This is a genomic window from Streptomyces sp. NBC_00647 (assembly GCF_045207245.1).
Classification (GTDB): Bacteria; Actinomycetota; Actinomycetes; order Streptomycetales; family Streptomycetaceae; genus Streptomyces.
This window is the reverse complement of record NZ_CP109040.1, coordinates 4,931,040-4,986,289: the sequence shown is the minus strand read 5'-3', so window position 1 is coordinate 4,986,289 and position 55,250 is coordinate 4,931,040. Positions and strand designations below refer to the sequence as shown.

Sequence of the window (55,250 nt, the reverse complement as noted above, 5' to 3'; positions counted from 1 at the left end):
CGCGCCGGCGGACGAGAACGCTCACGGCATCGAAGTGCCCGGGACCGAAGAAGGTCGCGGCGCCGACGTATCCGTGGCTCAGGACATACCGGGCGCCCAGCCTTCGCAGGACACCGCCGTCCGCGGCCCCCGCACGGCCGACGGCAGCGATGCCGGTCCGCAGCAGACCGCGAGTTGACCGCATGCGGATCACAAAACCCTCAGCTGAAAGCGATCACGGGAGGACCATCGCCATGGCCATCACCGACGACATCCGCAAGGCCGCCACGGACCCGACCCCGCTCTACTTCCTGGCCGGCACCGCCGACCTGGCCGTTCAGCAGGCGAAGAAGGTCCCCGGCATCGTGGAGCAGATCCGTGCCGAGGCTCCGGCGCGCATCGACACCGTGAAGAACATCGACCCGAACGCCGTCCAGGAGAAGGCCACCGCCCGCGCCAAGGAGGCGCAGGAGAGCCTGCAGACCAAGGTGACGGAACTCCTCAGCACCCTCGACACCGACCTGAAGAAGCTCGGCGAGTCCGCCCAGGACTTCGCCCTGCGCGGTGTCGGCGTCGCCGCCGAGTACGCCGTCAAGGCCCGGGAGACGTACGAGAAGGTCGCCGAGCACGGCGAGCAGACCGTACGGACCTGGCGCGGCGAGGCCGCCGAGGAGATCGAGGAGCTCGCCATCGTCGTCGAGCCGAAGACCGAGACGGTCGAGGTCAAGGAAGAGGAGAAGCCGGCGGCCGCCGCCGAGTCCGCTTCCTCCAAGAAGGCCCCGGCGAAGAAGGCTCCGGCCCGCAAGCCGGTCGCCAAGAAGACGACTCCGCCCGCGAAGTAGGCGAGCGGCGGCAAGGCAACTACGCCTTACGCGGACGGGCCGGGCACTCTCGGAGTTCCCGGCCCGTTCTCCGGGTACGGTGGCCGTAGAGACGACTCGATCCGGGCGGTGGGCATTGTGCTGATGACGGCATTCGGCGGCCTGATGTGGCTGATCTACACAGCCATGCTGGTGCTTGCCGTGGTGGCGCTGGTGATGGCCGCGGTGGCCCGCGAGGACGCCTACCGCGCCGCCGACAAGCAGAACAAGATGTTCTGGCTGATCATCCTCGGCATCACGGTGGCGGTGAACCTCCTCGTGCCGATGCTCTTCCTGCAGATCGCGGGCCTGATCGCCACGATCGTCTTCTTCGTCGACGTCCGCCCCGCGCTGCGCCAGGTCTCCGGCGGCGGCCGTGGCCGCCGCGGCGGAAGCAGCAGCGACGGCCCGTACGGCCCGTACAACGGCGGCAGGTAAGGCCACCCCCGGCCGGGCGACGAAGGCCCCCGGAAACAGCGAACCCGCACTGGGACCGGGAGCCAGAACGCTACGGCGTCCGGTCCAGCGGCCAGAACGCTACGGCGTCCGGTCCAGCAGCAGCACCGCCACGTCGTCCGCCAGCTCCCCGCCGTTGAGTTCGCGCACCTCGTTCACCGCCGCACGCAGCAACTCCTCGCCCTGGAGCCCCTGGGCGAGCTGACGGCGGACCATCTCCACCATGCCGTCCTGGCCCAGGCGTTCCTTGCCCACGCCCGTGTGGCCCTCGATCAGGCCGTCGGTGTAGAGCATCAGGCTCCACGCGGCACCCAGTTCCACCTGCATGCGCGGCCAGCGGGCGTTCGGGAGCAGACCGAGCGCGGGGCCGTTGTTCTCGTACGGCAGCAGTTCCGCGAGCCGGCCCGGGCGGGCGATCAGCGGCGACGGGTGACCGGCGAGGCAGAGCCCGGCGCGACGGCCGTCCGGCGCGATGTCCACCGTGCACAGCGTCGCGAAGATCTCGTCGTTCTCGCGCTCGTGCTCCAGGACCTGCTGCAGCGTGGAGAGGAGTTCGTCGCCGCACAGGCCCGCGAACGTCAGCGCGCGCCAGGCGATGCGCAGTTCCACACCGAGCGCCGCCTCGTCGGGCCCGTGCCCGCAGACGTCACCGATCATCGCGTGCACCGTGCCGTCGGCCGTGCGCACGGTGTCGTAGAAGTCGCCGCCGAGCAGGGCACGGGAGCGGCCCGGACGGTAGCGCGCGGCGAACCGCAGCGGGGAGCCCTCCAGGAGCGGGGTCGGCAGCAGACCGCGCTCCAGACGGGCGTTCTCCTGGGCGCGCAGCTTGGACTCGGTGAGTCGTCGCTCGGCCTTGTCGGAACGTTTCCGCTCCACCGCGTACCGGATCGCGCGGCTCAGCAGCCGGCTGTCCAGTTCGTCGTGGAAGAGGTAGTCCTGGGCGCCGACGCGCACCGCCTCCGCACCGCGTTCGGCGTCGCCCGACGCGGTGAGCGCGAGGACGGCGTGTCCGGGCGCGAGCCGCAGCACGTGCTTGAGCGTCGCCAGCTCGTCGGCGCTGTCCGCCGCCCGGCCCGGCGCGGGCAGCGCGAGATCGAGCAGGATGCAGTGGACGTCGTCGGTGAGCAGCCGCTCGGCCTCGGTGAGGTTGCGGGCGGTACGGATCCGGATCGGCTTGCCGGCCGCGTCGAGCATTTCGGGCACACCGAGGGAACCCGCCGGGTCGTCTTCGATGACCAGGAGAGTCAGATTGGTGGTGCTCGGGACCGGGGCCGTGGCACGAGGTTCCGGTGCTGCCCCGGCGTGGCCGCCGGTGGTGTCTCCGGATGGGCCGCCGGGTGAGAACACGGCTCGAGCCTGACCACTTTCCACGGCCGGGATCGCTCTCTGCCGCGGTACGGGTACGGGCATCGTCTGGGTTCCTTCCCTCCCCCCGAGGGCGTGGTGGGCGAAGGACCTCGACCCACCGACGGGGACCATAGCGCCCGCCGGTGCCGCAACGGAATGGCGTACGGCGCGGCGTCGGGCAAAGGGCCACCGTCATATGCCGCATCCCGTAACGCATTTGGACAGGACGCGGTTCTGTCAGGGATGACGAAGGTCACGTCCCCGAGGTTGCGAGGGCGGGGCAACCGTGCGGTGTGTCACGTGCGGTGCGTCACGCGCACCGCACCGCGCGCCCCACCCGCGTGCGGGCGTCAGGAGCCGGCGCAGCACGCCCCGGCCCGTGCGCAGGCCGGGGGAGCCGAGGGCGCCGTGCCCCGGCTGCACCTGGGCATTACCTGGGCATCACCCGGCCCATGCGCGGATCAGGGGGAGGTGCGGCGCCCTCCACCTGACCCGTGGACAGGCCGGAGGGAGGTGCGGCGCCCTGTCCTGCACCTGTGCCGACGCATCGCCTCGGCCCGCGCACAGGCCGGGAGGACGGCCCCCGTCCGTCCTCCTGGGCCCGCCCTCGATGGCCGGCCGGGCCCGGTGTGTCCGCTCCGGGTGCCTTACGCGTCCGGCCGCACGACACCCAGGATCTGCATCGAACCCGCCCCCGTGATCGTCACCGTCCGTCCGGGGCGAGGAGCGTGCACGACCGCGCCGTCTCCTATGTACATCCCGACATGGCTGGCGTCGTCGAAGTAGATGATCAGGTCGCCGGGGCGCATGTCCTTGACGTCGACGTGCTTGAGCTGCTTCCACTGCTCCTGCGAGGTGCGGGGGATGGGGTGGCCGGCGGACGCCCAGGCCTGCGAGGTGAGCCCCGAGCAGTCGAACGTCTTCGGACCCTCCGCGCCCCATTCGTACGGCTTGCCGATCTGGGCGGTCGCGTACTTCACGGCCTTCCTGCCCTGTTCGGACGCCTCGCTCTTGATGTCCGCGAGGACACCGGAGCTCAGCCAGACCGACTGGGCCTGGTGCGCGGCCTCTTCCTCCAGCTTCGCCAGCCGTTCCTTCTCCTTCTGCTCCAGCTGGGACTCCAGCTTCTCGGCGTCGGAGATCCGCTGCTTGATCTTCTTCTTGGCCTCGGCCCTGGCCTTGCGGTTGGCCTCCAGCTTCCGCCACTGGGCGGAGGCGTCCTTCTCGTACTGCTCCAAGTCCTGCTGGGTGCGCGTCATCTCGCCCAGCAGCCCCTTGGTGGCGTGCTCGCCCTGCCGCACGCGCCCCGCGCCGTCGAGGAACTCCTGCGGGTCGTCGCTCAGCCACAGCCGCGCCCCGGGCGGCAGCCCGCCGCCCCGGTACTGCGCGCGGGCCGCGGCACCCGCGCGGTCCTTCAGCTTGTCCAGCTTCGCCTGGCCCTTGACGATCTCCCGGGCCAGGTCGACGATCTCGGCGGACTGCTTCTGGGCCTTCTCCTCGGCGGCGTTGTACGCGTCGGTGGCGACCGCGGCGTCGTGGTAGAGCTTTTCGAGCTTCTTGCGGACCGCTTCGAGGTCCTTGTTGCTCACAGGCTTCGGGGTCGCCGTGGGAGTTCTGGTCGGCGCCGGTGTCGGTGTCGGGCTCGCGTAGGCCATCCCTGGTGTCGCCAGTACCACGCAGGCACATGCGCAGGCCAGGGCCATGGCCGCCGTGGTCAGGCTCCGCTTGCCGGATCCCATTACTCCGCCCCCCAACTGATTTACCGTCAGTAACTTACGGATGCCTCGGGGATCGTGCCATGTCGACGCGCAATGCGACAGAGTCGGGCAAGAACTCACTCCCCCGGGCCTGTGGGCCGGGCATGAACTCCCTTCCCCCGGGCCCGCTTCGGCATGACGATCTCGCCTCCCGGACTGTGTGACGTGCGACTCACCGAGATCGTTCCCTGCGGCGCACGCGCTGTCAGGTCCCGCCCCCGAGCGGTCGGGTCCGTCACTCCCCGGGCCGACCGCTGTCGTGGTCGGTCACGTGCGCGGGGCCAACGCCTCCCAGCGCACCGTCACTTCGCCCTGGCGCCAGCGGGTGATCCCGTCCGTGACCGGCCAGTCGGCCGTCAGGTCGCGGACCGTGCGTATCCAGCGCTGCCGGGCGCCGTACGCGGCGTACGGCGCGGCTGCCGCCCACGCGCGGTCGAAGTCGCGCAGGAAGGCGTGGACGGGCTCGCCCGGGACATTGCGGTGGATGAGGGCCTTCGGCAGCCGTTCGGCCAGGTCGGACGGGCGGTCGAGCGAGCCGAGCCGGGTGGCGAAGGTGACCGTGCGCGGGCCTTCCGGGCCGAGGGCCACCCAGACGTGCCGGCGGCCGATCTCGTCGCAGGTCCCTTCGACGAGCAGGCCGCCCCGGGAGCCGTGGCCCGCCGGTGCGAGCCGCGCGCGCAGCCGCTGCCACACCTCGGCGACCTGCTCCTCGTCGTACTGGCGCAGCACGTTCGCCGCGCGGATCAGGTGCGGCCGGCCCGGCACCGGGATCTCGAAGCCGCCGTGCCGGAAGGCGAGGCCCTCGCGTTCGTAAGGGCGGGCGGCGGCGACCCGGGCCGGTTCGATCTCGATGCCGAGGACGCGGGTGCGGGGTGCGGTGGTGCGCAGGCGGGTCAGCAGCTCGACCGCGGTCCAGGGTGCCGCGCCGTAACCGAGGTCGATCGCCACCGGCTCCGGAGTCCTGCGGAGTTCGGCGCCGTGCACCGCCGCGATCCAGCGGTCCATGCGGCGCAGACGGTTGGGATTCGTCGTCCCGCGCGTCACCGTACCCACGATGGGGGTGCCCCCGCTCGAGCGAAGCCGAGAGTGAGGGAGGGACGCTGCGCGGGTTGCCATGCGTACGAGAGTAGGCGGCCCCGGCGGGCACCGGGTGAGCCTGTGGACAACCGGCGGCGGGCCCCGATACCGCTGTGGAAAACCCGGCGGGCAGGGAGGCAGACGCACCTGACGGTCGAACGGTTGAGCGATCAGCGGTAATGATTCGGCAAAGAGGAAATGGAGCGGAGGCCTCCGGCGTTCCATCTCCTGGAGGGCGCGACACGTCCTCCGAAAGGCATGCCCGCAGCGAGGAGGAACGCCACGTGAGCCAGTACGTCAGCAGGCTCGGGCGTCGCTCACCGGCGGCACCCTCACGGCTCAGGCTGCACCGCAGGCCCCGTCGCGTCGCGATGCTCTCCGTGCACACCTCGCCCCTGCACCAGCCCGGTACGGGCGACGCGGGCGGGATGAACGTATACATCGTGGAACTCGCCCAGCGGCTCGCCGCGATCAACATCGAGGTCGAGATCTTCACGCGGGCCACCACGGCCGCACTCCCGCCGGCCGTCGAGCTGGCCCCGGGGGTCCTCGTCCGGCACGTCGACGCGGGCCCCTACGAAGGCCTCGCCAAGGAAGACCTGCCGGCCCAGCTCTGCGCGTTCACGCACGGCGTCATGCAGGCCTGGGCGGGTCACCGCCCCGGCTACTACGACCTCGTGCACTCGCACTACTGGCTCTCCGGCCACGTCGGCTGGCTGGCCGCCGAGCGCTGGGGCGCGCCCCTGGTGCACGCGATGCACACCATGGCCAAGGTCAAGAACGCGGCGCTGGCCGAGGGCGACACCCCCGAGCCCGCCGCCCGGGTCATCGGTGAGACCCAGATCGTGCGCGCCGCCGACCGCCTGATCGCGAACACCGCGGAGGAGGCCGACGAACTCGTCCGCCATTACGGGGCCGAGGCCGGCAAGGTCGCCGTCGTCCACCCGGGCGTCAACCTCGACCGTTTCCGCCCCGCGGACGGCCGCGCCGCCGCCCGCGCCCGGCTCGGTCTCCCGCAGGACGCCCTGATCCCCCTCTTCGCGGGCCGCATACAGCCCCTGAAGGCCCCTGACGTGCTGCTGCGCGCGGTCGCCGTGCTGCTCGACGAGCGGCCGGAGCTGCGCCGCAGGATCGTCGTCCCCGTGGTGGGCGGTCCGAGCGGCAGCGGGCTCGCCAAGCCGGAGGGGCTCCAGAAGCTGGCCGCACGGCTGGGCATCGCCGACGTCGTGCGCTTCCGGCCGCCCGTCGGGCAGGAACAGCTGGCCGACTGGTTCCGGGCGGCTTCCGTGCTCGTCATGCCCTCGTACAGCGAGTCGTTCGGGCTGGTCGCCATCGAGGCGCAGGCGGCCGGTACGCCCGTCCTCGCGGCCGAGGTCGGCGGCCTGCCGGTGGCCGTCCGCCACCAGGAGACCGGCTTCCTCGTCCCCGGCCACCATCCCGCCGACTACGCGCGCGTGCTGCGCGATTTCGCCGACGACGAGACCCTCGCGGCCCGGATGGGTGCCGCCGCGGCGCGCCACGCGGAGCAGTTCGGCTGGGACACCGCGGCCGCCGCGACGGCGGACGTGTACACGGCGGCGACGCAGGACCACCGGCGCCGGGTGCGGGCACGTCACGCCTGACGCGGGTCACGTACGCTCCCCTCATGGCTGACGCAGCGTCGATCATCGAGCAGGTCCTCACCGAGGCCGAGCTGGAGTGGGAGAGCCCCGGGGCGGGTTCGTACGTCGTGAAACTGCCCGGCACCCGCAAGCTCTCGACGACGGTCTCGCTGATCGTCGGCCGCCACTCGCTGTCGCTGAACGCGTTCGTGGTCCGCCACCCCGACGAGAACCACGAAGCGGTCCACCGCTGGCTCCTGGAGCGGAATCTCAAGCTCTACGGCGTCGCCTACGCGGTCGACCCCCTGGGCGACGTGTACCTGGTCGGCAAGCTTCCGCTGACCGCCGTCACCCCCGAGGAGGTGGACCGTCTCCTCGGCTCCGTCCTCGAAGCCGCCGACGGTTCCTTCAACACCCTCCTGGAACTCGGTTTCGCCTCGGCGATCCGCAAGGAGTACGCCTGGCGGGTGTCCCGTGGTGAGTCGACGCGCAACCTGGACGCGTTCACGCATCTGACCCAGCGTCCCGCCAACTGATTCTCGGCCTCCACTGTTCGGGCATTGCGCGACCCCTTCCGTGCCGGGGGTCCTCGTGGCATGCTCGCCGCCGACGCAGATCTGAACGTCGTTCACATCCATGAAGAATCATGGGAGTCGCATGGAAGGGCGGACGGGCATGACCAACAGGCACGGATACGCGGGGATCACCAGACGGGCCCTGCTCGGCAGCGCCACGGCCGTGGCGGCCGTCGCCGTGACCGGCACCGCGACGGCGTCGGCCGCCGCATCGCCGGGGGCCACCGCGGCAGCGCCACCACCCGGATGACGCGACGGCCGTCGCGTCATCCGGGGGTGCGCCCGGCGCCCTCGCCCGGTCCGGCGAAGTCCCGGCACTCTGGCGCGAGTTCATCCGCTCCCCGTTCACCCACCCGCAGGTCCCGTACGTCGGAAGGGCCGGCTCGCACCGCGGGGCCGCGCGCCTGCCCCGCCGCCCCGTCGTGACCGACATCCGTGACCACGGTGCCGTCGCCGACGACGGCACCACGGACTGCGCTCCCGCGATCAACCGTGCCATCGCCGCTGCCGGAAGGGCCGGCGGTGGCACGGTCACCATCCCGCCCGGGACGTTCCGCATCGACGACCTGATCCGTGTCGGCCACTCGAACGTGGTCCTCCGGGGCGCCGGCAGCGGCCGTACGACCCTGTACGCGACCAAGAACCTCACCGAGCTGATCGGTGTCTACGGCTCCCGCTACGGCGGCGACAAGTCGTCCTGGTCCTGGGCCGGAGGCCTCATCTGGCTCGCCCCCACGGCCCGTTGGGACTCCCTCGTCGCGGCCGTCAGGGCCAAGGCATGGCCCTTCGAGGGCTGGACCGGCAACACGCGCGACGCCTGGCAGACCCTCACGACCGTCGAGCCCGCACGCCAGGGCTCCTGGACGGTGACCGTCGCGGACGCCTCACGGCTGCGCCCCGGCACGCTCGTCCTGCTCCGCCTCGCCGACGACGCCGACCACACGCTCCTCGAGCACATGTCGGGCGGCGGACCCGGCCCCGAGGCGTACTACTGGGACGACAAGACCAAGCTGACGTCGTACGTCCCCTACGAGTGGCCCGTCCGCGTCGCGCGCGTGCGGGGCCGCAGGGTCACCCTCGAACGCCCCCTCCCGCTCGACGTACGCCCCGAGTGGGACCCGCGCCTGACCACGCACGTCGAGGAGCTGACCGGCTCCGGCGTGGAGGGGCTCACCCTGGAGGCCGTGGAGACACCGCAGTCCCCGCACCTCCTCGACAAGGGCTACAACGGCGTCGTCCTCCAGTGCGCCTACGACTGTTGGGTGGACGATGTCACGGTCCGCCACGTCGACAACGGATTCGGGCTCGTCGCCGCCTCCGCCTGCACCCTGCGCCGTACGAGGGTCGCGGGACGCGGCTCGCACCACCCCTACTTCTGCCGCGAGGGCTCGCACGACAACCTGATCGAGGACTTCACCGTCGAGGAGCGCACGGTCCCCGCGCCCGCCGGGACCCAGCTGCACGGCATCAACGTCGAGGGCCTGTCCTCGTACAACGTCTGGTCGCGCGGTGACCTCCGGATGGGCACCTTCGACTCGCACCGCGGGCTGCCGTTCGCCAACGTCCGCACCGACATCACCGTGAACAACGACGGCCGGCACGGTGGCGACGCCTCCGCCGGACCGCTCTTCGGCGCCCGCTTCACCCACTGGAACATCCGGGTCACCAACGGCCGGGCCGGTCTGATGAAGATCGACGGCCTCGCCCCCTGCAGCGCCACCGTCGGCCTCAACGAGGTCACCGAGTTCGACCAGATCGACGTACCCGACTTCACCGGGGACCTGCGCTCCCGCCTGGAGCTGTACGGGACGACGGACGCCGTACGGCCGCGCAATCTGTACGAGGCCCAGCGCGACCTCTAGGCCGGACAGTTCACGACCGTTCGTGCGCCACCGGACAGTTCACGACCGTCCGTGCGCCGCCGGCTCGCTCACGACCGGGCGTACCGCCCCGGAGTGACCCCCACCAACCGCCTGAATTGGCGGGTGAGATGGGACTGGTCGTAGAAGCCGGTCGTGATCGCCACCTCGCCCGGTGGCCGCCCGTCGAGCAGCAGCCGGCGGGCGCGGTCCACCCGGCGGGACATCAGGTACTGGTGCGGGGCGATGCCGAACGCCCCGCTGAACGCGCGGACCAGGTGGGCGGGGTGGGCGTGGACGAGCCGTGCGGCCTCGTCGAGGGCGATCCCCTCGACGAGGCGTTCGTCGAGGAGTTCGCGCAGCTGGTGGGCGAGCGGCCGGTCGGGGCGCGGGGGCCGCGGGACCGGGCCGGGGCGCAGCCTGCCGCGCAGCCGCTCCGCGATCAGCGTCAGCCTGCTGTCGGCCTCCAGTTCGTCCCCGGGGTGCGCGAGCGCCGTGTGCAACTGCCCGACCCGGTGCCGCAGCACGGGATCCACCAGATCGGGCCCGTCCACCGCCGGCCCGATGAGGTCGTCGGCCAGGCGCGAGCTGTCGAGATAGAGGACGCGTTTGCGGAAGCCGTGCTCGGTGGCCGGGGCACCGTTGTGCGGGATGTGCGGCGGCAGCAGCGACACCGTGTCGTGCGGGGTGCCGTGCTCATGCCGGTCGAGGTCGTAGCGGACGGCGCCGTCGTCGACGATCAGCAGCGTCCAGGCCTCGTGCACGTGCATCGGGTACGCGTACTCGGTGTAGTGCGCGTGGAAGACCTCGACGACGCCCGGGATGCTCGGGCGCCACGCGGACATCTCGCGCTGGGGGGCCATGCAAAGAACGTACAAGACGATGGCGTACGCCGGTCGGCAGTCTCTTCGTATGAGCAGCGTGAGCAGCAACAGCCCGTCCGGCGCGAGCGGCGTGAACCCTTCGGACGACGCACCCGTCCGCTTCGACACCAAGATCGCCGTCGTCCTGCGCGACGACCTGGAGCCCTGGCAGCGGCTCAATGCGACCGCCTTCCTCGTCAGCGGCCTGGGCACGGCGGTCTCCGAGGTGGTCGGAGAACCGTACGAGGATGCCGACGGGGTCGCCTACCTCCCGATGTTCCGGCAGCCCGTGCTGGTCTTCGAGGGGTCGAAGGAGATGTTGACCGCTGCCCACGGCCGGGCGCTGTCCCGGGCGCTGCCGCGAGCGGTCTTCACGTCGGACCTGTTCACGACGGGCAACGACCGGGACAACCGCGCGGCCGTACGGGCCGTGTCGAGCGGCGACCTGGATCTGGTGGGAATCGCGGTGTACGGGCCGCGGAACGCGGTCGACAAGGTGGTGAAGGGGGCACGGATGCATCCCTGAGGGCTGGTGGCGGCACCGAGGGGGCCGGGGCGGCCGGGTGTCCGGGGCGGGTGAATGGCCCGCGCCACCCCGGATGCCCCGGGCCGCCGGGTGCCGTCAGGCCGGAGTGGCACCCGCCTGGGGCGCCGTACCGGCCTCCACCACAGGGCTGATCCTGGCCGCGGCCGGGGTGACCTCGACCGCGGAGTCCCGCGCCACCACGACCCCGGAGGGCTCCCGTCCCGACTCCCGCACGGAGTCCTCCGTCGGAAGCCGCCGCATGAGCAGCCCGTACCCGAGCCCCGCCGCCGTACCGACCACCGCGCACAGCCCCCAGAGCCAGGCCGCGCCGAAGCGGTCGATGACGACGCCGGACATCACGGGCGCGATGAGCGCGGCCAGAGCCCAGGAGAGCGTGTACATCCCCTGGTAGCGGCCCCGGCCGTGGACGGGGGAGAGGCGGACGACGAGACCGGTCTGCGTCGGCGCGTTGACGATCTCCGCGAGGGTCCACACGCAGACGGTGAGCGTGAAGACCGCCACCGACCCGGCGAAGGCGGTGAGCCCGAACCCGTACCCGGCGAGCACCGAAGAGATGACGAGGAGGCGCTTGGGGTCCCGGTGCTCGATGAAACGGGTGACCGGGATCTGGAGCGCGACGATCAGTACGCCGTTGACGGCGATCGCCGTGCCGTAGTCCGCCGGGGTGAAGCCGGCCGCACCCATGGCGACCGGCAGTCCGACGGAGCCCTGCTGGAAGACGAGGGCGACGAGGAACGACAGCCCGACGACGCTCATGAACCGTCCGTCGCGCAGCACGGTCCCGAGCCCGACCACGGGTTCCGTCTCCTTGGCGACCTGCACGGGCTTGGACTCCGGGAGCTTCGCGAAGACGACGAGCGCGCAGACGAGCGTCATGCCGGCCTCGATGAGGAAGCCCGCGAGGTAGCTGAACTCGGCGATGAAACCGGCGCCCATGGAGGAGACGGCGAAGCCGAGGTTGACGGCCCAGTAGTTGAGGGAGAAGGCGCGGACGCGGTCCTCGGGCCGGACGATGTCGGCCATCATCGCCTGCACGGCGGGCCGGGAGGCATTGCTGGCCATGCCGACCAGGAAGGCGACCGAGGCGATGGCCACCGGGTGGTGCATGAAGCCGAGCAGCGCGACCGAGCCGGCCGTCGACACCTGCGCGACGAGCAGCGTGGGCCGCCGGCCGAACCGGTCGGTCATCACTCCGGCGGCGAGCGAGGAGACCACGCCGCCGAGGCCGTGCAGGGACGCGACCAGACCGGCGTACGACGCGGAGTAGCCCCGGTCGAGGGTCAGGTACAGGGCCATGAAGGTGGCCACGAAGGCGCCGAGCCGGTTGACGAGTGTGCTGGTCCACAGCCACCAGAACTCGCGGGGGAGTCCTGAGACGGTCTCCCGGACGGCACGTCTCAGGACGGCGTGTGGCATGGATCCCCTACGGGTGTAAGCAGCTCGGGCGGCGATCACAACTTACGAGCGAGCTGCCTCGGAGGGCCACTCAATTAACAGATGCCGTCAACTGAAGGGCGGCGGAGGGGGTGCGGCGCGGGGTGCGGGGCGGCCGGTCGGGGGTCGCCGTGTCCGACTGATGGCCTAGGGCGCGAGGCGTCGCGGGGTTCGATTACGCTCGGAGCCATGGCCGACGCACCGTACAAGCTGATCCTCCTCCGCCACGGCGAGAGCGAATGGAACGCGAAGAACCTGTTCACCGGTTGGGTGGACGTCAACCTCAACGAGAAGGGCGAGAAGGAGGCAGTCCGCGGCGGTGAGCTGCTCAAGGACGCCGGCCTGCTGCCCGACGTGGTCCACACCTCGCTCCAGAAGCGCGCGATCCGCACCGCGCAGCTGGCGCTGGAGTCCGCGGACCGCCAGTGGATCCCGGTCCACCGCAGTTGGCGCCTGAACGAGCGTCACTACGGCGCCCTTCAGGGCAAGGACAAGGCCCAGACGCTCGCCGAGTTCGGCGAGGAGCAGTTCATGCTGTGGCGCCGCTCGTACGACACCCCGCCGCCGGCGCTCGACCGCGACGCCGAGTACTCCCAGTTCGACGACCCGCGCTACGCGGCGCTGCCGCCGGAGCTGCGCCCGCAGACGGAGTGCCTCAAGGACGTCGTCGTCCGCATGCTTCCGTACTGGTTCGACGGCATCGTCCCGGACCTCCTCACCGGTCGTACGGTCCTGGTCGCGGCCCACGGCAACTCGCTGCGCGCCCTGGTCAAGCACCTCGACGGCATCTCCGACGCCGACATCGCGGGCCTGAATATCCCCACCGGCATCCCCCTCTCCTACGAGCTGGACGCCGACTTCAAGCCCCTCAACCCGGGCGGCACCTACCTCGACCCGGACGCGGCCGCGGCCGCGATCGAGGCGGTCAAGAACCAGGGCAAGAAGAAGTAACGCGACACCAGTAAGCCCCCCACCTGCTGTTTCTTGGCAGGGCGGGGGCTTTTTGGTGGGGCTGGGCCGTCTCTGGGCCGTCAGGCTAGATGAGACGGATGGCCACGCGGACGGACACTACGAACGCCATGAGCAGTGCTACGGCGGGATGGATCCCAGACGACAGGCTCAGCCACGCTCCACCGCTGCCGATGATGCCGAACGGCAGTTCTCGGGGGGTGAGGTCGATACGAAGGTTGCGTCGTGGCACCATTGACTTCTCCATGTGGTTCATGAGTTCTCCAGCAGCGAGTAATGAGTGTGCCGATGGAAAGGAGAGGCCACCCCTGGCCGGGTGGCCTCTCCGCCTTATCGGTGGCAAGACTTTACTTGCCGATCTCCGGAACGACAAATTCCCCAGGAGAAATCGAAAACGCGCCTCGCTGTATGGGCGGTCGGGGTAAGGGTGAGGTGCGTTGAGTGTTGTAGTGCCGCCTTCACTAGTCCCTGTAGGTGCGTCGCGACCGGGTGACTCCAGTCGGAGTGAGGTCCTGCTGCGGCAGAGTCATAGATCTGCGTTGTAGCAGCTCAACCAGCGCTAACGCTGCAACTGGTTCCGCATCTAGCTCTGCATCGAGCTCTGCATCTAGTTCAGCGTCTAATGCCGCATCTAATGCTGCATCGAGCTCTGCATCTAGTTCCGCATCTAATGCTGCATCGAGCTCTGCATCTAGTTCCGCATCTAATGCCGCATCTAGTTCAGCGTCTAATGCCGCATCTAGTTCAGCGTCTAATGCTGCGTCTAATGCTGCATCTAGCTCTGCATCCAGTTCCGCATCTAGTGCTGTGGTGCGCACGTTGGTTGGTGGGGCGTTCGTGCACGTTCATCAAGCCTGGTAGATGGCAGATACGGCCTTGCGCGTGCGTTCCTGGCTGGACGGCATCAGGTGAGCGTAGACGCGCAGCGTCAGGCCCGGGTCCGAGTGGCCCAGGTACTCGGCCAGGGCCTTGATGTTCTCCCCGGCGTCCAGGAGCACCGAGGCGTAGAAGTGGCGGAGCGCGTGCATGCCGTTCTCGCGGGACTCGGCGTGCGGCTGTCCACGCTCGGCCGGGATCACTCCGGCGCTGGCCAGCGCCCGCTTCCACGCCTCCTCGTTGAGCGACGTGCGCCAGACATGGCCCCCGCGCGGTCCGGTGAAGATCAGCCGCTTGGTCACCGGAGGACCATCCGCGACCTTCCACGGCAAGGTGACCTCGACCGGCGGGAACTCCTTCATGTGCGCCCGGAGAGCGTCAGCGACCGGCCCAGGGAGCGGGACGTCCCGAAGCTTGCCGCCCTTCGGCGGGGCGAACACGGCCTTGCTGCGGCTCAGTTTCAGTTGCTGGACCACATGGAGCGTGTCCGACTCGAAGTCGATCGCGTCGGCGGCGACGCCGAGAATCTCGCCCTGGCGGAGCCCGCAGCCACCGCCCAGATCGACGATCGCTCGGAAGCGCTCATGCATGGCGGCGCGAACAGCGAAGACCCGTTCCGGCGTCCACGGCTTGACGCGCTTGGTGTCGACAACCGGCGGCCGGACCGAGCGAGCCGCACACGGGTTGCGGGGGAGATGCCCGTCATCCACGGCGGCGCTCAACGCAGCGCGCACGTTGGAGTAGATCGTCCGGGCGTACGAGCCCCGGTCGCCGTTCTTCTGAAGCTGCCGCACCCTGTCGCGGATGTGGGCTGGTTGGAAGGACCCGAGGGGGCGCGTACCCAGGTACGGGAGGGCGTGCAGTCGAAGCTGCGACTCCATCAAGCCCGGCTGCGCTCCGCTCCGCCGGGCGCGCTTCCCGGCTTCGCTGCGCGCCGCGCTCCTGCCTTCGGCCCGCTCGCGCGCGCTGCGCCGACGCGCGCCCACATGTGGATAGTGCGGTGGCCATGAGCCGATCACCGCATAGCGCGGCCACGGTCAGAGCAGTGCCTCCGGCGCGGGGGATCGGCCGGCACCGGGTGGGAGGGGCGCCGTTCCCGGCCGCGGGCACATCGTGGCGAGCGCTGCGGGCTCCCATCCCGTCCACCATCGCCCCAGGCAGAGCCGAGCAGACGCGGTCCAAGGCGTCCAGGTCGTTCGTACAGTGGCGTGCTCCACCTGGACGCCTTGGCCAGGCCCGCTCCACGGTGTGTGGGTCGACGGCGGACGGGATGAGAGCCGGGGAAGTGGTGGGGTGAGGTGGGGACTACTGCAAACCTGCCACGCTTCGAGCGTCGAGGTCTGAGAAGAAGCGGTCCACGATTTCGCTGTTGGCGACACTTTCGAGAGCCTCGCCGACTACCCGACCAGCCAGCTCCGTGGCCAACGACACGATGTCTCCCCGCAGTTCTGTCTCCGCGATGACGCGATCGGCCGCGAGCCGTGCCTGAGCTTCCACAATCATCGCCTCGCGTTCCCGCAGTCCCGCAGCGCGAATCTCGGCGATCAGTTGCGTGCCCTCCTCCAAAGCCCCCTGGCGCAGGCGCGCCGCCTCGTGTCGGGCCTCAGCCAGCTCCTCGCGATACTTGGCGAGGACTTCATCGGCTTCAGCCGCCAACTGTTCAGCACGTTCAGTCCGGCCCTCGATGGCGTCCTTCCGTTCGCCGAGGACCTTGTTGATGCGCGGTAAGAGAACCTTGGCCATCCAGACGAAGACAACAGCGAAGCTCACCACGCCGACCACCGTCGACGCGGGCCCAGGTATAAGAATGCCCATGCCAAGACCATAGGGGAGTAATGATTGCGCTGCGCAGGGCATCAGGTAAGAGTTCGCTCCTATCTGGTGCAGCAGCCATCCCGCTCTCCCATCTGGATCAGCCAGAACTGCTACAGGTCGGAGGGTGCACCCTTCGTGCCCCAACCGTGCCCGATCGAGCGGGGACCAGCGGTGAACCGCGGGCACTCGCGGGCAGCAGGCAACGCCACGGCCCCTGGCCGATCTACCTGGTCAGGGGCCGTTCACCAGCGCGGTGGGTGTGGGATTTTGAACCCACGGTGACTCGCGCCACGACGGTTCCGAGTGGTCTAGTGCCGCGTCAGAGAACTTTGCCCTGGGGTGACGGCTGGACGCCAGTGCACAGGCACGTCGCCGTTCCTCCGCCTTCACCGAGGCGGGCTCCGAGCTCGGCCACGACCTGGTCCTGCGCGCCAGGGACAGGGGAGAACACCGGGTCGCCTGACCGCTGTTGCCGGGTCTCCGGCTTTCCTGCCACTCTCCGATCCCGCAGTGGCACACTTCAATGACGCACGGCATACGGGGGGCCCACTCGCGGGCCCGATGCGATCAGGCGTACGTGGAGAGGCGGTCTGCCATGCGATCCCTGTTGGCGGTGGACGGCTCCGAAGGGCCCGACTCCCTTGCGGACCTCATCAGTTGGCTGAACGACGAAACGCTCCTACGTGGGCGGGTACGGACCCACGCGCCCGTGCCCGGCACCGGTGAACTGGGCGGTTGGACCGACATCGTGGTGATCGCGGTCGGCGCCGGAGGCGCACTTACCACGCTGGCGAGGGCGCTCTCCGTCTATCTGCAGCAGCCCCGTCGCAGCACAGTCCGCGTCAAGGTGGTTGCCCCCGACGGCAGGCGCACGGAAGTGACGATCGAGCACACCAAGGACCTCACCGCGGTCGAGGACCTGCTGCGGACGGCCCTGCACCCGAACGCCGATCCTGCCCGCGGCGTCGTCTCCCCCGACGCCGCCCCCGCCCTCGGCGAGGCATCCTCACCGGACAGCTGACCATGCTGCGTCCACCCAACCCAGGCCGCTCACGCGCCGTGCTGCTGGGCACAGCGGCGTACACGGAGGATCCTCTCCTCCCGAACGTCCCCGCCGTACGCAACAACGTCAGCGACTTCCAACGGCTCCTCACTGAAGGGCGGCCTGGCGCCTTCTCGGCGGAGACCACCCGTGTCGTGCTCGACCCGGCCACCCCGCGGGATCTCGGACTGCCGCTACTGGAAGCCGCACGACAGGCCGAGGACGTCTTCCTCGTCTACTACGCGGGGCACGGGATGGTCGGCCCCGAGCGGCGTGAGCTGTACCTCGGGCTTGCCAAGTCCGTAGCCGACGCACCCTCCTTCACAGCCTTCCCCTTCCAGGGCATCCGCGAGGCATTCATGGCCAGCCCGGCGCGCAACCGGGTTCTGATCCTCGACTGCTGCTTCTCGGGGCGGGCCATCACGGGCGGCCTCTCCCCCACTCACGTGCACGAGCCGCTCATCGACCAGATGGAGATCACCGGGACCTACACCCTGACATCTGCCGCCGCGAACGAACCCGCCCGCTTCCAGGATGGCGAACGGCACACCGCGTTCACCGGCGAACTGCTGCTCACCCTGCGCGACGGCATCCCCGCCACCTCGGCGACCGAGGTCACCCTCGGCGCCCTGTTCCGGCACCTCAAGCGTGTCCTGCCGGCGAAGGGCCTGCCCGAACCGCAGCAGTGCGGCACCGACACCGCCGAGTTCCTGATCCTGACCCGCCCCAGGCGTCGCGGCAGGCGCGGCCCCGTCGTCGAGCCGAACGTGACCGGGCCGCCGGGCAGCCGGGATGGGCTGCTGGCACGCCGGGACCTCGGCCGCCGACGCGGTGAGGAGGGCCAGACGGCCGAGGCCATCCGGCTGCTCAGCGAGGTCGTGCCCGATCTCACCCGGACCTTTGGCCCGGACAACCCCGAAACCCTCATCGGCCGCATCAACCTCGCCTATTGGACGGGCAGGGAGGGCGACGCCGCGGAAGCGCTGCGGCTGTCCACCGACACCGTCAAGGACATGACGCGGGTGCTGGGCCCGTACCACCAGGCGACCCTCGTCGGTCAGAGTCAACTCGCCCACTGGATCGGCGAATCGGGCGAGCACCACGAGGCGCTGCGACTCACCACGTCCGTCGTCCCCGACCTCGCGCGCATCCTCGGCCCCGACAACCGCGAGACCCTCATCGGTCGGGGCCGGCTGGCCCGTTGGACCGGGGAGGCGGGCGCCCCCGCGGCGGCGGCACGGCTGACCGGCGAACTCGTACCCGACCTGTCTCGCGTCCTGGGCGCGGAGGACCGCGAGACCTTCACCGGGCGGCTCAACCAGGCGCACTGGACAGGACGGGCCGGTAGTGCGAAGCCCGCCGTGCGGCTGCTCACCACCCTGGTGCCGGACCTGTCCTGGGCCCTCGGGGCCGACGACCAGCACACCCTCATCAGCCGCTCGAGGCTGGCCCAGTGGTCAGGAGCAGCAGGCCGCCGGCACCAGGCCCGGCAGCTGTTCGACGCCGTGGTGCCGGACCTGAGCCGTGTCCTCGGCCCCGACGACCGCGAGACCCTGCTCGCCCGCAGCCAGCTCGCCCACTGGACCGGCGAGACGGGCGAACCCGAGGCAGCGGTAGCGCTGTTCACCCTGCTGGTGAGCGACCTCGCCTGGGTACTCGGTCCCGACGACCGGGTCACGGTGGTCAGCCGAGCCCGGCTGGCCCACTGGATGGCGGTCCAGGGCGCGGTGGGTGATGCGATCCGCCAGTTCCACGCCGTCCTGCCGGACCTCGACCGCGTGCTGGGCCCCAACGCACCCGAAACCACCGAGAACCGCGTCCTGTTGGCGCACTGGCGTAAGAAGGCGGACCGACGGCTCAAGAGGGAGATCTTCTACGGGGCCGGGACCCCCGGAGGTTCACGGTGACCGCAGCCCCGGGACCGGACCACACCCTGCGGGCCTCGGACCCCGTACAGATCGGCCCCTACCGACTGCTCGGACGGCTCGGCTCCGGGGGCATGGGCCGGGTGTATCTGGGCCGCTCGATGACCGGGCAGCTGGCCGCGGTCAAGGTGCTGCACGATCAGCTCGCCGAGGACCAGCTTTTCCGGAGCCGGTTCGTGCGCGAGCTCGACGTGGCTTCGCGGATCAGCGGGAGGTTCAGCGCCGCTGTTCTGGGATCCAGCGGACTTCGCGACCAGCATCTGTGGCTGGCGACCGAGTACGTCCCAGGGCCCTCGGTACTCGAGGCGGTCGAGGCGTCCGGACCGCTCGACACGGAGACGGTGCTGGCGCTGTGTCTCGGACTGCTCGGCGCGCTGGAAACGATCCATTCGGCGGGGGTCATCCACCGCGACCTGAAACCGTCGAACGTCCTGCTCGCCGCGGATGGCCCTCGCGTGATCGACTTCGGTATCTCGGCCGCCGTCGACACGACCCGGCTCACCCTGACCAACGTGGCCGTGGGAACGCCGGGCTACATGTCACCGGAATTGATCCGGGGGGGCACCGAGGTGGGACCCGCCAGTGATGTCTTCGCGCTGGGGTGCACGCTCGCCTTCGCCGCCACCGGCGTCAGCCCCTTCATGGGGGCGAACGCGGTCGAGACGGCCTTCCGGGTCATCCGCGAGGCCCCCGACCTCCCGGGGCTCCCCGAGGAGATCGGGGCACTGGTCGAACCCTGCCTGCAGAAGGAACCGGAGCGCCGGCCCTCGATCGACGCGTTGATCAAAACGCTGCCCGCTGCGGAGACAGACCGGATCTCCCGGCTACTAGCCCATGGGCAATGGCTGCCCGCACACATCCAACGCCAGACATTGGAACACGAGGGCAGGGCCCTCGCGTGGGATGGTGCGCGCCAGTCGTCGCCGCAGACCGTTCTGCAGGATTGGCCACTCCCCACCGACGACGACACCAGGTCCCTGTTCGCCCCCCATGCCGCGACACCCGACGAGGCACAGCCGACGGACCCCAGCACCGTTGTACTCAACGGCAACGCCCCGGCACCCGCACCGCTCACCCTGCCTGCGCCACCGTCCCTCGGCACCTTCGGCCCGCCTCCGGGCAGCGGTCCGCCGTACGTCCCCGGCACCACGGACCCCGACGAACCCGAGCCCGGCCCCATGGACGAGGCGTCCATGCGCACCCACACGGCCCTCCTACCCGCCGACACACCACCGCTGCCGCGAATCCCGCGTCGCGGCTGGCTCCGCTGGGTTCCGGCTTTCCACGGGAAGGTCCGGAAGTGATCTCCTCGGCCGTCTCCCCAAACTAGTGCTGCTCCGCGTTAGTTCGTGGAGGTGTCATGCGGCTTTGAGTGGCCTGACGTCGTAGGTCCAGCGGTAGGGCTTGGCGGTGGTGTTGTGCGCGATCACGTAGGCGTCCATTTTGTCGATGAGGTCGTCGCGGCTGGAAGGCCCGCGAGGGCGGAACGACTGCTGTCGTCATCCGAGGCAACACCGACGGGTCACTGAAGCTGACACAGTCTCGCGTGATGACAGCCAACGACCTCACTCACGCCCTGATGTCCGTCTCGCTCGCATGGACGGTCGGACTCATGGGACTCCGGTCGATGTTCAAAGGGGCCAAGGACGAGGCCCACGCCGCGCACGTGCGTCAAGGACACCTTCGGGCGGATGCACACCAAGCCCACGAGATCCTCGCCGAAGCGGGCCAAGACGCGGCAATCACGCTGGTCCGTTGCGAAGACCGAGACACGCGGCACATGGTCGTCGCAGCCGCCGCCGACCATGCAGGACGAAGCTGGGACGGCTCGCTCACAGATTTGCTCGCCGCCCTTGATCCCGGAAGCACTCACGACCGGGTACGCGCCGCCCTCGGCGAGCCCAACAGCACGAACCGCTGAGCACCACCGACGACCGGACCGTCGGGCAAACCCCCAGCTCATGCCCATGTACAGGGCAAGCCTCAGCTGCCGGGGCCACTGTCGTGAAGACACCAGCTATCTGGTTGGCTGAGGTTCAAGCGATCGAGGCGCGATAGGCCGACGCGCATGACGGCGTTGGCCGGGCCATGTCCGGGCCGTCCCTGGGCCGTCCGGGGTTGCTCAACAGTGGCCAAGGACGACCAACGACGACCACCAGGCGCACGAGCCCACCGCCCCTGAGCTGGGAAGCAGCAGGTCGCCAAGATCCCCGACAAGACCCAGGGCAAGAAGAAGTAGCCTTCGCGATCACGCCCCCGACCTGCGCTTACGGCGCGGATCGGGGGCGTTTTCACGGCCTGGGCCCTCTATGGGACCTCAGCGCGACGGCTCCTGCTGCGGTCGAAGCGCCTCACCAAGAGCCTTCCGGGCACGGCCCCGGTTGCCGCGTGCTCGCCACTCGCCAGGCGTGCTCCTCTAGAGGGTCGCCAGGAGCCAGGCCACCGGGAGGGTGAGGATGCCGAGAGCGATGGCGCCGATCAGGGAGGCGAGCCAGACGAAGACGTAGTTCTCGCCGTTGAGGAGGCGTCCTCGGCGGGCGGAGGTGAGCAGCCAGTGGCCCGGCAGGACGAGGGTGACGGCCGTCCAGCCGGCGAAGGTGACGTATTCGGCGGCGGCGAGCGGCGAGGGCTCGAAGACCGCGTCGCCGACGCGTCGGACGTCGCGCCGGGTACCCGGCCGGAGGTCGCCGGAGGAGCATCGGCCGCGCCGCCGTCGCATCGGCGGACGAGGACGCGGAGGACGGCGTGTACGTGCCCCGGCAGTGGGTGTCGGTGTCCTCCGGCCCCTCGAAGCAGCCGGCGACCACGAAGGTGCCGCTCGGCCCTGCGATGCCCGTCAGCGCGGCCAGCCGGGCGCCGAACAGCAGCCAGACCACGGCCAGGCACCCCACGAGCCACAGCACGGCGAACCCACCGACCGCCCGCCAGAACCACGTCCGGCCCGTCCATCCCATGCGACGCCCCCCGTCACCCGGTCATCGGTCCGAGGACGCCTTACCCGGCGGCGGCGCCGCGGAACCGCACCTGCTGCGGAGAAGGGACGGTCGGCCCCAGCGCCGGCAGGGCCCAGTTCCGGTCGGGAGTACGTCACTTCGCCACGGCCGTAGTCAGCTTCCTTGTCAGGCCCAGCTGTCGAGGCCAGAAGGAACCGGACACGACCGAGCCCCCTGCCTGCGGGGCGTCCGCGGGCAGGGGGCTCGATGGTGTGTCTCTGTCTCTGTCTCTGTCTCCGTGTCTGGTCGGCTACTTGTGCGTGGTCCGCACCGACTCCAGGTCCGGTTGCGGTGCCGTCGGGCCGGGCCGCGTCGGAGCGGTCGCGCCGGGGGTGTCCCCGGTGCGCGGGGCGGAGAGTGCCGACTGCTTCTGCGTCGCCGGGGCGACGCCGTTGTAGTACGGGTGGTACGCCACGAGTGAAGTGCCCGCGCTGATCGCGGAGCCCGCGGCGGTCAGCTCGGACGACGAGATGGATCCCGTCCCGCCGAAGGCGATGACGGACTGGAGGCTCGCGGCCTGCTGGCGCAGGTAGGTCGCGTCCGTCTCCGTCAGGGTCGTCTCGTCGGCCCACAGGATCGGGCCGTACCAGAGCATGCCTGCGCTCGCCGAGACGCCGCCGCGCCAGCTGTCCGACCAGGCCAGTCCCACCTGGAACGGCGAGGACCACCAGAACCGGGCGAGCGCGACCGAGGTGCCGTCGTGGCCGCTGCCGGTGATGGGGTAGTACGTCCAGGTGTCGGGCCAGTTGGAGAAGTAGGTGTGCGTGACCGCGTACTTCGCCGAAGCACCGACCGGGATGATCCTGGTCTCGTCGGGGTCGAGCGCATTGAGGTACGCCTTCACGGACGACGTCAGCGCGTTGCCGTCGTTGAGGACGACCGTGCCCTTGCCCTTGTAGCCGAGCGCCCCCGCCGCCGCGGAGGCCGCGATTGCCGAGTGGTAGTCCGTGCCGGTGGCGACGAAGACGTACTCCGGAGCGCTGGTCACGGCCTTGGCGACCGCCACCGACGTGGAGTAGCGGGAGGTTCCCGCCAGTCGCTTCGGGGTGAAGCCGAGCGAGCTGACCTTGCCGGCGACGGTGCTGGAGAGGATGTCGGTGCCGCCGACCAGGTACACCGTGGCGCCGGGCTTCAGCGTGCGCTTCAGCTCCGTCTGCACGGCGGACGACAGCGAAGTCTTCGACGTCATCAGGATCTCGGCCTGCTTCTGACCGGCGAGCGTCTGCGCGGTCTGCGCGTAGGACGGGCTGTCCTCACTGATGAGGACGGCCGCCTTGGCGTCTACCAGGCCGGGTTCGCTGCTGCCTGTCGTGTTCCAGGTCCAGCGGGACGCGGCCAGGTTGGTGCCCGGTGAGTCGGCGCCCCAGACGCGGGCGGTGCTCTGGCCGCGCAGCGGCTGCCAGGCGACATCGACGGTGGACGAGGTGTGGGCCGGTGCCGGCATCGTGGAGAGCGAGTTGTCGGCGAGGTCCAGGATGCGGGTCGACGAGACGTCGTCGTCACCGGTGTTGAACGCGATCTTCTTGCCGGTCGGCGCCCACTCCGGAGTGGTGGCGTTCGCCCCGTCGGTGAGCCGCTGCTCTCCCGTACCGTCCACGTTCATCACGAACAGCTCGCTCGTGCCGTCCACTTCGCGGACGAAGGCGACGCGGGTGCCGTCGGGCGAGATCGCCGGATGCGCGCCGCTGCTCGTCAGCTTGGTGAAACCGCCGGTGCCCACGTCGTAGAGCCAGATCGCCGCACCGGTCGCGGTCCCGCAGCTCTCCCCGGTACGGACGAAGGCGATCAGTCCGTTGACGGACGCGCTCGGCTGGCGGTCGCAGCCGTCCTCCGTGGTGGAGAACAGCGGCTGTGCGTAGCGGGAGCCGTCGGACGGGGCGTACCGGAGCCGGCCGGCGCCCGAGTAGACGATGGTGGCACCGCCGCCCACGAACGTCGGATCGGACACGCCCCCCACCGAGTCGCTCTGCTCCAGGATCCTCACCAGGGTGGAGCCGGTGTACCGCCGGGTCTCGACCCGGCCGTCGCGGACGTACGCGATCCGGCTGCCGTCGGGCGACCACGCGGGCTGCGAGGCGCGGTCGGCGATGGTGGTGTAGGTGCTGCTGCCCGGTTTCACGAGCTGCAGGGTCTGCTCGGCTCCGTTGCGGAACGCCAGCATCCCGTCGGTCGCCTGCCACGTCACCGGTCCGGCTGCGGCCGCGCCCGGTGCGACGGCCGTACCCGCCGCCAGGGCGACGGTGGTGCCGAGCGCCGCGAGCACGCGGCGTCTGTGAATCTTCATGTGCCCCCACAAAAGTGATCAAAGGGCTGCCGTTCGCCTCCCCGACGCGGAACGGGAACCTCACGTTCCTTCACGACAGTTGCGCCACCGTAACCGCGCAGGTGGCCGTAGGGGAACAGGGGCCTCACGGTGACGTCCGTGAGGGGGGCGGAGGTGTCTTGACCTGCACTGGACAGGACCGTAGGTTCCGCATGTTCGATCACTTCAAGACGGGTGTCCGAAGTCGGCCGTGGGGACACGACATGCACTGGTACGTAGACGCGCTCCGGAAGTACGCGACGTTCGGCGGGCGGGCGCGTCGCGCCGAATACTGGATGTTCGGCCTCGTCAACTACGCGATCGGCGTGGTGCTGCTCGCGGCCGGAGCCGCGCTGGACCTCGGTCCGCCCTACAGTCCCTTTGCGCTCTTCTGGCTTGCGATGTTCCTCCCCGCGCTCGCCGTGAGCGTCCGCCGCCTGCACGACACGGGTCGCACCGGTTGGTGGCTCCTCCTCGGGCTGATCCCGGTCGTCGGCCACTTCGTCCTGCTGGTCTTCCACTGCACCGAGAGCCGGCCCGGAGAGAACGAGTACGGGGCGCCGCCGAAGTACATCGGCGCGCACGTCTGACCTTTCCGGCGGCACGCACTGAGCTGTTTCCACCGGCAGATCCGGCGAACTGTGTCCACCGGCAGATCCGGCCGGACAGATCCCGGACAGGTCCGGACAGATCCGGGGCAGATCCCGGACGGGTCCCGGGCAGGCCTAGCCGTCCGTTCTTCCCGGGGCGAGGTCGGGCAGGGTCGTGCGGAGCCAGTCGGCGAGGACGGAGAAGTCGTCCTCCTCGAGGCCCGCGGCCGGGTCGACGCGGTGAAGCAGCGAAGGGCCCTGGTGCTGCGCGGCGACCCAGAGCCGGTCCACGGGGCCGATCTCGTCGTCGACCCAGATGAACGGCCGCCGGTCCGCCCACTCCACGAGGGTGCGGGTCTTCCAGTGCAGGCCGCGAGGGCCGTCCTCGGGGGAGTCCTCGGGCCACTCCACCACGGGCAGCCGAGGCAGCCCGAGCCGTGGGCCGACGGACGCGTTCGCCTCGTCCATCCAGGTCGTGGCCCAGACCAGGTCGCACCCCAGCGCCGACAGACGCGGCCCCACGGACGGGTCGAGCCGCCCGAGCAGCGGATTCCCCAGATCAGGGAACGCTTCGGAGCCCGGGTCGGGAATCCGCTCCCGACCGGTTGACGGACCGAACGGGATGAGGGGGCCGTCGACATCGAGGAAGAGGACGGGGCGCTTCACCCCTGCTCCCCGGCTTCCGCGCGTGCTTCCGCGTCACGAAGAGCCGGGCCGTCACGAAGAGCCGGGACCGCCGCCCCGGCCGCATCCAGGGGCACCTCGCCGCACACCGGAAAGACGTACTCCGTCATCGCGCTCCCCGTCCCTCTCAGCTCCGGAGAGTACGAGCCCTCAGCCGCCCTGTCGCCTCGATTCGCCGCCGGGGCGATCTGGGCGGAGGTGCCGGTCGGTGCGCCGACGAGCGCGAAGGGCCCCGTCGTGATGACGGGGCCCTTCTGTACGTACGTAGGTGATCAGCCGCACTGGCAGGGGTTGCCCGACTGGCAGCCGCAGCCGCAGCCGGAGCCGCAGCCGCAGGCGCCGAACAAAGGGAGACTCTTGATCTCGGCGGGCTGTTGGGTGTCGCGGTCCCGCGTCGGGTCGGGCGTGCTGGGGGATTCGGCCATGGGTCCCTCCTTCAGGCACGGAAGCGTGCGAGGCACGCTGCGCCGCACAGTTCCTGTCGCCCATCTCATGCCCACCCGGGCAGGCGCATCAACGGCGCACTGAGGCGTCCCGCGCGCCCGGGAGTCGCATCCCACGCGGGGGCGGGCCGGGAACCGAACCCGCCTCCCTCCCCCGCAGAGGAGGGGGAGGGAGGCGGGGAGGGAGATGGGGAGGGGAAGAGACGGACGGGCGGGCCCAGGCTCGGGGCCGCCCGTCGGCCGGAGAGAGCTAGGCCCCCTCCACCCCCGTGACCGGCTGGATGTCCTGCTGGAGTTCGTCGGCGTGCTCGCCGGTGACCAGGTAGACCACGCGCTTGGCGACCGAGACGGCGTGGTCGGCGAAGCGCTCGTAGTAGCGGCCGAGCAGGGTGACGTCGACGGCGGTCTCGATGCCGTGCTGCCACTTGTCGTCCAGCAGGTGCTGGAAGAGCGTGCGGTGCAGGAGGTCCATCTCGTCGTCGTCCTGCTCCAGCTGCATCGCCAGGTCGACGTCCTTGGTGATGATGACCTCGGCGGCCTTCGCCATCAGGCGCTGGGCGAGCTGGCCCATCTCCAGGATCGTGGCGTGCAGGTCGTGCGGGACGGCGCGGTCCGGGAAGCGCAGCCGGGCCAGCTTGGCCACGTGCTGGGCCAGGTCGCCGGAGCGCTCCAGGTCGGCCGACATACGGAGCGAGGTGACGACGATACGGAGATCCGTCGCCACCGGCTGCTGGCGGGCCAGCAGGGCTATCGCCCGCGCCTCCAGCTCGTGCTGAAGATCGTCGACCCTCTGGTCGGCAGCGATCACGCTCTCGGCCAGCTTCAGATCGGAGTCCAGGATCGCCGTCGTGGCGCGCCCGATCGCCGACCCGACGAGCCGGGCCATCTCGACCAGGCCGTCTCCGATCGAGTCAAGTTCCTCGTGATACGCGTCACGCATGTGGTTGTCCCTCTCCTACGTCAACTTCGGGGCCCGGGGTCCGGGACCTGGCTGTTCCGGCGGCCGTACGGCCGCCGGACGGACCCGTGAACCCCACGTTCCCACGGTCAGGCCTGTACGCGTCCGTTTCCGGCACCACAAATGAACCACTACTGGCTCCTGGGTGAACTCTGGGCGACGAGTGTTCGAGGTCCCACTCGGATGGCTGTGGCCAGGAGCGACGGCATGCCTAACCTGGGTGCATGGACGTGAACGCGGCGGTCGCCGCAGCGGCAGCGATCGCCGGAGTACTTACCGGTGTCATCGCCATGCTGGCGTTCCGCTGGAGCGAGCGCGACCAGAAACGCCCGACCCGCACTTCTCTGCACACGGACGCGGTGCTTCCACCGGGTGTCGACACCGTGCTGTCCGTGCTCAGGTCCTCGGCGGTCGTACTCGACGAAGCGGACGCCGTGGTCAAGGCCAGTTCGGCGGCGTACGCCCTCGGACTGGTGCGCGGCGGCAAACTGGCCGTCGAACCGATGCTCCACATGGCGCGTGACACCCGTCGTGACGGGGAGATACGTCAGGTGGAGCTGGACCTGCCGAGAAGGGGGACGGGGAGGGGTGAGGCCCTCGCCGTCTCCGCGCGTGTGGCGCCCCTCGGATCGCGGCTCGTCCTCCTGCTCGTGGAGGACCTGACGGAGGCGCGCCGCATCGAAGCCGTACGGCGCGACTTCGTGGCGAACGTGAGTCATGAGCTCAAGACACCCGTCGGAGCGCTCTCCCTGCTCTCCGAGGCCGTCATGGACGCCTCGGACGATCCGGAGGCCGTCGAGCGTTTCGCCGGGCGCATGCAGATAGAGGCCACCCGGCTCACCAACCTCGTCCAGGAGCTCATCGACCTGTCGAGGGTCCAGAACGACGATCCACTCGAGGACGCCGAGCCGGTCCGGGTCGACGAGCTGGTCGCCGAGGCGATCGACCGCTGCCGCCACCAGGCCGGCACGAAGCAGATCACCATGGCGGCCGGCGGCACCGCCGACCTGAGCCTGTTCGGGAACCGGGGCCAGCTGGCCGCCGCCCTCGGCAACCTCGTCGAGAACGCCGTCAACTACTCACCCGCCCGCACCCGCGTCGGGATAGCCGCCCGCCGGGTGACGGCGCCCGGTGGGGAACACATCGAGATCGCCGTGACCGACCAGGGCATCGGCATCTCCGACAAGGACAAGGAGCGCATCTTCGAGCGCTTCTACCGCGTCGATCCGGCCCGCTCCCGTGCCACCGGCGGTACGGGCCTCGGGCTGGCCATCGTCAAACACGTGGCCGCCTCGCACGGCGGGGAGGTCACGGTGTGGAGCTCCGAGGGTCAGGGCTCCACGTTCACCCTGCGGCTGCCGGAGGCGAGTGCGGCCCGCGAACGCGTGACCGATCACCACATGCCCGGACTCGACGAAGAGGACGAGTCCGTGCAGCCCGACGGGACGACCACCGTCACATCCCCGTACGAACCGCTTCCTGCCCCGGAGGTCCTTCCGTGACCCGTGTGCTCGTCGTCGAGGACGAGGAGTCCTTCTCCGACGCCCTGTCGTACATGCTCCGCAAGGAGGGCTTCGAGGTCGCCATCGCGACCACCGGGCCCGACGGACTCGACGAGTTCGAGCGCAACGGCGCCGACCTCGTTCTCCTCGACCTGATGCTGCCGGGCCTGCCCGGCACGGAGGTGTGCCGCCAGCTGCGCGGCCGCTCCAACGTCCCGGTGATCATGGTGACCGCCAAGGACAGCGAGATCGACAAGGTCGTCGGGCTCGAAATAGGAGCCGACGACTACGTCACCAAGCCCTTCTCCTCCCGGGAGCTGGTCGCCCGCATCCGGGCCGTGCTGCGCCGCCGCGGGGAGCCGGAGGAGGTCGCCCCGGCGGCCCTCGAGGCCGGTCCCGTCCGGATGGACGTCGACCGTCACGTGGTCACCGTCTCGGGCTCCAAGGTCGACCTCCCGCTGAAGGAGTTCGACCTCCTGGAGATGCTGCTGCGCAACGCGGGCCGCGTCCTGACCCGGATGCAGCTCATCGACCGGGTCTGGGGTGCCGACTACGTCGGTGACACCAAGACCCTCGACGTTCACGTCAAGCGTCTGCGCGCGAAGATCGAGCCGGACCCGGGCGCGCCCCGGTACCTGGTGACCGTGCGCGGTCTCGGCTACAAGTTCGAGCCGTAGACCGGCCCCACCTACACGCGCGTGCCTGACAGCGCACCACAGAGCGCGACACGGAACGCGACACAGAACACGACGTAAGCAGCACGAAGGGCGGGACCCCTTGCAAGGGGTCCCGCCCTTCGTGTGTACGGACGGGTGCGGACGGTACGCCGACTGTGCCGCCGGTGCGCCCACCGACGACCGCCGGGAGCGCGTACGGGCCCGGTGCGGGCCCGCCCGCCTCACGTCACTGGCCGGCGGACTCCGACGCCGACGCCTTGGCGGTGCCGGTCGCGCTCGACGACGCGGTGGTGCCCGGCTCGCCCGACGCGGACGAGGACGGGGAGCCCGTGGCCGACTCGGACGGCGAGGTGGACGCGGCCTCGGACGGCGCCGCGGGGATGTCGCTCGGACCGTACTTGGAGAAGTAGCTCTCGGCCGGGACGACGAAGGCGCTCAGGCTCACGTCGCCGGTCTTGCTGAAGCCGAAGGTGACCTTCTGGACGCTGCCGTTCAGGACGGTCTCGGAGGGGCTGGCCAGCGCCGCGGAGGCGTTGCCCTCGCCGCCGATGACGATCGAGCCGCCGGCCGGGACGGTCAGCTTGCCCTTGCCGCCGGCGGGCGTGATCTGGGCCGTGCCCTCGCCCTCGACCTTGATCGAGTCCACGGTCTGCGCGGTGGTGCCGTTGTTGAACAGCGTCGCGGAGATCACCGCCGGACCGGTGGCCTTCACGTCGGGCTGGGTGATGACGAGGGCGTTCTGGACCTGGATGTCGCCCACGGAGGTGGCCGCGTTGTCCGGCTTGACCTCCAGCGTCTGGGCGTTGTTGCCGGCACCGCACGCGGCGAGTGAGGCGATCGAGAACGCGATGACGGCGGCGGCGAGAGCGCCGCGTCGAAGGCTGCTGCTCACGGCGGCGGCAACTCCTTGAACGTGGGCGAAGCAGGACGACTTCTGTGTAAAGCCGCCCTAAGGGTCTGTCAGCGGCCTTAGGTTACCGATCCGTTCCCGCGCGACCGCACCCGACCCTCCCCAACCGCCGACTTTGCTCGTAGGAGGGGTGACGAAGGGGCGTTCCGGTCGCTCCGGGGGCCCGGGGCGGCCCGGGGAGCTCGGGGTGGGGACGGGCCGCAGCGGGGGTGCGGCCGCGGGCTCCCTTGCGCCGGGTGTGCGCCCCGCTCTTCGCACCCTGCCCCCGGGGCCCTTCCGCTACTTTGATCGCGCGCCCGTCCGCCATTCACATAAGTTCCGCAGTCTTAGGCTTGCGCATTTCGTGGAATGAATGCCCGGCTCTCCGGGAAATGGATCACGAGGCCATCCGGGGTGGATCAGCGGGTGATCATCGAACGTCTTGATCAATTCCGGATTCGTCTCGTACTCGGCTCCGTCCGTCGAACGGAGTAGCGGAAGTCGCGCTCTTGAGGCCGGACAAAACGGGATGTTCGGACCTTGGTCACGGACTCCGGGTGTGTGTAACGTGCGCGTTTCACTCCGCGGGGACAGCCGCTCCGACCTGCGAATACCCTCTTCCGCTCGCCCCTCGCAGCACGTTCCTGTTGCGGTTGTCAAGCCCCGAGATATGCCCTGACCTGCGAAAACGCCATTCAGAAGACGCCGTTTCCGTGTTACTCTGGATAGCCACGGAAGGGGTACCTGTCACATGACGTTCAAGGTTGGCGACACCGTGGTCTATCCCCATCACGGGGCCGCGCTGATCGAGGCCATCGAAACTCGCCAGATCAAAGGCGTGGACAAGACCTACTTGGTGCTGAAGGTCGCCCAGGGTGACCTGACGGTACGTGTGCCAGCGGACAATGCGGAGTTCGTCGGCGTACGTGATGTGGTCGGTCAGGACGGGCTGGACCGGGTCTTCGAGGTGCTGCGCGCGCCGTACGCCGAGGAGCCCACGAACTGGTCGCGTCGCTACAAGGCAAATCTGGAGAAGCTCGCCTCCGGCGATGTCATCAAGGTCGCGGAAGTCGTGCGTGACCTGTGGCGTCGTGAGCGCGAGCGCGGACTCTCCGCAGGTGAGAAGCGCATGCTCGCCAAGGCGCGCCAGATTCTGGTGAGCGAGCTCGCCCTCGCGGAGAACACCAACGAGGACAAGGCCGAGGCCCTGCTCGACGAGGTTCTCGCGTCCTGACGCCGGCTCAGTCGCCGAGACGCCCGCTGTCTTGACGTACGCACAAGCCCGCGCAGTTGCGCAATGAAATGCCGCGGTGCCCGATGACGCAATTGCTGTCGCCGGGCGCTGCGGCATGTTCGTACCCGCGCCATTCGGTAAACCGGACGTTCACCCGGCATCGGCTTTCCCGCGGTATACCGGCGTATCCGATACTTGGGGTGCCGACCCGGGCAGTCGGCTCGACCGGATGTCACGGAAGGGTCCGGTCAGGCGTCGCGCCCGGCACTCCCCCAGCTCGCCGAGCAGGGGGTACCCCCAGGCCATACCCATACCGGTCGAGCACACAAACCTGACAGGAACCGATGTCTGACGTTTCGCTCCCTTCGCCGTCGGGGGCCCGTACCGCCGCCGTGATTCCGGCCGCCGGACGAGGTGTGCGCCTCGGTCCGGGCGCCCCCAAGGCGCTCCGCGCGCTGAACGGCACGCCCATGCTCATCCACGCGGTCCGCGCTATGGCCGCGTCCCGTGCCGTCTCCCTGGTCGTCGTCGTGGCTCCGCCGGACGGCGCGGCCGAGGTGAAGACGCTGCTCGACGCGCACGCGCTGCCGGACCGCACCGACTTCCTCGTCGTCCCGGGCGGTGACAGCCGCCAGGAATCCGTGAAGTACGGGCTCGACGCGCTGCCGCCCGGTATCGACATCGTCCTCGTGCACGACGCGGCCCGGCCGCTCGTCCCCGTCGACACCGTGGACGCCGTCATCGAGGCCGTACGGGACGGCGCCCCCGCCGTCGTACCGGCGCTGCCGCTCGCCGACACCGTCAAGGAGGTCGAGCCCGCGGCCGTCGCCGGGGAGCCCGAGCCGGTCGTGGCCACGCCCGAACGCGCGCGGCTGCGTGCCGTGCAGACGCCCCAGGGCTTCGACCGCGAGACGCTGCTGCGGGCCCACGAGACCGTCACCGACAACGTGACCGACGACGCGAGCATGGTCGAGCAGCTGGGTGTGCCGGTCGTGGTCGTGCCCGGGCACGAGGAGGCGTTCAAGGTGACGCGGCCGCTGGATCTCGTGCTGGCGGAGGCGGTTCTCGCGCGGCGGAGGCTGAACGATGGGTTCTGAGACTCCGGCGCGGACGGCGGGCCGGAGCCCGGCCCAGGGGCCGGTGATCCCGCTCGTCGGGATCGGCACCGACATCCACGCCTTCGAGGAAGGGCGGGAGCTGTGGTGTGCCGGTCTGAAGTGGGAGGGGGAGGGGCCCGGTCTCGCCGGGCACTCCGACGCGGACGTCGTCGCGCACGCCGCCTGCAACGCGCTGTTCTCGGCGGCGGGCCTCGGTGACCTCGGGGCCCATTTCGGCACCGGGCGCCCGGAGTGGTCCGGGGCGTCGGGGGTCGTGCTGCTGACGGAGGCGGCGCGGATCGTCCGCGAGGCCGGCTTCACCGTCGGCAATGTCGCGGTCCAGGTCGTCGGACCCCGCCCGAAGATCGGCAAGCGGCGGGACGAGGCCCAGAAGATCCTGTCGGACGCGGTGGGGGCGCCGGTGTCGGTGTCGGGAGCCACGACGGACGGGCTCGGTTTCCCGGGCCGGGACGAGGGGTTGATGGCGGTCGCCACGGCACTGGTCGTCCGGACGGGCTGAGGCCGGAGGGGCCCCGTTCGCCCGAAAGGCTCGTCCTCGACGGCCGGACGGGGCGGGTGGTCCCCCCGTATGTCACGAATACGTGGCCCTTGCGGAGGAAGGGTCGCGGGGCACTACCCAGGGCCCACTACCCTGGAGTGGTGACTATTCGCCTGTACGACACCAGCGCCCGGCAGATCCGTGACTTCACCCCGCTCGTGCCGGGTTGCGTCTCGATCTACCTCTGTGGCGCGACCGTGCAGGCCGCACCGCACATCGGGCACATCCGCTCGGGCCTCAACTTCGACATCATGCGCCGCTGGTTCGAGTACCGCGGCTATGACGTGACGTTCATCAGGAACGTCACGGACATCGACGACAAGATCATCGCCAAGTCGGCCGACCAGGGCCGCCCCTGGTGGTCCATCGGCTACGACAACGAGCGCGCCTTCAACGACGGTTACGACGCGCTCGGCTGCCTGCCGCCCACGTACGAACCGCGGGCGACCGGGCACATCCCCGAGATGATCGAGATGATGCGCGGGCTCATCGAGCGCGGTCACGCGTACGCGGCCGACGGGAACGTCTACTTCGACGTGCGGTCGTACGACGGGTATCTCCAGCTCTCCAACCAGGAGCTCGACAACCTGCTCCAGCCCTCGGGCGAGGGCGAGACCGGCAAGCGGGACCCGCGTGACTTCGCCATGTGGAAGGCCGTGAAGCCGGGCGAGCCGAGCTGGGAGACGCCCTGGGGCCGGGGCCGTCCGGGCTGGCACCTGGAGTGCTCGGCCATGGCCCACAAGTACCTGGGCAGCGCCTTCGACATCCACGGCGGCGGGATCGACCTGATCTTCCCGCACCACGAGAACGAGATCGCGCAGGCCAAGGGCTTCGGCGACGAGTTCGCGAAGTACTGGGTGCACAACGCCTGGGTCACCATGAGCGGCGAGAAGATGTCGAAGTCCCTCGGGAACTCGGTGCTCGTCTCCGAGATGGTCAAGGCGTGGCGTCCGATCGTGCTCCGCTACTACCTCGGCACCCCGCACTACCGTTCGATGATCGAGTACAGCGAAGAGGCGCTGCGGGAGGCCGAGTCGGCGTTCGCGCGCATCGAGGGCTTCGTTCAGCGGGTCGTCGAGAAGGCGGGGGGCGTCGTCGAGCCCTCCACCGAGGTGCCGCCCGCGTTCGCCGAGGCGATGGACGACGACCTGGGCGTCCCGCAGGCGCTGGCCATCGTGCACACGACGGTCCGGCAGGGGAACTCCGCGCTGGCCGCCGACGACAAGGAAGCCGCCGTGGCGCGCCTCGCCGAGGTGCGGGCCATGCTCGGCGTCCTCGGACTCGACCCGCTCGACCCGCAGTGGGCCGGCGAGGGCGACCGCGGCGAGGATCTGCACGGCGTCGTCGACACCCTCGTGCGGATGGTCCTCGACCAGCGCGAGGCCGCCCGCACCCGTAAGGACTGGGCCACCGCGGACGCCATCCGCGACCAGCTCAACCAGTCGGGCCTGGCGATCGAGGACGGCCCGCAGGGGCCGCGCTGGACGCTCGGACCGCGCTGAGAGGCCGCTCCGGCGGACACGGCCGACCTCCGTCGGCCTTGATCGATTGTGCCGCCCGGACCTCCGGGCGGCACACTTCATTACGTACGCACGCACGTCTCACACAGACAGGTAGGTCATGGCTGCTAACAACCGCCGCATGTCCGGCAAGAAGGGCGCGCAGGTCGGCAGTGGCGGCCAGCGACGCCGGGGCCTGGAAGGCAAGGGTCCGACCCCGCCCGCCGAGGCGCGCAAGGGTCACAAGAAGAACCGCGTCGCCAACGCCAAGGCGAAGCAGATCGTCCGCCGCCCCGCCCACCCCAAGGGCCGTGGCGGCAAGGGCACGTCCGAGATGGTCGTCGGGCGCAACTCCGTCGTCGAGGCGCTGCGCGAGGGCGTCCCCGCGATGACGCTGTACGTGCAGCAGTTCATCGACAACGACGAGCGGGTCCGTGAGGCGCTCCAGCTCGTCGCCGAGCGCGGCGGCATCCACCTGATGGAGGCCCCGCGTCCCGAGCTGGACCGCATGACCAACGGGCTCAACCACCAGGGCCTCGTCCTCCAGGTCCCGCCGTACGAGTACGCGCACCCCGAGGACCTCGCCGCCGCCGCGTACGACGAGGGCCAGGACCCGCTGATCGTCGCCCTCGACGGGGTGACCGACCCGCGCAACCTCGGAGCGGTCGTCCGTTCCGCCTCCGCCTTCGGCGGCCACGGCGTCGTCGTGCCCGAGCGGCGCGCGGCCGGCATGACCGCCGGTGCCTGGAAGACGTCGGCCGGTGCCGCCGCCCGTACGCCCGTCGCCCGCGCCTCCAACCTGACGCGGGCCCTCGAGTCGTACAAGAAGGCCGGCCTCGTCGTGGTCGGACTCGCCGCGGACGGCGAGGTCGAGGTCGGTGAGCTGGAGGCCCTCGGTGGCCCCGTCGTCATCGTCGTCGGCAGTGAGGGCAAGGGCCTGTCCCGACTGGTGGGCGAGACCTGCGACTTCCGGGTGCGGATTCCGATGCCCGGTGGCGCGGAATCGCTGAACGCCGGTGTGGCGGCGGGAGTTGTGCTCTACGAGGCAGCGCGGCGACGCGCCTGAACAAACGTCCTGGCGGTCACCCCCGTGGGGCAATAGGGATGTTCTGGACGATCTTGACGCGGTCCGGACACATCGGCGTGGTCAAAGCAGTGTCCTAACCACACGTCACTCGGTTAGATGAGTGTGGACACCAGAACACCCCGCACACCCACGGGGGACCGCTCGTCGGGATTCGACGACGTTCCCGCGCTGAGCATGGTGAAGGTGCCGAGCGATCCGGCGCAGGTCATCGTCAATCATGCGAGCTTCCGCGTCCAGCTGGGGGGCGCGTCGCGGGGCCAGTCCCCGCGCATCGCACGGCACTTGAGCCCCGGCGACCCCTCGCGGATTCCCGTCGCGGGTGCGCCGGGCAGAGCGGGCGCGGCCCGCCGCCGCGCCCCCGTCGTCTGGAGCGGGAAGTCCGCGCCGGACGACACCGGCGCACACCGCCTGCTCCAGGCCGTACGGAGCGCGGGTGTGACCCACGGCCCCGGCGGGCCGAAGGCCGACGCCGGCTCGACCCAGGTCATCCCGCGCATCGGCGAACAGTCCGGCTACGCGGGCGATCTGACCGTCGACACGGTCGAGACGCCCCTCGTCGGCAGCCAGCGCAATCCCGTCGCCGAAGAACAGCGACTGCTGCCGCAGATGCGCAGTGTGGGCAGCGCCTACGACGAACCGGCCTACACGGACGCCGACTTCGAGGACGACGACCTCGACGAGCCGGCGGACGACGCCCCCGTCAGGCGGAGTTCCGATCCGGTCCGGCACGCGTACCACCCGGGCCGCCGGATGAACCTCGGTGTCGTGCTGCTCCCGCTGCGCGTCTTCCTCGGCTTCATCTCCATCTACGCCGGCATGGGCAAGCTCTGCGATCCCGTCTACTTCGACGGCGGCAAGCGCGGCTCCATGGTGAAGTGGCTCAACACGCTGCACCCGTGGGAAGTCGCCGAGCCTTTGCGGCAGTTCGCGCTCCAGCACCCCGTCGGCTCCGGGCTCGTCATCGCCTTCTTCCAGGTCATCGTCGGCGTCCTGACCGTTCTCGGGCTGTGGCAGCGGGTGGCCGCCGTCGTCGGCGCGATGCTGTCGGCGGCGCTCATCGTCACGGTCAGCTGGAAGACGGTGCCCGCGTACGACGCGCCCGACATCATCTATCTCGCCGCCTGGTCCCCGCTGATCATCGCGGGCGCCCCGGTCTACTCCGTCGACGGGCGGCTGGCCAGTGAGGCCTGGCGCACGCTCGGACCGCGCGCCGACATCTGGGACCTGCGCGCGCGGGTGCTGCGCCGCGGCGCGCTGGCCACGACCATCGTCGTCGGGCTCACCCTGCTCATCGGTTCGGTTCTCGGTGGCGCCGTCCGCGACTCCGGCCGGGTCGTCGTCCCCGGCCCCGGAGAGGCGCCGCGCAACGAACTGCCCGGCTCCCCGCTCCCCGAGACGCCCGGCGAGCGGCACCAGAAGGCCACCCCCTCGGCCTCCCGGACGCCCACCCGGAGCGCCTCCGCCACCCCGTCGCAGGCGGCCACCACACCGGGCGCGGCCCAGGAGACCGGCCAGGTCGGCGGCGGGCAGCCCAGCCAGACCCAGGGCAGCGGCCAGGCCCCGCCCCAGCAGTCCTCGCCGGTCGACCAGGCCCCGAGCACCAGCGCGGGCCCCAGCAACAGCGGCGGCACGTCGACCGGCGGCACCGGAGGTACGGGCGGCGCCGGTTCCACGGGCGGCACCTCCACCGGCGGGAACTCGTCCACCGGCGGCCAGCCGGGCCTGGTGGGCGGCCTGCTGGGCTGACGGCTTCGGCCACGCGACACGGCACACGACGGCAGGGCCCCGCACGAAGGCGTGCGGGGCCCTGCCGTGGTGCGTGGGCTGCTCCCGTGGGGCCGGGAGGGCGTGTGGCCGGGAGGGCGTCCCTAGCGGCCCAGGGCGGCGAGTTCCTTCGCCGCCTCCGTGAGGTCCTTGGCGGTGTCGATGGCGCGCCAGTAGGCGCCGTGCGGGATCGGGAAGCCGGCCAGCTGGCGTTCGCGGGCCAGGCGGGGGAAAGTCGTGCGCTCGTGGTCACCGCGCTCGGGGAGCATCTCGGTGAACTCCGGGGAGAAGACGTAGACGCCCGCGTTGATCTCGAACGTGGAGGGCGGGGCCTCGATGAAGTCCGTGATGTGACCGAAGCCGTCCGTCTGGACGGCGCCCCAGGGGATGCGGGGGCGGGCGAGCGCGAGGGTGGCGACCGCGTCGCGCTCGGCGTGGAAGTCCGCCATGTCGCGCAGCGAGAAACGGGTCCAGATGTCGCCGTTCGTCGCGTACCAGGGCCTGTCGGGGTGCGGGAGGTGCGCCGCGGCGTACTTGAGGCCGCCGCCGCGTCCGAGGGGCTCCGACTCGACGACCGTCGTGACGTTGACCGGGAGGTCGGCCGAGTCCAGCCACTTCTGCAGGACGTCGGCGAGATGCCCGCAGGAGACGACGACGTCGGTGACGCCCTCCTCGGCGAGCCAGGTCAGCTGGTGGCCGATGATCGGTGTCCCGGTGCCGGGGATCTCGACCATCGGCTTCGGCCGGTCGTCGGTGTAGGGACGCAGCCGGGAACCTTGGCCGCCGGCCAGGACAACGGCTTGAACGGGGCGCGACGCGGCGTTCGGATCGGTCATGCCCGAACTGTACGTGGCGGCCCCGCACGCGGCTTCCCGCGGCAACCGTTCCTTAACCAGCTGTTGCCGGGCGGCCCGGAATCGGGTGATTCGCGAAGCCGGGAAAAGGCGGCCGCGTCATGGTGTGCCCCTCGGAGGGAGCTGTGCCTCCGAGGGGAGCGTGTCCCGAGAAGGGGTGGTGACCTCAGAAGTGGGTGGTCGCGACCCCCGAGGCGAACGATGTGTCGCAGACGGGGCGGGCGAAGGACTGCGCGCGGGTCGGGCCGTACGCGCGGACCGCGGCGCGGCCGAGGGCTCGGGCGATGGAGACGCAGTGCTTCGCCAGCGACGGGCGGCCGTTCACCGCTTGCTGGAGGTGGGTGAGGGCGACGCCCGGGTTCTTCTCCTGGAGCTCCAGGAGCAGCTTGTCGCGCAGGACGTCCTGCGGGGCACGGGAGACGGCTCGCGTCGAGACGTCTTCGGAGGACGCGGTGAGCACCGAGCTCGAGGGGTTCCCCGACCAGTTGACTCGGGTGACCGCGAGAGTCCCGGAGAGCACCAGGACGACAGGCAGAACGAGGGCGAGGGTGCGGCCGATCCGGCGGGCGGGGCCACGGCCACGCCGGGTCGATTGGTTAGTGGTGGAGTGCTTCACGCGAGTGAGGGTAGCGCGGGGTGATGATTTGGCGACATTTAGTCACCGGTTCGGGGGATGGGGAGAGGGTGTTTTCGGGGTAGGGCGTTGACGTACAGATATCGAAATGCCCGGTCTGCCGGGGTATTTGTCGACAACGAAGAAGGCCCCGCAGCTGGCTGCGGGGCCTTCTTCGTCAACTTGGGTGAATTCAACCCTAACGGGGTGTGCGTTCCCCCCGGACGACGCGGTCGTCAGTCGGACAGGCGCTCGCCCGTCGAGGTGGAGAACACGTGGATCTCGCCCGGACGCGGCACGACGTGCAGCGTGGCGCCCTTGTCCGGGACGGCGCGGCCGCTGACGCGGACGACGAGGTCCTTGAGGTCGTCGCCGACCTTGGCGGAACCGTAGACGTAACCGTCGGCGCCGAGCTCCTCGACGACGTTCACCGAGACGGCCAGGCCGGCCGGGGCGTCCTCGGTGTCCTTGGTGAGGGACTTGGCGGCCTCGCCGTTGTGCTCGACGACGTCGAAGTGCTCGGGGCGGACGCCGACGGTGACCGTGCGGTCGCCCCTGTCGGCGGCGGCGGAGAGGGCCTCGCGGCTGACCGGGACGACGCTGTTGCCGAACTTCACGCCGCCGTCGGTGATCGGGACCTCGACCAGGTTCATGGCCGGGGAGCCGATGAAGCCGGCGACGAAGAGGTTGGCCGGGCGGTCGTACATGTTGCGCGGCGAGTCGACCTGCTGGAGCAGACCGTCCTTGAGCACGGCCACACGGTCGCCCATGGTCATGGCCTCGACCTGGTCGTGGGTGACGTACACCGTGGTGATGCCGAGGCGGCGCTGGAGCGAGGCGATCTGCGTGCGGGTGGAGACGCGGAGCTTGGCGTCGAGGTTCGACAGCGGCTCGTCCATGAGGAAGACCTGGGGCTCACGCACGATGGCGCGGCCCATGGCGACACGCTGGCGCTGACCGCCGGAGAGGGCCTTCGGCTTGCGGCCGAGGTACTCGGTGAGGTCGAGGATCTTCGCCGCGTCCTCGACCTTCTGGCGGATCTCGGCCTTGTTGACGCCGGCGATCTTGAGCGCGAAGCCCATGTTGTCGGCGACCGTCATGTGCGGGTACAGCGCGTAGTTCTGGAACACCATGGCGATGTCCCGGTCCTTGGGCGGCAGGTGCGTGACGTCGCGGTCACCGATGTGGATCGAGCCGCCGTTGACGTCCTCGAGACCCGCGAGCATGCGCAGGGAGGTGGACTTTCCGCAGCCGGAGGGACCGACGAGGACGAGGAACTCGCCGTCCGCGACGTCGAGCTCGAGCTGGTCGACGGCGGGCTTGTCGCCACCCGGGTAGATGCGGGTCGCCTTGTTGAACGAGACAGTGGCCATGGTGATGGGCCCCCTTCACCGGCAGGAACGTGCCGGACGATCCGTTGTAAAGGTGGTGATCCACTACAGAAACGCCCATAGTGGTGTAGTCCATATGAGTGAACCGACTCAGGACGCTACCTGGCGTTCATGCGTTCTGTCAGTACCCCGAGACCGGTGAAGTTCGCGGAAACTTTCGACAGGGGCCCGCCGCGACGTGGGTACACTGCACGGGCACGTACGCCACGCGCGCGCGGCAGGCCTCCTTAGCTCAGATGGCCAGAGCAACGCACTTGTAATGCGTAGGTCGTCGGTTCGAATCCGACAGGGGGCTCAGCTTCAAGCCCAGCTCAGACTTTGTCTGAGCTGGGCTTTTGCGTTCAGCGGACGCGACGGCGGCGCGCGGCGCGGGCCGCACGGCTGTCGGGGGTCTCAGTTGCGGTCTCAGTAGGGGCTTCCGGCGGGGGCATGAAGGTGTCGCCCATGCGGCGCATGGCGTCCTTCGAGAGGTGGGACCGCCCCTTCACGTACCGCCGTGTCTGGCTGATCTGGGTGTGCCGGAGGATCTCCATGATGGTGACCATGTCCACGCCCAGCTCGTTCAGGATCGTGCCGGCCGTGTGGCGGCTTCCGTCGTAGAGGCGGCGGTCGTCGATTCCTGCCTCTGCGAGCAGCTCTTTGAATTCCTCCCAGTCGGCCCGGGGGTCGAGCGGCCGGCCGTCGGGCCGCGTGAATACGGCGCCGTGGTCCTCCCACCCGTCGCCCGCGGCCTCGCGTAAGGCTTCCTGCCGTGCCTGGTGCTCACGCAGGTACGGGATGAACGGCGGCGGGATCGGCACGGAATTGCGGCTCTTCTTCGTCTTGGGGCGAGTGAAGACGAGACCGCCGTCCTTTCGCTCGGGGCAGGCACTCGCGTGCCGGGTGCACGTCTTCGGGCACGGCTTGGGACAACCGCGCTTGTAGCCCTTGTGCGTCGCGCAGTCCGGCGGGCAGGGAGCGAACCGGTGGAGGCGCTCGCCGCATGCGTGCGGGGCCTTGCAGCCGTGGCGCCAGGTGAGGCGCTGCAACTGCCACTGAGGGTGGAACATCTCGCCATCGAGGTCGACGTACGGCCACCGAAAGCCGAGTACCTCCCCCTGCCGGAATCCCATTCCGACGCCGACGATCCAGCGCATCGAACTGGGACGCTTGGCCGCAGCTCTCAGGAAGGCTTTCGCCTCTTCGATCGTGAACGGGTTGGCCTCGGTCTCGTCGACGGACGGCGGGTCCACGAGGGTGGCGACGTTCTCGGCGATGATCCGGCGGCGGTGGGCAATCTTCAGGGCCCGCGACAGGATGCGGTGCACTTTGAGCACATGCGAGGGAGCGTGCCCGTCGTCGAGCATGGCGCGGTACATCCGCTCCAGGTGCTCGGGGGCGAGCTTGTCGAGGCGGTGTTTGCCGACGCCCGGGATGATGTCGTTGCGGGTCTTCGACCAGTAGTCATCGAGGGAACGCGGACGGAGCTTGAGGCTCGCGATGTTGGTGAGGTAGTTCTCCATCCACGCGGCCACGGTGGGCGCGCGGCCGGCCTTCGGGGCGCGGCCCTTGTCGCGAAGCCTCTCCAATTCCTTGACCTTGCGCCGTACTTCGGCCTCGGTCTTGCCGCGGCGGTGCCGGCGGTCCGGACTTCCGTCGTCCTTGACGCCCATGGTCACCCGACCGTGCCACCAGCCGTCGCCGCCCAGGTAGATGGACGATTCCATGTTCTGTTTGCGGGGGCTCATGCGCTCCTCCATGCGAAAGGCGGCCCCGGACGTGGTCCGGGGCCGCCTCGGGCGGGCTGTTGGTGTGACTGAGTACCTCAGTTGGTCTGCGCGAGCGCGGGCTATTTGGCTGGACGCCCTGACGGGCACGATCCGAGGGTGACTGCATTTCTGAGCCAACTACCAGCACTCATAGGTGTCATCGTCGGCGTTCTCGGAACGCTCCTCACTGCACGCCTCAACGACAAAGCGCATTGGACACGCGCACTCTCGGTTCGGTGGGACGAGCGACGTTTGGACGCTTACTCCGAGTACGGGCGCGCGCTCAAAGAGGTCCACTGGCTCGCGCATCGCATCACGGCGCTGACCCGACCCTCCTCGCGGGCGCATCCGATAGATCGGACTACGGGCCTTGAGCTGATGGCCCAAGCGGATGCCCAGCGAACCAAAGCCTGGGAGGGGGTGCTTCTGTTGGGGGACGCTGACACGGTGGCCGCCGCGCGCGAATGGCGTTGGGCCGTACTGCAGTTGGAGCGCGCGGCACGTGGTATCGCTGACGATGACTTCGATTGGTCGGCTGCCGTGCGACGCGCTGATGAAGGCCGGGACCGCTTCTACGACGCTGCCCGAGCCAGCCTGACCATGGGCAGCGGCGATGTAGCTCAGGCGCGATGGCTCACCGATCGCCATATGAACTCGTAACTCCGACACGGCGGTACAGCCGCACTCTGGGCTGAGCGCCAAAGTGGCCAGTTGAAGCACTCAATGGCCTGCTGAGGCGCTCAGTCACAGTTGGACGAAGTCAGTTGGGCGTCGGTTCGAGGCTGTTGACGAACGCCTCCAGGTCGCTGCGCCGGATGCGGCGGGAGCGGCCTCGCTTGACGTACTTGAGGAGTCCTTCGGCCATCAGCTCGTAGACGGTGGAGCGGCCGAAGGACAGAACTTCGGCGGCGGCTTCGGGGGTGTAGAGCAGTTGGTCGGTAGCCGGGCGCGTGCTGCTCATCGGGACTTGTCTCCTCTGTGGGCTCGGGGTGCCTCTCAGAAGTCCGCTACATCCGCTACACCGCTACATCGCAGGTCAGCGGGTGGTTTTTTGTAGCGGAGGGGTGGCGTGTAGCGGCTACGCACGCGCTACGGGGTTGCGGGCGTAGCCGCTACACGCTTCGGTGCCGCTACAGATTCATGGGCTCTGAGCTGGGCTGTAGCGGCGTAGCGGCTGTAGCGGAGTTCTGGGGTGCGGGGCAGTAGCGGGCCCAGGCGTCTTCCAGATCTGTGGCGTGGAAGCCCTTGAGGACTCCGCCGGCGGTGCGGATGTTGCGGGAGCGGATCGGCTCGTTGTCGGCCGTCATGTACTCGCCGACCATCCGGGACAGGCGCCGGTTGTCGAGCGGCTTGCCGTCCAGGTCTGCCCACGGGGCGTCGTCGAGGGCGTTGAGCCGGTCCAGGATGGCGATGGTGGGCAGGCGGTCGATGCCGATGAGGACGTGGTCGCGCAGGTCGGTCAGCAGCCGGATCCCGAGGCTGTGTTTGTCGGTGTACTGCGCGGCCCTGACGAGGGTCACGCACGCTTCGCGGGCCCGGTCCGGCCAGTCCCCGCCGATGGCGTCGGCGATGGCGAGCAGGGGCTCCCATACGTCGGCGGGCCGGTCGGTGACGCCGTCGGGCATCTCGGGCCAGGCTCCGAGGACGAACCCGCGGGTCTGCTCGGCCCACTCGGTGAGGCGGTCGCGGAGCTTGTTGCCTTGGGCTTCGTGGATGCGGGCGCGGAAGGCTTCCACGCGTTCGTTGCGGGCCCTGCGTCGCATCCGGATGACGATGGAACGGGTCAGGATCGTGTCGGGCAGCGATCCGAGTCCGGCGACCGCGACCGCGCAGTACGAGGGGAACGCCTGCACGCTCTGGTTGCCGCCGTCGCCGATGCACCGGTACGTGACGCCGGTGCGGCGGTGCCCGGCGTTGAGGAAGCCGCGTAGTTCCTCGTTGTCGCTGGCCTTGGGGCCGAAGACGGTGTCGATCTCGTCGAACAGGATGGTCGGTCGGCCGTCGGCCCCGGACACGGCCCGGAACAGGGCGGCGGCGGACGCGTTGACGGCCACCATCGGGTGCGGCACGAGCGTTTCCACGATCTCCAGGGCCCGGGATTTCCCGGACCCCGGCTCGGGGGAAAGGAAGGCGAGGCGCGGGGTGGAGTCGAAGCAGTCGAGCAGGTGGGCGTGCGCGTCCCACAGCGCGACCGCGACGTACGCGGCTTCGTGCGGGAAGACGTTGAAGCGGCGGTGGAAGGCTTCCACCTCGTCGAGCAGCGCGGCGCCGTCGATGCTGTCGGTCATGCGGCGGCCCTCCCTTCGGTGAGTGTGGTGGCGGTCCCGGTGCACTCCTTGGCCCGGTGGTACTCGTAGTCGGAGATCAGGGCGGCGACGTCGTCGGCGCCGCGCGCGTTGTCGGTGAGGCCGCACAGGCAGGCGTACGCGGCGTACGGGGTGTCGCCGTGCCGCGTCGACCAGCGGGCCCCGTCGTAGTGGTGGCGGTAGACCGGTGGGGCGTAGATGCGGATGCCGGGCCGGTCCGGTGTCGGATCGTCGCCGTGTCCGGGTGCCGCGCCGGCCTGGTCGCGGTCCGGGCGGACAAGGACTGAAAGGACGCCCTGTCGGGCGACGCCCTTCGGTTCGCCCACGGTCGCCGTGTCCACAGGCTGTGGAGCGGCGGGCGGGCGGTCCGGGGTGGTGGTGATGCTCTTCAGAGGGGGATGGGGTCGGGTGCTCATGCCGTCGCCAGGCGGGTCTGGTTGTGGGCGATGGACCAGTCGAGCGCGCTGCGCAGGGTGGAGCGGCACTCGGACGCGGACAGTCCGGCCGTCTCGCCCCCTGCCTGAAGAGCCTCCTCGACCACGTGCCGGGGGAGGTCGCCCCACGCGACGAACCGCCCCAACGCGCGTGCGGACCGGAACAACGTCACTTCCCGCTGCCCGACTTGAGCCGAAGCCACGTTCCGGCATTCTTCGGCGAGCGCTACATCCGCGTATCGGCGTGATTGCCCCGCTACGGCCATCGAAAGGCCTTGAGGGCGCTTGGGGGCCGGTTGCAGGATGCTTTGCAGCCACGAGGGCAGAGGGGCCACCACGGGCCCGCACAGGGCTTCGTAGGCTCCCGCCGGGGTGGTGCTGCCGGCGGCGACGACGTAGCCGCCCCACGCGCGGGTGTCGACCGAATCGGCAACGGTGCCTTGGGTGTTGGTCATGCGGATGCCGGGCGGGGTGGTGAAGTACAGGTGGGTTCCGCCGCTCGCGGTCCGCACCCGGTAGGTGTCGGGGACGGCGTGTCCGGCGCGCTCGCAGAGCGCTCCAAAGGTTGCCGCGCCGTCAGGCGCGTCCGAACTGCCCTTGTGCTCGGGCGTGTCCAGGTCGACGACCAGCAGCCCGGAAGGGCCGGTGGCGATCCCGACGTTGAACGGCGCCCGCGACCACGCGGCACGGATTCGGTCGGGGTCGGTCGTGGCCTGCTGTTCCCACTTCCGGTGCCTGTCCGCGCACGGGCCGGTGCCGGTGCATGCGCGCTCGCCGTGCAGGGCGGGGATCTTGCGGCCGGGACGGAGGGGGAAGACGTGCCAGCCGCGTTCGGCGGCGGACAGGGCTGCGTCCAGCAGATGCCCGCTCATGCCGCCACCCCCAGCCGGGGGGCGAGGGAGGCGAGGAAGGCCGCGCCGATCCACTCGGCGTAGGCGGGTGGGAGGGCTTCCCGGAGGCGGAGGTGGTGGGTTGACCAGTCGATCTTCTTTGCCTCGCGGATCTCCTCCACGGTGGCCTTCCCGCCGCCCTTGCCGTACGCGGCGACGTACGGGCCGTCGCGCCAGATGCCGTGCCGGTACCCCCGGACGTAGCCGCGATGGAGCGGGTGCACGGGCTGAGGGAAGGTCCAGCCGCCGAGTTCGAAGTAGCGGTGCATGAGCACCGTGAGGCCGAACTGTTCGCCACACAGGCGGATGTCCTTGCGGACGTCGGAGCCGGCCACGTTCTCCATCACGTACGGGCGCCCTGTCGCCTCCAGGGCAGCCCGGGTCGGGACGATCAGCCGGGGGTACGTACGGCCGATCGCGGCGTTGCGGGCGGCGTTGGTGCCCTTGGTCGGGGCGCCCTCGCCCTGGCACGGTGGGGAGGCGTGGATGAAGTCGTACTTGTGGCCGTGTGCGCGGATGTACTCGATGGCGTCGCCCTGGTGGAAGGCGTCACCGCAGTAGTCCGGCTGTGCCTCGATGTCGACGCCGGTGACGTGGCAGTTCGGCCCGAACGCGCGCCGGTAGCCGCTGGTGGCGCCACCGATGCACGAGTAGGCGTCCAGGACCCGGAACACGTCACCGCGTCCGAGCCGTAAGACGGGTGCTCGCCGGATGTCGGTCGGTTGGTTCATGCTGGATGTCTCCAGTTCTGTGGATGGATCTGGTTGGCAAGGGCGACCCCGGTTCTTGGCGGAGTGGGGGTCGCCCTTGGCGTAGCTAGAAGGGCGGTTCGTCGATCCACGGGTTGCGGTGGGCGACGCGCCGCCGCAGCAGGCGGGGCAGGCGCGGGAGCGGCAGGAGGACCGTGCGCCACTCGGTCGAGCAGGCGCAGGGGTAGCACTCGGTGCCCGCGTACTCGCCGGTGTCGTAGTCGCCGTAGTCGCGCTCGATGGCGCCGGCGCCCTCGCAGTCGGGGCAGTCCGGGCGGGGGGTGTCGGTCAGGACCAGCGTCCGGCGGGACCAGCCGATGACCTCAAGCCGTAGTCGCATTACAGGGGTTGTCCTTCCGTTGGTCAGTCATGGAAGTGGTTGCGCTTGATGACGGCTTTGCGGATGTTGACCGTGCTGCCCTTGCCGCCGCTGATGGCGCGGGCGGGGGTGCGTAGGGCGAGGACGATGACGGCGATCCACACGAGGGCTCCGCCGCTGATTCCGGCGGCGGCGCTGACAATCTCGCCCACGCCGTAGCCGAGGCCGGCCGCAAGGGCGCCGCCCCCCAGTCCCGCGCCCATGAAGCGCTGGGCGACGGGGTCCAGGAGCGGGAGCGGGGTCAGGTCGCGCGGCTCGGGCGGGAGGATCGGGGCGGGGGCGAGGTGCTTGGGCATGGGGACCATGCGCCCGTAGGCGTCGGGCACCCACACCACGGCCTGACGCTCGCCGTACGGGTCCAGCGCGACCGACGGGCCCGGGTCGTAGGGGCTGAGGGGTTGTGGTTGATGGACGGTCACGGCCCGTTCTGCGGGCAGATGGGCGGGGTGTTCGGGATACATGCGGAATCCCTTCCGGTGCACGACTGGGGAGGCGGTGGCACACCCTTCGGGGTGGCCGATGGAGGGGATTTCGGGGTCTGAGCTGCGGGTCCTCCCCGCCTCCCCGAAACGGTGTTTTCGCTGATCAACGTGGGGGAGGCGGTCCGGGGAGGGGGTTGGGGAGTTCTCCCCGCCTCCCCGGACCGGGAGGGTCCGCCTCCCCGCTACTGGGAGGCGGAAGCGGAACCGCCGGTGTCGCGGCCGGCGAGAGCGCGGGCGACGTCGTCGCGGCGGACCACCATCCGGCCGTGCGACTTGTACGGCTCGATGCCGGCGGCCTCCAGGACGCGCTTGAGGTCGATGAACGACCAGTCGCCGTAGGCGTCCGCGTCGAAGATGCCGAGCCGCTTGACGATGTCCTGGGTGTGCGAGCGCTCCGCGTCCCCGATCACGGTGAAGATGTCCGCGAGTGGGTCGCGGTCCTCGCCCCGGTCGATGACGTGCAGGGTGGTGACCCCGTCCCGCAGCGCCTTGGCACGGTCGGCGATCTCGGTCGCTTCCTCGGTGCTGATGTAGTGCGTGCGGATCGTGATGGACGACTGTCCGGCAGGGGTCTGGATGCCGTCGGACGCGACGATCAGCGTTCCCTTGTCGAGTCCGGGGCGCAGCAGGTGCGGGGCGGCGCCGCCGTTCACGGCCTTGTCGCCGAGTGCCATGCGGGACTGGGACTCGGTGCCGAGCGCGAGCGATGCGCGGGTGTGGGCTCCCTCGCGGACCAGCTTGGGAAGGTTCTGGTCGGTCGGGTCCTGCGTGCCCTGCCACAGCAGCACGTTCACGGCACGGCCCTGGTTGTGAATCTTGCGGGCGGCCATGAAGTACCGGGAGTTGGACGACGATCCGCCGTAGGGCCGCTTGTCCTCGTCCTTGAGCGGGCACATGAATGCGACCTGTGCCTCGTCCACGTTCACGATCAGGGCGGGGAACTGCGTTCCGGGCGGCGCCATCAGACGCCGGTTCATCTCCTCCACCGCGTCCTCCAGCATCATCGTGACCTGGATGACGTGGTCGTCGGTCGGGCCCTGGATGAAGCGAGTGGCGAGTCCTTCGAACATGGCCCAGTCGCCCACGCCCTTGAGGTCACCGATCCAGAACTCCACCGACCGGTCCAGTGCGACCCACAGGGCCAGCGCTCGCAGCGCGGCGGTCTTGCCCTGGTTGGACAGGCCCGTGATCAGAAGGTGTCGCTGGTAGACGGACAGGGCCGCCGCGTCGCCGCGCAGGTCCTCACCCCACGGGGCGCGGCCCTTGGCGTAGTCGGCGGTCATCGTCTCGTCGGTGACCAGCGGGGACGGGCCGATCGGCTCATCGAGCGCCCCCGAGTCGGCGACCCACAGCCGGACCGTGCGGGCGGCCTGGGGGATGGTGATGAACACCTCGTGTTCGTGGCGGGTCAGGTTCTCCGCGAGCTTCCGCCGCCGGTTCTGCACTTCGATCGTGGACACCCCGGACGGGAGAGTGACGTCGACCTCGACACCGCATCCGGCGATCCGGATCGGCCCGAGCATCGACGCGCCCGCGTCCCCCATCTCCTTGATGGCGTTGCGCAGCGCGGGTACGCCGAGGTCGCGGAGAGCCTTGACGACGATCGACGGGGTGATCGGCTCCCCCTCACTGTTGCGGACGTTCGCGGGGAGCGCCCACGCGGGTGCGGCCTGCTGGTGCCTGCCGACACCCCATAAGGCCAGCAGCGCGAGGAACGGGCCGATGGCCAGAGCGGGGCCCCATACGACCTGGACGATGGTGATGATCAGGTTGATGAACTCGATGGTGGCCATCAGCGGGGTGACGACCTGCGTGACGTCCTTCGTCGCGACGGCCATCACGACCCCGAGCGCGACCAGCGAACCGACCCCCATACCGGCGGTCACGGCCACGCCCTTGGCCGCGTCGAGCGGCGAGTGGAGCAGGTCCATGCGGCGGCGATGGCGGGCCTCGCGGAAGTGCTGCCCGCGCTCCTCCCACTCCGCCGCGATCTCGTGGTTGCCCGCGGCTTCGGCGGCACGGAACATCCGCTCGTACCGGGAGGCGGTCCGCCCGTCCCACGTCCGCTTCGCCGCAATCCGGGCACCGCCGGCGACGTACAGCGTGTGCCGGGCGACCGCGCGGGCGGTCGTCCTGGTCGTCTCGTGCGTGACGACGTGCCTGACGGCGCGTCCGGAGCGGACCCACGGCGGGACCGGTGCGGACGGTGCCGGTTCGGGGACCACGGCCAACGTGGTCACGTTGGCGGAGTTGGTGTCTTTGTGCAGGTGAACGACGTTCTCACTCATGGTGAAACGGACTCCTGACTGCCCCAGATCGGGGTGAGAGTGAAGAGGGAGGGGGTGGCGCGGGCGCTTGGCGCGGTGGGGGTCACCACCAGCCGGACGACTTCTTGGCGGCCTTGGCGCGGGCGGCCTCGGTGACGACGCGCTGCCGCTCGATCTGCAACGCGGTGATCTCCGCGATCAGACGCGTCTCCGCCGACGTCGAGACCGACTCGATCCGGTTGTCGGCGCGGCCGGTGCTCTTGCCGCGCATGACCCGGTAGGAGCCGCCAGCGAGCGCGGCGAGCATCTGGCGCCGCTCGGAGCCGGTGAGGGGCCACAGTTCGCCGCGTCGGACGGCTTCGAGCTTGCGGTTCGTCTCGCGGATCGCCTTGTCCAGACGGCGGGTGTCGGGCTTGCCCATGGTCAGACCGTCCTTCCGGCGTCGGGGGCGAGGATGAGGTGGATGTCGTCGAGCCGCCCGGTCACGCCCTGGGACCCGAGCCAGGCCGCGACCTCGCGGGTGACTCGGTCCCAGCAGAAGGACGCGGGGACGGTGACGGTGCCGTGGGCGAACGCGCGGCCCTCGCCGGGCACGCTCACCCAGGCATGCCACGCGTAGTCGATCGTGGTGGTCACAGCGGAACTCCAAGGTGTCGTTGGAGGGTTCAGGCAGTGCGCTGGTCGTCGGGGTAGGCGCAGGGCGCGCAGGTGCCGAGTGAGGCGGGGATGACGTAGCCGGCATCGCGTCGGCAGGACGGGCAGGTGCGGCGGGCGCGCATCATCGCGGCGTGCGCCCGCCACCGGCCCGGCGTCATCGGCCGGACCGGCATGGCCAGGTCGACGCGGTAGAGGTGGGCCACCAGCGGCGGACGTCGGCGGCGGGGGCGTTCGAGCTGAGCCGCCACGGCCTGGCCACCGGGCCGTAGCCCGCGGGCGCGGAGTTGGCGGCGGGTGGCGTAGCCGTCCGGGGCGAGGCGCCACCGGAACACCGGCAGCGCGCCCATCACGCCACGCGCTTCCACGCCGCCCGCAGGCGGACCTCGGATGCGGAGTGGCCAGCCGTACGGAAGCGGGTCGCCATCTCGCGGTAGGACAGGGCGGGAACGCGGCTGGTGCGGATCTCGTCCACGACCGCGTCAAGTTCGGCGTCCGTGAGGGCGGGTCCGGATTCGAGTGCGGTGAGCGGTGCTGTCGGTCCCCAGACGGGGAGTTCCCAGCGGGGTGTGACGTCTGGTGTGACGCAGGTCGTCACGCTGGTCAGTGCCCTGCCCGTGTCCTCGCCGGTCCGGGCCGCTTCCAGCGTCGACCATGCGTCGGAGAGTCGTTTGGCGGTGTCGGCTTGGACGCGGGCGACGCGCGCGCCGGCCTGCGTCACGGCAGTGAGCCGGGTCTCCTCCGTCGTGGCTTCCGCCCGCAGCCGGGCGCGGGCCACGGCCGCTTCGTCGCGGGCTTCCTGCTGGATGCCGGTGATGGTGGTCAGCGCGGTCGGGGTGAGTGCGGTCCGCTCCCACAGCCCGTGGACCAGCCACAGTGCCTTCGCCGCGAGCGGCAGCCACGCCACCGCGAGCCACGCGCCCGTGTCCGCCTCGGCGGTCAGCGCGTGGGCGATCAGGACGCCGGTGGCGAGCAGGCCGAACGACCAGCCGACCGTTGTCACGGCGTCGGAGTGGTCGCCCTGCGCGGCGAGGCGGCGTTCGTAGGCGAGGGTGGCCAGCCATCCCCCGTCGATGCCCAGACCGACCACGAGAGCGACGGGCCACGGCATTGCCGAACCCAGCCACATCACGACCACGGCGAGGGTGAGGACCAGGGAGATCGCCGTCACGGCGACGGCGGGCAGAGCGGTCGGGCGGGCCATCACGCCACCCCCGCCGGGATCGTGCCGGCCGTGCGGTTGGTCAGCTTGGCCCGCTCGGCGAGCACCCGGGCCAGCGCCCGGCGCACCCGGCGGGTGTCGACCTCGTTGGGGACGTGGTCCATGGCTGTGATCTGCGCGTCGATCAGGTCGACGTCCGCCAGGATCAGCGGCATCTCCAGATCGATCGCGGCCAGCTCCGCATCCGTCGGCTCCATGAAGTCGGCGAACGCGGTAACAGCTTCCTGAACAGTGACGATGGGGTTCATTGGGTCGTGTTCCTCTCAGACAGGAACGGCCCGAACAGCGGCCCCGGTGTTCCAGCACCGGGGCCGCGCGCCGTTGAAGTCGGTAGATCCGGCTCCCCTCAACGCTGCTCGTGCGAGACGAGCAGCGGAGGCAACCGGCCGCAGCGGATGAGCCGCGGAGAGGTCGAAAGAACGCGCTGTGCTCGTGCGCGGGACCAGAACTCGCGTACGCCGCCCTCTTGTTTGCAGAGGTGGGGCGGTCTTCCTCAGCACGCTGTTGAGTTCTCAAGCAACGACCAGCAGGGGGCTCCTGCGGAAGCGAGCTATCCCGAACCGACACGGCGAGGAAGCAGACCAAAGAAGACCCCTTCCGACCCGCTGTCCTAGGACTGCGAGCGGCCTGAGATGAGAATGCACCGCAGTCCCAGGACTGTCAACAGTCCTAGGACTGTGCTTCACTGGGCGGGTCGAGAGGAGTGCTGCGGTGGCACCCAAGTGGCGGGAGCTGGCGGACAAGCTCGCCGAACAGATCAGGAGTGGCGAGTACGCTCCGGGCGCACAGTTGCCCCAGATCAGGGACCTTGTGGCGGCAGGTGAGGGCTCAAAGGACACCGTTCACAAGGCGTACAAGGCGCTCGAAGCACAGGGGCTGGTGACCTCATCGCGAGGTCACGGCACTGTGGTCCGGCAGCAGACGCCCCTCAAGCGTCTCGGGATCGCGCGATACGACAAGGCGAAGTGGCGTGACGGCGACGAGGTGGCGTTCATCGCCGACCGCGTGGCGTCCGGGCGCGCGTACCGCCGGAACGAGCAGACCCAGAGCGTCAACCGTGTGCCGGCGCCATCGCTCGTGGCAGCAGCGCATGGGCTGCCCGAGGGCGCGGATGTATACGCGCGGGCGCGGCTCGTGAAAGAGGGCTCGCAACCGACGCACACCTTGACTAGCTACTACCGGCCCGAACACGTCGAGGGCACGCGGATCGTGAACCCGACTCCGGGGCCCGCAGGCCGTGGTGGCGGCTTCCGCGTCCTGTACGACGCCGGATTCGAGATCGACCACATGAAAGAGGAGCTGTTCGCGCGAGTCCCCACGGATGAGGAAGCCCAGCTCCTCCAGCTCTCGCCGGGGGAATGGGTAGTTGAGCTGCACCGCACCACGTACACCGCCGACGGGACCGTGGTGGAGTTCGCGATTGGAGTACACGCGGCCACACGGTTCTCGTGGTCCTACGACTTCAAAGTGCCCGACTCGGCGAAGACGGAGGGGCAAGGCAAATGATCTCGACGCAGGCATGGGCTGACGCGCAACTGCTTTGGGACTTCCAGCAGATGCGGCACAAGCCACGCCCGTGTTCCGTGGCGATCGGGCTCGGCAGCCATGATCTAGGCGTGGCTGACACCACCGCCGACTTGTATCTCAAGGGCATGGCGCCGGTCATCGTCTTTACGGGATCGACCAGCCGTACAACCCGTGAGCGGATGCCCCGAGGCGAGGCCGAGCATTATCGTGATCGCGCCGTTGACTTGGGCGTTCCTGCGGACGTAATAATCGTCGAGCCGAGGGCCCAGAACACGGGTGAGAACATCCGCTTTTCTAGGACTCTGCTTGAGGAACGGCGGATTCCCGTGTCGTCGGTTCTGTTGGTTACCAAGCCTTACGAGGAGCGGCGAGCATACGCAACGGCACGAAAGCTCTGGGCCGAGGTCGAATGGGTGAGCGCTTCGACCCCCATGGACTTGACCGAGTATGTCGACTCGATCCATGATGCCCGTCTTGTGATCGACATGTTGGTTGGGGCTCAACAGCGACTTGTGGTCTACCCGCGACAAGGGTTCATGATTGAGCAGCAGATTCCGTGTGATGTTACGGCGGCATATGAGCGGTTGCGGAGCGAAGGGTTTACGAGCCGCCTTGTATCGGAATCAGAGGTCTAGAACTTCATCTGCACTATCAAGACAGCTCGCTTCACTCTCTTGCTCCCCGACCGCTAATTGATCCAGACGCCGATCCTTGCGCCGAATGCATCCTTCGCTAGCCGCCTCATGTTGGCGTGCGCTACGACAATTCCAGTCAGGGATAGGTCAAAGCTATCGAAGCCCAATGTTTGCCAAGCGTCAAGGAAGCTTGAAAATTCTGGAATTTCGCGCTTCAGGGCATCTGAGATTTCAGCTTCCGGGATCGGATTGTGTGTCATGAGTTCAATCAAGCTGGAGGTATCTGTCAGGCCGGCTGTCTCGCCCAGCGTTTTCGCGCTCTCCTTTGTGATGGCGTTCACCTTGTAAAACTCTTCGTCTGCCATCACGAACAGGCTGGCGGCAGCATTCGGATCTTCGATTTCCTTGAGGATTTTCTCCATGGAAGGCGTCTCGGCAGGTCGAAATCCGCGATGATAAATTCCAGGGTACCGCTGTTTCATGACTTCTTGCCATGAAACTGTCGCGATGGACTGAACGGCGCATCCCGTCGCAACCAAGTATCTACTATCTGAATCTGTAAAGTTCTCAAAGTCGGCGCAAACAGGCTGGATCAAAGACCTAATTTGCCCCATCAGGGATTCCGTATCGGTTGGGTTTGCCTGAAGGTTCTTGAAGAAGAACACCAGCGAAAGTGCTGCAAGATGCTTCGAAGTAAGTTTCTGGGCTACGGAAATGCCCTCATTGAGAGCAAGTTGTAGAACATTGCGATCAGTTCCCAGAGTCCTCGTAACGAGCATTTCTACGAGGACTTCTCCGAGATCTTCGTCGCCGCTCTTGGCAAAGCCGCTCTCGGCGTCCAATACGGCAGATTGAACGCCTGGATCTTTCAGGTTGGAGATGGACTCAGGGGCTTGTTTGTTCAGTTCGGTAAGGTAGTTTACGGCGAATTCTTCAACCCTCTCTCGCGCGACGTCAAACGCCTCCTGAGAGTAACGTGCGAGGTTTTCCTGCATTAGTTTCAGGCAGATGTGTTCGGCGTCTTGAACGCTAATGCCGTAGTTTACACTTTGGGCTTGAATCAGTTGTGCCCCATCTCCGCCTCGTTGTCTCAGCCATGCCATATTATGGGCCTCCAATTCTATTGCTGTCTCCGAGATTAATGTCGCCGCCTGACTGCAGATTCACGGAGTTGGCTCCGCTCTGCTGACTCATACGAACGGACTGAGGTGAGTTGCTCTGCTGGCTGGGACGTGCCTGGATAAGAGAAAAAACCGAAACGGCGAGTCCGATCACAGAGGCAAAGAATCCCAACACGCCTGAAATTGCATTGGAACGATCCATGCCGATGTGAATGAAGTAAATCCCCAAGCCTGCCAGCGCTACCCCGATGGCGGCACCAGTAATCCAAAGCGCCTTGCGTCGTTGCTGCGGTGTCATGCACGCCATTCTGGACCAAGCCGGGAGCCGGTGGCAGGGGTTTCGAAGGGGACACTGTCTACGTGTGCACCCCACCTTCAGTGCAGGTGGGGTGCACGGGGTCGCACGGGCGGGCACTCCCGGCTCCGGAGGAACGCCGCAGACTTCATGGCCGATGTGTCGGCGGTCTCAGGCAGGTGTCTGCGAATAGGGATCGCGACCGGACTCCTGTAGCGACAGGTTGGGCCGCGTGGCCCCGGTCAGCGTCATCACCAGGCGCCGCACACCGCAGACGAGCCTTCGCCGGCAGAGCGCGTCAGCCCGAACGCAGGCAACACCACGTCATTCAAGATCACCTGTGCTAGAGCCGTAACCCACCGAGCTGGCCCAACCGCTGTGGCGCCTTGGGCTCGTCGTTCTTCCCGGCTGCCGGAACTCTCG

At 69.5% G+C, this 55,250-nt stretch carries 58 protein-coding genes, 1 tRNA gene and 1 pseudogene (1 of these 60 only partly in view); 26 read left to right on the top strand and 34 right to left on the bottom strand.

What is annotated here, in order from left to right:
• The 3 genes from OG788_RS21770 to OG788_RS21760 form a co-directional block, all read left to right on the top strand.
• Nucleotides 1–178 carry the end of a helix-turn-helix transcriptional regulator gene (locus tag OG788_RS21770; protein WP_351537143.1) on the top strand. The gene continues 353 nt to the left of window position 1, outside the view, so 178 of the gene's 531 nt are visible here — the last part of the coding sequence; its start codon lies off the left edge, out of view; it ends in the stop codon at nt 176–178.
• 55 nt (nt 179–233) lie between these two features.
• Nucleotides 234–821 (top strand): hypothetical protein, encoded by a 588-nt coding sequence (locus OG788_RS21765; protein ID WP_351537145.1) that lies wholly within the window; start codon nt 234–236, stop codon nt 819–821.
• Nucleotides 822–938: 117 nt separating this feature from the next.
• Entirely contained in the window at nt 939–1,277 is a 339-nt protein-coding gene (locus OG788_RS21760; protein WP_406376811.1) for a DUF2516 family protein, read from the top strand.
• Between the two features lie 99 nt (nt 1,278–1,376).
• On the opposite strand, the gene OG788_RS21755 is transcribed toward OG788_RS21760, so the two are convergent.
• From OG788_RS21755 to OG788_RS21745, 3 genes are all read right to left on the bottom strand, one after another.
• The gene (locus tag OG788_RS21755; RefSeq protein WP_406372874.1) at nt 1,377–2,705 is read right to left on the bottom strand and encodes a PP2C family protein-serine/threonine phosphatase; all 1,329 of its coding nucleotides are present in this window, start codon (nt 2,703–2,705) and stop codon (nt 1,377–1,379) included.
• A 584-nt stretch (nt 2,706–3,289) separates the two neighbouring features.
• A complete protein-coding gene (locus OG788_RS21750) occupies nt 3,290–4,381 on the bottom strand; it encodes an NlpC/P60 family protein (RefSeq protein WP_351537150.1) in 1,092 nt (363 codons plus the stop codon).
• A 285-nt stretch (nt 4,382–4,666) separates the two neighbouring features.
• Complete coding sequence (locus OG788_RS21745) at nt 4,667–5,452, bottom strand: class I SAM-dependent methyltransferase (RefSeq protein ID WP_356756760.1); 786 nt, start codon at nt 5,450–5,452, stop codon at nt 4,667–4,669.
• 308 nt (nt 5,453–5,760) lie between these two features.
• On the opposite strand from OG788_RS21745, the gene mshA reads away from it, so the two are divergent.
• The 4 genes from mshA to OG788_RS21725 all read left to right on the top strand — a co-directional run bounded on the left by mshA (nt 5,761) and on the right by OG788_RS21725 (nt 9,514).
• Nucleotides 5,761–7,098 (top strand): D-inositol-3-phosphate glycosyltransferase, encoded by a 1,338-nt coding sequence (gene mshA, locus OG788_RS21740; protein ID WP_351537156.1) that lies wholly within the window; start codon nt 5,761–5,763, stop codon nt 7,096–7,098.
• Nucleotides 7,099–7,121: 23 nt separating this feature from the next.
• Complete coding sequence (locus OG788_RS21735; RefSeq protein ID WP_356756756.1) at nt 7,122–7,613, top strand: YbjN domain-containing protein; 492 nt, start codon at nt 7,122–7,124, stop codon at nt 7,611–7,613.
• Between the two features lie 139 nt (nt 7,614–7,752).
• A complete protein-coding gene (locus tag OG788_RS21730) occupies nt 7,753–7,902 on the top strand; it encodes a hypothetical protein (RefSeq protein WP_406372871.1) in 150 nt (49 codons plus the stop codon).
• Between the two features lie 82 nt (nt 7,903–7,984).
• The gene (locus OG788_RS21725) at nt 7,985–9,514 is read left to right on the top strand and encodes a glycosyl hydrolase family 28-related protein (RefSeq protein WP_406376810.1); all 1,530 of its coding nucleotides are present in this window, start codon (nt 7,985–7,987) and stop codon (nt 9,512–9,514) included.
• A gap of 68 nt (nt 9,515–9,582) precedes the next feature.
• Here the strand turns inward: OG788_RS21725 and OG788_RS21720 are convergent, their stop codons facing one another.
• The gene (locus OG788_RS21720) at nt 9,583–10,374 is read right to left on the bottom strand and encodes an AraC family transcriptional regulator (RefSeq protein ID WP_406372869.1); all 792 of its coding nucleotides are present in this window, start codon (nt 10,372–10,374) and stop codon (nt 9,583–9,585) included.
• Here OG788_RS21720 and OG788_RS21715 point away from each other — a divergent pair.
• A complete protein-coding gene (locus OG788_RS21715; RefSeq protein WP_406372867.1) occupies nt 10,373–10,900 on the top strand; it encodes a DUF2000 family protein in 528 nt (175 codons plus the stop codon). The two genes, OG788_RS21720 and OG788_RS21715, sit on opposite strands and share 2 nt — an antisense overlap.
• A gap of 96 nt (nt 10,901–10,996) precedes the next feature.
• On the opposite strand, the gene OG788_RS21710 is transcribed toward OG788_RS21715, so the two are convergent.
• Nucleotides 10,997–12,337 (bottom strand): MDR family MFS transporter, encoded by a 1,341-nt coding sequence (locus tag OG788_RS21710; protein ID WP_406372865.1) that lies wholly within the window; start codon nt 12,335–12,337, stop codon nt 10,997–10,999.
• A 207-nt stretch (nt 12,338–12,544) separates the two neighbouring features.
• Between OG788_RS21710 and OG788_RS21705 the strand changes: the two genes are divergently transcribed.
• Entirely contained in the window at nt 12,545–13,306 is a 762-nt protein-coding gene (locus OG788_RS21705; RefSeq protein WP_351537173.1) for a phosphoglyceromutase, read from the top strand.
• Nucleotides 13,307–13,391: 85 nt separating this feature from the next.
• On the opposite strand, the gene OG788_RS21700 is transcribed toward OG788_RS21705, so the two are convergent.
• From OG788_RS21700 to OG788_RS21685, 4 genes and pseudogenes are all read right to left on the bottom strand, one after another.
• Nucleotides 13,392–13,559 (bottom strand): hypothetical protein, encoded by a 168-nt coding sequence (locus OG788_RS21700; RefSeq protein WP_406372863.1) that lies wholly within the window; start codon nt 13,557–13,559, stop codon nt 13,392–13,394.
• Nucleotides 13,560–13,785: 226 nt separating this feature from the next.
• A complete protein-coding gene (locus OG788_RS21695; RefSeq protein ID WP_406372861.1) occupies nt 13,786–14,142 on the bottom strand; it encodes a hypothetical protein in 357 nt (118 codons plus the stop codon).
• A gap of 30 nt (nt 14,143–14,172) precedes the next feature.
• A pseudogene (locus OG788_RS21690) lies at nt 14,173–15,081 on the bottom strand (tyrosine-type recombinase/integrase); the annotation flags it as partial.
• 424 nt (nt 15,082–15,505) lie between these two features.
• Nucleotides 15,506–16,057 (bottom strand): F0F1 ATP synthase subunit B, encoded by a 552-nt coding sequence (locus OG788_RS21685; protein WP_406372859.1) that lies wholly within the window; start codon nt 16,055–16,057, stop codon nt 15,506–15,508.
• Nucleotides 16,058–16,610: 553 nt separating this feature from the next.
• On the opposite strand from OG788_RS21685, the gene OG788_RS21680 reads away from it, so the two are divergent.
• The 4 genes from OG788_RS21680 to OG788_RS21665 all read left to right on the top strand — a co-directional run bounded on the left by OG788_RS21680 (nt 16,611) and on the right by OG788_RS21665 (nt 20,903).
• Nucleotides 16,611–17,036 (top strand): hypothetical protein, encoded by a 426-nt coding sequence (locus tag OG788_RS21680; protein ID WP_406372857.1) that lies wholly within the window; start codon nt 16,611–16,613, stop codon nt 17,034–17,036.
• 2 nt (nt 17,037–17,038) lie between these two features.
• The gene (locus OG788_RS21675) at nt 17,039–18,964 is read left to right on the top strand and encodes a tetratricopeptide repeat protein (protein ID WP_406372856.1); all 1,926 of its coding nucleotides are present in this window, start codon (nt 17,039–17,041) and stop codon (nt 18,962–18,964) included.
• The gene (locus tag OG788_RS21670; protein ID WP_406372854.1) at nt 18,961–20,286 is read left to right on the top strand and encodes a serine/threonine-protein kinase; all 1,326 of its coding nucleotides are present in this window, start codon (nt 18,961–18,963) and stop codon (nt 20,284–20,286) included. Before OG788_RS21675 ends, OG788_RS21670 begins: the two co-directional genes overlap by 4 nt.
• 245 nt (nt 20,287–20,531) lie before the next feature.
• Complete coding sequence (locus OG788_RS21665; RefSeq protein ID WP_406372852.1) at nt 20,532–20,903, top strand: hypothetical protein; 372 nt, start codon at nt 20,532–20,534, stop codon at nt 20,901–20,903.
• A gap of 495 nt (nt 20,904–21,398) precedes the next feature.
• Here the strand turns inward: OG788_RS21665 and OG788_RS21660 are convergent, their stop codons facing one another.
• Both OG788_RS21660 and OG788_RS21655 read right to left on the bottom strand, forming a co-directional pair.
• Nucleotides 21,399–21,701: a hypothetical protein gene (locus OG788_RS21660; protein WP_406372851.1), complete on the bottom strand. Its 303-nt coding sequence runs from the start codon at nt 21,699–21,701 to the stop codon at nt 21,399–21,401.
• A 524-nt stretch (nt 21,702–22,225) separates the two neighbouring features.
• Nucleotides 22,226–24,259: a cell wall-binding repeat-containing protein gene (locus OG788_RS21655; protein WP_406372849.1), complete on the bottom strand. Its 2,034-nt coding sequence runs from the start codon at nt 24,257–24,259 to the stop codon at nt 22,226–22,228.
• Nucleotides 24,260–24,501: 242 nt separating this feature from the next.
• On the opposite strand from OG788_RS21655, the gene OG788_RS21650 reads away from it, so the two are divergent.
• Nucleotides 24,502–24,867: a DUF805 domain-containing protein gene (locus OG788_RS21650; protein ID WP_406372847.1), complete on the top strand. Its 366-nt coding sequence runs from the start codon at nt 24,502–24,504 to the stop codon at nt 24,865–24,867.
• A gap of 135 nt (nt 24,868–25,002) precedes the next feature.
• Here OG788_RS21650 and OG788_RS21645 read toward each other — a convergent pair whose 3' ends face one another.
• The 3 genes from OG788_RS21645 to phoU form a co-directional block, all read right to left on the bottom strand.
• On the bottom strand, nt 25,003–25,533 hold the full coding sequence (locus tag OG788_RS21645) for an HAD domain-containing protein (protein WP_406372845.1): 531 nt from the start codon (nt 25,531–25,533) through the stop codon (nt 25,003–25,005).
• 290 nt (nt 25,534–25,823) lie between these two features.
• Entirely contained in the window at nt 25,824–25,976 is a 153-nt protein-coding gene (locus tag OG788_RS21640; RefSeq protein WP_351537215.1) for a hypothetical protein, read from the bottom strand.
• Nucleotides 25,977–26,244: 268 nt separating this feature from the next.
• A complete protein-coding gene (gene phoU / locus OG788_RS21635; RefSeq protein WP_266760065.1) occupies nt 26,245–26,934 on the bottom strand; it encodes a phosphate signaling complex protein PhoU in 690 nt (229 codons plus the stop codon).
• A 242-nt stretch (nt 26,935–27,176) separates the two neighbouring features.
• Here phoU and OG788_RS21630 point away from each other — a divergent pair, with 242 nt between their 5' ends.
• Both OG788_RS21630 and OG788_RS21625 read left to right on the top strand, forming a co-directional pair.
• Nucleotides 27,177–28,454, top strand: coding sequence for an ATP-binding protein (locus OG788_RS21630; protein WP_351537219.1), 1,278 nt, complete (start codon nt 27,177–27,179; stop codon nt 28,452–28,454).
• Nucleotides 28,451–29,131, top strand: coding sequence for a response regulator transcription factor (locus tag OG788_RS21625; protein ID WP_043441515.1), 681 nt, complete (start codon nt 28,451–28,453; stop codon nt 29,129–29,131). Before OG788_RS21630 ends, OG788_RS21625 begins: the two co-directional genes overlap by 4 nt.
• Before the next feature lie 226 nt (nt 29,132–29,357).
• Here the strand turns inward: OG788_RS21625 and OG788_RS21620 are convergent, their stop codons facing one another.
• Entirely contained in the window at nt 29,358–30,023 is a 666-nt protein-coding gene (locus OG788_RS21620; protein ID WP_406372843.1) for a DUF461 domain-containing protein, read from the bottom strand.
• Nucleotides 30,024–30,771: 748 nt separating this feature from the next.
• Here OG788_RS21620 and OG788_RS21615 point away from each other — a divergent pair.
• The 6 genes from OG788_RS21615 to OG788_RS21590 all read left to right on the top strand — a co-directional run bounded on the left by OG788_RS21615 (nt 30,772) and on the right by OG788_RS21590 (nt 37,242).
• Nucleotides 30,772–31,254, top strand: coding sequence for a CarD family transcriptional regulator (locus tag OG788_RS21615; protein ID WP_003953493.1), 483 nt, complete (start codon nt 30,772–30,774; stop codon nt 31,252–31,254).
• Nucleotides 31,255–31,598: 344 nt separating this feature from the next.
• Nucleotides 31,599–32,351 (top strand): 2-C-methyl-D-erythritol 4-phosphate cytidylyltransferase, encoded by a 753-nt coding sequence (gene ispD, locus OG788_RS21610; protein ID WP_266760057.1) that lies wholly within the window; start codon nt 31,599–31,601, stop codon nt 32,349–32,351.
• Nucleotides 32,341–32,871 (top strand): 2-C-methyl-D-erythritol 2,4-cyclodiphosphate synthase, encoded by a 531-nt coding sequence (ispF, locus tag OG788_RS21605; protein ID WP_406372841.1) that lies wholly within the window; start codon nt 32,341–32,343, stop codon nt 32,869–32,871. Before ispD ends, ispF begins: the two co-directional genes overlap by 11 nt.
• Before the next feature lie 140 nt (nt 32,872–33,011).
• Complete coding sequence (cysS, locus tag OG788_RS21600) at nt 33,012–34,412, top strand: cysteine--tRNA ligase (protein ID WP_351537233.1); 1,401 nt, start codon at nt 33,012–33,014, stop codon at nt 34,410–34,412.
• 118 nt (nt 34,413–34,530) lie between these two features.
• Complete coding sequence (rlmB, locus tag OG788_RS21595; protein WP_351537236.1) at nt 34,531–35,475, top strand: 23S rRNA (guanosine(2251)-2'-O)-methyltransferase RlmB; 945 nt, start codon at nt 34,531–34,533, stop codon at nt 35,473–35,475.
• 117 nt (nt 35,476–35,592) lie between these two features.
• The gene (locus tag OG788_RS21590; protein ID WP_406372838.1) at nt 35,593–37,242 is read left to right on the top strand and encodes a DoxX family membrane protein; all 1,650 of its coding nucleotides are present in this window, start codon (nt 35,593–35,595) and stop codon (nt 37,240–37,242) included.
• A gap of 122 nt (nt 37,243–37,364) precedes the next feature.
• On the opposite strand, the gene OG788_RS21585 is transcribed toward OG788_RS21590, so the two are convergent.
• From OG788_RS21585 to OG788_RS21575, 3 genes are all read right to left on the bottom strand, one after another.
• Complete coding sequence (locus tag OG788_RS21585) at nt 37,365–38,096, bottom strand: nucleotidyltransferase family protein (RefSeq protein WP_351537242.1); 732 nt, start codon at nt 38,094–38,096, stop codon at nt 37,365–37,367.
• 184 nt (nt 38,097–38,280) lie between these two features.
• A complete protein-coding gene (locus OG788_RS21580) occupies nt 38,281–38,730 on the bottom strand; it encodes a hypothetical protein (RefSeq protein ID WP_356756727.1) in 450 nt (149 codons plus the stop codon).
• 233 nt (nt 38,731–38,963) lie between these two features.
• Nucleotides 38,964–40,100, bottom strand: coding sequence for an ABC transporter ATP-binding protein (locus tag OG788_RS21575; RefSeq protein WP_406372836.1), 1,137 nt, complete (start codon nt 40,098–40,100; stop codon nt 38,964–38,966).
• 239 nt (nt 40,101–40,339) lie between these two features.
• Between OG788_RS21575 and OG788_RS21570 the strand changes: the two genes are divergently transcribed.
• Nucleotides 40,340–40,413 (top strand) — tRNA-Thr (locus OG788_RS21570).
• 46 nt (nt 40,414–40,459) lie between these two features.
• On the opposite strand, the gene OG788_RS21565 is transcribed toward OG788_RS21570, so the two are convergent.
• Nucleotides 40,460–41,845: a tyrosine-type recombinase/integrase gene (locus OG788_RS21565; protein WP_406372834.1), complete on the bottom strand. Its 1,386-nt coding sequence runs from the start codon at nt 41,843–41,845 to the stop codon at nt 40,460–40,462.
• Nucleotides 41,846–41,983: 138 nt separating this feature from the next.
• On the opposite strand from OG788_RS21565, the gene OG788_RS21560 reads away from it, so the two are divergent.
• Entirely contained in the window at nt 41,984–42,526 is a 543-nt protein-coding gene (locus OG788_RS21560; protein ID WP_406372832.1) for a hypothetical protein, read from the top strand.
• Between the two features lie 100 nt (nt 42,527–42,626).
• Here OG788_RS21560 and OG788_RS21555 read toward each other — a convergent pair whose 3' ends face one another.
• From OG788_RS21555 to OG788_RS21495, 13 genes are all read right to left on the bottom strand, one after another.
• A complete protein-coding gene (locus tag OG788_RS21555; protein ID WP_406372830.1) occupies nt 42,627–42,827 on the bottom strand; it encodes a helix-turn-helix domain-containing protein in 201 nt (66 codons plus the stop codon).
• A 169-nt stretch (nt 42,828–42,996) separates the two neighbouring features.
• On the bottom strand, nt 42,997–44,154 hold the full coding sequence (locus OG788_RS21550) for a DUF3631 domain-containing protein (RefSeq protein WP_406372828.1): 1,158 nt from the start codon (nt 44,152–44,154) through the stop codon (nt 42,997–42,999).
• Entirely contained in the window at nt 44,151–44,588 is a 438-nt protein-coding gene (locus tag OG788_RS21545) for a hypothetical protein (RefSeq protein ID WP_406372826.1), read from the bottom strand. Before OG788_RS21545 ends, OG788_RS21550 begins: the two co-directional genes overlap by 4 nt.
• Nucleotides 44,585–45,478 (bottom strand): bifunctional DNA primase/polymerase, encoded by an 894-nt coding sequence (locus OG788_RS21540; RefSeq protein ID WP_406372824.1) that lies wholly within the window; start codon nt 45,476–45,478, stop codon nt 44,585–44,587. The genes OG788_RS21545 and OG788_RS21540 overlap by 4 nt, the downstream gene beginning before the upstream one ends.
• The gene (locus OG788_RS21535; protein ID WP_406372822.1) at nt 45,475–46,227 is read right to left on the bottom strand and encodes a DNA methylase; all 753 of its coding nucleotides are present in this window, start codon (nt 46,225–46,227) and stop codon (nt 45,475–45,477) included. Before OG788_RS21535 ends, OG788_RS21540 begins: the two co-directional genes overlap by 4 nt.
• Nucleotides 46,228–46,312: 85 nt before the next feature.
• Nucleotides 46,313–46,585 carry a hypothetical protein gene (locus tag OG788_RS21530; protein WP_406372820.1) on the bottom strand — a complete coding sequence of 91 codons (273 nt, stop codon included), beginning with the start codon at nt 46,583–46,585 and terminating at the stop codon, nt 46,313–46,315.
• 23 nt (nt 46,586–46,608) lie between these two features.
• A complete protein-coding gene (locus tag OG788_RS21525; RefSeq protein WP_406372818.1) occupies nt 46,609–47,085 on the bottom strand; it encodes a hypothetical protein in 477 nt (158 codons plus the stop codon).
• Between the two features lie 203 nt (nt 47,086–47,288).
• Nucleotides 47,289–49,394, bottom strand: a complete 2,106-nt coding sequence (locus OG788_RS21520; protein WP_406372816.1) for an ATP-binding protein — start codon at nt 49,392–49,394, stop codon at nt 47,289–47,291.
• 82 nt (nt 49,395–49,476) lie between these two features.
• Nucleotides 49,477–49,794 carry a hypothetical protein gene (locus tag OG788_RS21515; protein ID WP_406372814.1) on the bottom strand — a complete coding sequence of 106 codons (318 nt, stop codon included), beginning with the start codon at nt 49,792–49,794 and terminating at the stop codon, nt 49,477–49,479.
• A 2-nt stretch (nt 49,795–49,796) separates the two neighbouring features.
• A complete protein-coding gene (locus OG788_RS21510; protein WP_406372813.1) occupies nt 49,797–50,009 on the bottom strand; it encodes a hypothetical protein in 213 nt (70 codons plus the stop codon).
• A 29-nt stretch (nt 50,010–50,038) separates the two neighbouring features.
• Entirely contained in the window at nt 50,039–50,377 is a 339-nt protein-coding gene (locus OG788_RS21505; RefSeq protein ID WP_406372811.1) for an RRQRL motif-containing zinc-binding protein, read from the bottom strand.
• Nucleotides 50,377–51,231, bottom strand: a complete 855-nt coding sequence (locus OG788_RS21500; RefSeq protein ID WP_406372809.1) for a protein spdB — start codon at nt 51,229–51,231, stop codon at nt 50,377–50,379. The genes OG788_RS21505 and OG788_RS21500 overlap by 1 nt, the downstream gene beginning before the upstream one ends.
• A complete protein-coding gene (locus OG788_RS21495) occupies nt 51,231–51,497 on the bottom strand; it encodes a DUF6284 family protein (protein ID WP_406372807.1) in 267 nt (88 codons plus the stop codon). Before OG788_RS21495 ends, OG788_RS21500 begins: the two co-directional genes overlap by 1 nt.
• A 463-nt stretch (nt 51,498–51,960) precedes the next feature.
• Here OG788_RS21495 and OG788_RS21490 point away from each other — a divergent pair, with 463 nt between their 5' ends.
• Both OG788_RS21490 and OG788_RS21485 read left to right on the top strand, forming a co-directional pair.
• Nucleotides 51,961–52,755 carry a GntR family transcriptional regulator gene (locus tag OG788_RS21490; RefSeq protein ID WP_406372805.1) on the top strand — a complete coding sequence of 265 codons (795 nt, stop codon included), beginning with the start codon at nt 51,961–51,963 and terminating at the stop codon, nt 52,753–52,755.
• Nucleotides 52,752–53,411 carry a YdcF family protein gene (locus tag OG788_RS21485; RefSeq protein WP_406372803.1) on the top strand — a complete coding sequence of 220 codons (660 nt, stop codon included), beginning with the start codon at nt 52,752–52,754 and terminating at the stop codon, nt 53,409–53,411. The genes OG788_RS21490 and OG788_RS21485 overlap by 4 nt, the downstream gene beginning before the upstream one ends.
• Nucleotides 53,412–53,464: 53 nt before the next feature.
• On the opposite strand, the gene OG788_RS21480 is transcribed toward OG788_RS21485, so the two are convergent.
• Both OG788_RS21480 and OG788_RS21475 read right to left on the bottom strand, forming a co-directional pair.
• A complete protein-coding gene (locus OG788_RS21480; protein WP_406372802.1) occupies nt 53,465–54,514 on the bottom strand; it encodes an LPO_1073/Vpar_1526 family protein in 1,050 nt (349 codons plus the stop codon).
• 1 nt (nt 54,515) lies between these two features.
• Entirely contained in the window at nt 54,516–54,830 is a 315-nt protein-coding gene (locus OG788_RS21475) for a hypothetical protein (protein ID WP_406372801.1), read from the bottom strand.
• Nucleotides 54,831–55,250: the final 420 nt, after the last annotated feature.

Bases quoted from the DNA above. Each gene is read 5' to 3' on its own strand.
- OG788_RS21765 (WP_351537145.1), top strand. From the start codon at position 234: ATGGCCATCACCGACGACATCCGCAAGGCCGCCACGGACCCGACCCCG.
- OG788_RS21755 (WP_406372874.1), bottom strand. From the start codon at position 2,705: ATGCCCGTACCCGTACCGCGGCAGAGAGCGATCCCGGCCGTGGAAAGT.
- OG788_RS21750 (WP_351537150.1), bottom strand. From the start codon at position 4,381: ATGGGATCCGGCAAGCGGAGCCTGACCACGGCGGCCATGGCCCTGGCC.
- OG788_RS21735 (WP_356756756.1), top strand. From the start codon at position 7,122: ATGGCTGACGCAGCGTCGATCATCGAGCAGGTCCTCACCGAGGCCGAG.
- OG788_RS21730 (WP_406372871.1), top strand. From the start codon at position 7,753: ATGACCAACAGGCACGGATACGCGGGGATCACCAGACGGGCCCTGCTC.
- OG788_RS21715 (WP_406372867.1), top strand. From the start codon at position 10,373: ATGCAAAGAACGTACAAGACGATGGCGTACGCCGGTCGGCAGTCTCTT.
- OG788_RS21720 (WP_406372869.1), bottom strand. From the start codon at position 10,374: ATGGCCCCCCAGCGCGAGATGTCCGCGTGGCGCCCGAGCATCCCGGGC.
- OG788_RS21710 (WP_406372865.1), bottom strand. From the start codon at position 12,337: ATGCCACACGCCGTCCTGAGACGTGCCGTCCGGGAGACCGTCTCAGGA.
- OG788_RS21705 (WP_351537173.1), top strand. From the start codon at position 12,545: ATGGCCGACGCACCGTACAAGCTGATCCTCCTCCGCCACGGCGAGAGC.
- OG788_RS21700 (WP_406372863.1), bottom strand. From the start codon at position 13,559: ATGGTGCCACGACGCAACCTTCGTATCGACCTCACCCCCCGAGAACTG.
- OG788_RS21685 (WP_406372859.1), bottom strand. From the start codon at position 16,057: ATGCCCTGCGCAGCGCAATCATTACTCCCCTATGGTCTTGGCATGGGC.
- OG788_RS21680 (WP_406372857.1), top strand. From the start codon at position 16,611: ATGCGATCCCTGTTGGCGGTGGACGGCTCCGAAGGGCCCGACTCCCTT.
- OG788_RS21675 (WP_406372856.1), top strand. From the start codon at position 17,039: ATGCTGCGTCCACCCAACCCAGGCCGCTCACGCGCCGTGCTGCTGGGC.
- OG788_RS21665 (WP_406372852.1), top strand. From the start codon at position 20,532: ATGACAGCCAACGACCTCACTCACGCCCTGATGTCCGTCTCGCTCGCA.
- OG788_RS21660 (WP_406372851.1), bottom strand. From the start codon at position 21,701: ATGCGACGGCGGCGCGGCCGATGCTCCTCCGGCGACCTCCGGCCGGGT.
- OG788_RS21655 (WP_406372849.1), bottom strand. From the start codon at position 24,259: ATGAAGATTCACAGACGCCGCGTGCTCGCGGCGCTCGGCACCACCGTC.
- OG788_RS21650 (WP_406372847.1), top strand. From the start codon at position 24,502: ATGCACTGGTACGTAGACGCGCTCCGGAAGTACGCGACGTTCGGCGGG.
- OG788_RS21640 (WP_351537215.1), bottom strand. From the start codon at position 25,976: ATGGCCGAATCCCCCAGCACGCCCGACCCGACGCGGGACCGCGACACC.
- phoU (WP_266760065.1), bottom strand. From the start codon at position 26,934: ATGCGTGACGCGTATCACGAGGAACTTGACTCGATCGGAGACGGCCTG.
- OG788_RS21630 (WP_351537219.1), top strand. From the start codon at position 27,177: ATGGACGTGAACGCGGCGGTCGCCGCAGCGGCAGCGATCGCCGGAGTA.
- OG788_RS21615 (WP_003953493.1), top strand. From the start codon at position 30,772: ATGACGTTCAAGGTTGGCGACACCGTGGTCTATCCCCATCACGGGGCC.
- ispD (WP_266760057.1), top strand. From the start codon at position 31,599: ATGTCTGACGTTTCGCTCCCTTCGCCGTCGGGGGCCCGTACCGCCGCC.
- ispF (WP_406372841.1), top strand. From the start codon at position 32,341: ATGGGTTCTGAGACTCCGGCGCGGACGGCGGGCCGGAGCCCGGCCCAG.
- rlmB (WP_351537236.1), top strand. From the start codon at position 34,531: ATGGCTGCTAACAACCGCCGCATGTCCGGCAAGAAGGGCGCGCAGGTC.
- OG788_RS21590 (WP_406372838.1), top strand. From the start codon at position 35,593: ATGAGTGTGGACACCAGAACACCCCGCACACCCACGGGGGACCGCTCG.
- OG788_RS21585 (WP_351537242.1), bottom strand. From the start codon at position 38,096: ATGACCGATCCGAACGCCGCGTCGCGCCCCGTTCAAGCCGTTGTCCTG.
- OG788_RS21575 (WP_406372836.1), bottom strand. From the start codon at position 40,100: ATGGCCACTGTCTCGTTCAACAAGGCGACCCGCATCTACCCGGGTGGC.
- OG788_RS21565 (WP_406372834.1), bottom strand. From the start codon at position 41,845: ATGAGCCCCCGCAAACAGAACATGGAATCGTCCATCTACCTGGGCGGC.
- OG788_RS21555 (WP_406372830.1), bottom strand. From the start codon at position 42,827: ATGAGCAGCACGCGCCCGGCTACCGACCAACTGCTCTACACCCCCGAA.
- OG788_RS21550 (WP_406372828.1), bottom strand. From the start codon at position 44,154: ATGACCGACAGCATCGACGGCGCCGCGCTGCTCGACGAGGTGGAAGCC.
- OG788_RS21545 (WP_406372826.1), bottom strand. From the start codon at position 44,588: ATGAGCACCCGACCCCATCCCCCTCTGAAGAGCATCACCACCACCCCG.
- OG788_RS21540 (WP_406372824.1), bottom strand. From the start codon at position 45,478: ATGAGCGGGCATCTGCTGGACGCAGCCCTGTCCGCCGCCGAACGCGGC.
- OG788_RS21535 (WP_406372822.1), bottom strand. From the start codon at position 46,227: ATGAACCAACCGACCGACATCCGGCGAGCACCCGTCTTACGGCTCGGA.
- OG788_RS21530 (WP_406372820.1), bottom strand. From the start codon at position 46,585: ATGCGACTACGGCTTGAGGTCATCGGCTGGTCCCGCCGGACGCTGGTC.
- OG788_RS21525 (WP_406372818.1), bottom strand. From the start codon at position 47,085: ATGTATCCCGAACACCCCGCCCATCTGCCCGCAGAACGGGCCGTGACC.
- OG788_RS21520 (WP_406372816.1), bottom strand. From the start codon at position 49,394: ATGAGTGAGAACGTCGTTCACCTGCACAAAGACACCAACTCCGCCAAC.
- OG788_RS21515 (WP_406372814.1), bottom strand. From the start codon at position 49,794: ATGGGCAAGCCCGACACCCGCCGTCTGGACAAGGCGATCCGCGAGACG.
- OG788_RS21505 (WP_406372811.1), bottom strand. From the start codon at position 50,377: ATGGGCGCGCTGCCGGTGTTCCGGTGGCGCCTCGCCCCGGACGGCTAC.
- OG788_RS21500 (WP_406372809.1), bottom strand. From the start codon at position 51,231: ATGGCCCGCCCGACCGCTCTGCCCGCCGTCGCCGTGACGGCGATCTCC.
- OG788_RS21495 (WP_406372807.1), bottom strand. From the start codon at position 51,497: ATGAACCCCATCGTCACTGTTCAGGAAGCTGTTACCGCGTTCGCCGAC.
- OG788_RS21485 (WP_406372803.1), top strand. From the start codon at position 52,752: ATGATCTCGACGCAGGCATGGGCTGACGCGCAACTGCTTTGGGACTTC.
- OG788_RS21480 (WP_406372802.1), bottom strand. From the start codon at position 54,514: ATGGCATGGCTGAGACAACGAGGCGGAGATGGGGCACAACTGATTCAA.
- OG788_RS21475 (WP_406372801.1), bottom strand. From the start codon at position 54,830: ATGACACCGCAGCAACGACGCAAGGCGCTTTGGATTACTGGTGCCGCC.